At 63.7% G+C, this 57,671-nt stretch carries 38 protein-coding genes and 5 pseudogenes; 23 read left to right on the top strand and 20 right to left on the bottom strand.

Going from position 1 to position 57,671, the window contains the following annotated elements; genetic code table 11:
- Positions 1–75 precede the first annotated feature (75 nt).
- The 3 genes and pseudogenes from AC0L23_RS30510 to AC0L23_RS30520 all read left to right on the top strand — a co-directional run.
- A pseudogene (locus tag AC0L23_RS30510) lies at positions 76–522 on the top strand (efflux RND transporter permease subunit); the annotation flags it as partial.
- A 185-nt stretch (positions 523–707) separates the two neighbouring features.
- Positions 708–1,739 carry an RNA polymerase factor sigma-32 gene (locus tag AC0L23_RS30515; protein ID WP_473357673.1) on the top strand — a complete coding sequence of 344 codons (1,032 nt, stop codon included), beginning with the start codon at positions 708–710 and terminating at the stop codon, positions 1,737–1,739.
- A 61-nt stretch (positions 1,740–1,800) separates the two neighbouring features.
- Positions 1,801–2,070 carry a DUF2934 domain-containing protein gene (locus AC0L23_RS30520; protein ID WP_473357674.1) on the top strand — a complete coding sequence of 90 codons (270 nt, stop codon included), beginning with the start codon at positions 1,801–1,803 and terminating at the stop codon, positions 2,068–2,070.
- 33 nt (positions 2,071–2,103) lie between these two features.
- Here AC0L23_RS30520 and AC0L23_RS30525 read toward each other — a convergent pair whose 3' ends face one another.
- From AC0L23_RS30525 to AC0L23_RS30545, 5 genes are all read right to left on the bottom strand, one after another.
- Positions 2,104–2,310 (bottom strand): hypothetical protein, encoded by a 207-nt coding sequence (locus tag AC0L23_RS30525; RefSeq protein WP_473357676.1) that lies wholly within the window; start codon positions 2,308–2,310, stop codon positions 2,104–2,106.
- 20 nt (positions 2,311–2,330) lie between these two features.
- On the bottom strand, positions 2,331–3,257 hold the full coding sequence (ku, locus tag AC0L23_RS30530; RefSeq protein WP_473357677.1) for a non-homologous end joining protein Ku: 927 nt from the start codon (positions 3,255–3,257) through the stop codon (positions 2,331–2,333).
- A 252-nt stretch (positions 3,258–3,509) separates the two neighbouring features.
- A complete protein-coding gene (locus tag AC0L23_RS30535) occupies positions 3,510–3,974 on the bottom strand; it encodes a hypothetical protein (RefSeq protein ID WP_473357679.1) in 465 nt (154 codons plus the stop codon).
- A 255-nt stretch (positions 3,975–4,229) separates the two neighbouring features.
- Positions 4,230–5,429, bottom strand: a complete 1,200-nt coding sequence (locus AC0L23_RS30540; protein ID WP_473357680.1) for an extracellular catalytic domain type 1 short-chain-length polyhydroxyalkanoate depolymerase — start codon at positions 5,427–5,429, stop codon at positions 4,230–4,232.
- 4 nt (positions 5,430–5,433) lie between these two features.
- Positions 5,434–5,853, bottom strand: coding sequence for a CopG family transcriptional regulator (locus tag AC0L23_RS30545; protein WP_473350217.1), 420 nt, complete (start codon positions 5,851–5,853; stop codon positions 5,434–5,436).
- A 291-nt stretch (positions 5,854–6,144) separates the two neighbouring features.
- Here AC0L23_RS30545 and AC0L23_RS30550 point away from each other — a divergent pair, with 291 nt between their 5' ends.
- Positions 6,145–6,339, top strand: coding sequence for a hypothetical protein (locus tag AC0L23_RS30550; protein ID WP_473357681.1), 195 nt, complete (start codon positions 6,145–6,147; stop codon positions 6,337–6,339).
- A gap of 231 nt (positions 6,340–6,570) precedes the next feature.
- Here the strand turns inward: AC0L23_RS30550 and AC0L23_RS30555 are convergent, their stop codons facing one another.
- Positions 6,571–6,804: a hypothetical protein gene (locus tag AC0L23_RS30555; protein WP_473357682.1), complete on the bottom strand. Its 234-nt coding sequence runs from the start codon at positions 6,802–6,804 to the stop codon at positions 6,571–6,573.
- A gap of 27 nt (positions 6,805–6,831) precedes the next feature.
- A complete protein-coding gene (locus tag AC0L23_RS30560) occupies positions 6,832–7,056 on the bottom strand; it encodes a hypothetical protein (RefSeq protein WP_473357683.1) in 225 nt (74 codons plus the stop codon).
- Between the two features lie 518 nt (positions 7,057–7,574).
- Here AC0L23_RS30560 and AC0L23_RS30565 point away from each other — a divergent pair.
- Positions 7,575–8,448 (top strand): annotated as a pseudogene (locus AC0L23_RS30565) (3'-5' exonuclease).
- 29 nt (positions 8,449–8,477) lie between these two features.
- On the opposite strand, the gene AC0L23_RS30570 reads toward AC0L23_RS30565, so the two are convergent.
- From AC0L23_RS30570 to ligD (AC0L23_RS30585), 4 genes are all read right to left on the bottom strand, one after another.
- Positions 8,478–8,663, bottom strand: a complete 186-nt coding sequence (locus tag AC0L23_RS30570) for a DUF3606 domain-containing protein (RefSeq protein ID WP_473350196.1) — start codon at positions 8,661–8,663, stop codon at positions 8,478–8,480.
- Positions 8,664–8,951: 288 nt separating this feature from the next.
- Positions 8,952–9,119, bottom strand: coding sequence for a hypothetical protein (locus tag AC0L23_RS30575; protein ID WP_473357718.1), 168 nt, complete (start codon positions 9,117–9,119; stop codon positions 8,952–8,954).
- Complete coding sequence (locus tag AC0L23_RS30580) at positions 9,119–9,424, bottom strand: hypothetical protein (RefSeq protein ID WP_473350194.1); 306 nt, start codon at positions 9,422–9,424, stop codon at positions 9,119–9,121. The genes AC0L23_RS30575 and AC0L23_RS30580 overlap by 1 nt, the downstream gene beginning before the upstream one ends.
- A 35-nt stretch (positions 9,425–9,459) precedes the next feature.
- Positions 9,460–10,311 (bottom strand): non-homologous end-joining DNA ligase, encoded by an 852-nt coding sequence (gene ligD / locus AC0L23_RS30585; RefSeq protein WP_473357684.1) that lies wholly within the window; start codon positions 10,309–10,311, stop codon positions 9,460–9,462.
- A 310-nt stretch (positions 10,312–10,621) separates the two neighbouring features.
- Between ligD (AC0L23_RS30585) and AC0L23_RS30590 the strand changes: the two genes are divergently transcribed.
- Both AC0L23_RS30590 and AC0L23_RS30595 read left to right on the top strand, forming a co-directional pair.
- A complete protein-coding gene (locus tag AC0L23_RS30590) occupies positions 10,622–10,900 on the top strand; it encodes a hypothetical protein (protein ID WP_473350193.1) in 279 nt (92 codons plus the stop codon).
- Positions 10,901–12,580, top strand: coding sequence for a PHP domain-containing protein (locus AC0L23_RS30595; RefSeq protein ID WP_473357686.1), 1,680 nt, complete (start codon positions 10,901–10,903; stop codon positions 12,578–12,580). It begins immediately after the preceding gene.
- Here the strand turns inward: AC0L23_RS30595 and AC0L23_RS30600 are convergent.
- Positions 12,538–12,735, bottom strand: coding sequence for a hypothetical protein (locus AC0L23_RS30600; protein WP_473357687.1), 198 nt, complete (start codon positions 12,733–12,735; stop codon positions 12,538–12,540). The genes AC0L23_RS30595 and AC0L23_RS30600 overlap by 43 nt on opposite strands.
- A 473-nt stretch (positions 12,736–13,208) precedes the next feature.
- On the opposite strand from AC0L23_RS30600, the pseudogene AC0L23_RS30605 reads away from it, so the two are divergent.
- From AC0L23_RS30605 to AC0L23_RS30620, 4 genes and pseudogenes are all read left to right on the top strand, one after another.
- Positions 13,209–13,686: pseudogene (locus AC0L23_RS30605) on the top strand (ATP-dependent DNA ligase); the annotation flags it as partial.
- 417 nt (positions 13,687–14,103) lie between these two features.
- Entirely contained in the window at positions 14,104–25,557 is an 11,454-nt protein-coding gene (locus AC0L23_RS30610) for a VCBS domain-containing protein (protein WP_473357689.1), read from the top strand.
- A gap of 143 nt (positions 25,558–25,700) precedes the next feature.
- Positions 25,701–26,054 (top strand): annotated as a pseudogene (locus AC0L23_RS30615) (PHP domain-containing protein); the annotation flags it as partial.
- Positions 26,054–26,617, top strand: a complete 564-nt coding sequence (locus AC0L23_RS30620) for an MOSC domain-containing protein (RefSeq protein WP_473357690.1) — start codon at positions 26,054–26,056, stop codon at positions 26,615–26,617. The pseudogene AC0L23_RS30615 and the gene AC0L23_RS30620, both read left to right, overlap by 1 nt.
- 6 nt (positions 26,618–26,623) lie before the next feature.
- Here the strand turns inward: AC0L23_RS30620 and AC0L23_RS30625 are convergent, their stop codons facing one another.
- The 3 genes from AC0L23_RS30625 to AC0L23_RS30635 all read right to left on the bottom strand — a co-directional run bounded on the left by AC0L23_RS30625 (position 26,624) and on the right by AC0L23_RS30635 (position 29,598).
- Positions 26,624–27,046, bottom strand: a complete 423-nt coding sequence (locus AC0L23_RS30625; RefSeq protein WP_473357692.1) for a hypothetical protein — start codon at positions 27,044–27,046, stop codon at positions 26,624–26,626.
- 207 nt (positions 27,047–27,253) lie between these two features.
- A complete protein-coding gene (locus AC0L23_RS30630; protein ID WP_473357693.1) occupies positions 27,254–27,913 on the bottom strand; it encodes a response regulator in 660 nt (219 codons plus the stop codon).
- Between the two features lie 83 nt (positions 27,914–27,996).
- Positions 27,997–29,598 carry a sensor histidine kinase gene (locus AC0L23_RS30635; RefSeq protein ID WP_473357694.1) on the bottom strand — a complete coding sequence of 534 codons (1,602 nt, stop codon included), beginning with the start codon at positions 29,596–29,598 and terminating at the stop codon, positions 27,997–27,999.
- A gap of 742 nt (positions 29,599–30,340) precedes the next feature.
- On the opposite strand from AC0L23_RS30635, the gene AC0L23_RS30640 reads away from it, so the two are divergent.
- The 5 genes from AC0L23_RS30640 (at position 30,341) to AC0L23_RS30660 (ending at position 43,994) form a co-directional block, all read left to right on the top strand.
- Entirely contained in the window at positions 30,341–37,495 is a 7,155-nt protein-coding gene (locus AC0L23_RS30640; protein WP_473357695.1) for a peroxidase family protein, read from the top strand.
- Positions 37,496–37,586: 91 nt separating this feature from the next.
- The gene (locus AC0L23_RS30645) at positions 37,587–39,302 is read left to right on the top strand and encodes a type I secretion system permease/ATPase (RefSeq protein WP_473357696.1); all 1,716 of its coding nucleotides are present in this window, start codon (positions 37,587–37,589) and stop codon (positions 39,300–39,302) included.
- Positions 39,303–39,318: 16 nt separating this feature from the next.
- The gene (locus AC0L23_RS30650; RefSeq protein WP_473357697.1) at positions 39,319–41,553 is read left to right on the top strand and encodes a cadherin-like domain-containing protein; all 2,235 of its coding nucleotides are present in this window, start codon (positions 39,319–39,321) and stop codon (positions 41,551–41,553) included.
- Between the two features lie 48 nt (positions 41,554–41,601).
- Positions 41,602–42,918 (top strand): HlyD family type I secretion periplasmic adaptor subunit, encoded by a 1,317-nt coding sequence (locus AC0L23_RS30655; RefSeq protein ID WP_473357699.1) that lies wholly within the window; start codon positions 41,602–41,604, stop codon positions 42,916–42,918.
- Between the two features lie 23 nt (positions 42,919–42,941).
- Positions 42,942–43,994, top strand: a complete 1,053-nt coding sequence (locus tag AC0L23_RS30660; RefSeq protein ID WP_473357700.1) for a M23 family metallopeptidase — start codon at positions 42,942–42,944, stop codon at positions 43,992–43,994.
- Between the two features lie 629 nt (positions 43,995–44,623).
- On the opposite strand, the gene AC0L23_RS30665 is transcribed toward AC0L23_RS30660, so the two are convergent.
- The 3 genes from AC0L23_RS30665 to AC0L23_RS30675 form a co-directional block, all read right to left on the bottom strand.
- The gene (locus AC0L23_RS30665; RefSeq protein WP_473357701.1) at positions 44,624–45,397 is read right to left on the bottom strand and encodes a COG4705 family protein; all 774 of its coding nucleotides are present in this window, start codon (positions 45,395–45,397) and stop codon (positions 44,624–44,626) included.
- A gap of 96 nt (positions 45,398–45,493) precedes the next feature.
- The gene (locus AC0L23_RS30670; protein ID WP_473357702.1) at positions 45,494–45,886 is read right to left on the bottom strand and encodes a hypothetical protein; all 393 of its coding nucleotides are present in this window, start codon (positions 45,884–45,886) and stop codon (positions 45,494–45,496) included.
- 49 nt (positions 45,887–45,935) lie between these two features.
- Complete coding sequence (locus AC0L23_RS30675; protein ID WP_473357715.1) at positions 45,936–46,691, bottom strand: COG4705 family protein; 756 nt, start codon at positions 46,689–46,691, stop codon at positions 45,936–45,938.
- Between the two features lie 321 nt (positions 46,692–47,012).
- Here AC0L23_RS30675 and AC0L23_RS30680 point away from each other — a divergent pair, with 321 nt between their 5' ends.
- From AC0L23_RS30680 to AC0L23_RS30700, 5 genes are all read left to right on the top strand, one after another.
- Positions 47,013–47,672: a response regulator transcription factor gene (locus AC0L23_RS30680; protein WP_473357703.1), complete on the top strand. Its 660-nt coding sequence runs from the start codon at positions 47,013–47,015 to the stop codon at positions 47,670–47,672.
- Positions 47,669–48,967: an ATP-binding protein gene (locus tag AC0L23_RS30685; RefSeq protein ID WP_473357704.1), complete on the top strand. Its 1,299-nt coding sequence runs from the start codon at positions 47,669–47,671 to the stop codon at positions 48,965–48,967. The genes AC0L23_RS30680 and AC0L23_RS30685 overlap by 4 nt, the downstream gene beginning before the upstream one ends.
- A gap of 692 nt (positions 48,968–49,659) precedes the next feature.
- Positions 49,660–49,914 carry a hypothetical protein gene (locus AC0L23_RS30690; RefSeq protein WP_473357705.1) on the top strand — a complete coding sequence of 85 codons (255 nt, stop codon included), beginning with the start codon at positions 49,660–49,662 and terminating at the stop codon, positions 49,912–49,914.
- A 424-nt stretch (positions 49,915–50,338) separates the two neighbouring features.
- The gene (gene ligD, locus AC0L23_RS30695) at positions 50,339–51,262 is read left to right on the top strand and encodes a non-homologous end-joining DNA ligase (RefSeq protein WP_473357706.1); all 924 of its coding nucleotides are present in this window, start codon (positions 50,339–50,341) and stop codon (positions 51,260–51,262) included.
- A 1,867-nt stretch (positions 51,263–53,129) separates the two neighbouring features.
- Positions 53,130–53,669, top strand: a complete 540-nt coding sequence (locus AC0L23_RS30700; protein ID WP_473357707.1) for a PepSY domain-containing protein — start codon at positions 53,130–53,132, stop codon at positions 53,667–53,669.
- A gap of 203 nt (positions 53,670–53,872) precedes the next feature.
- Here the strand turns inward: AC0L23_RS30700 and AC0L23_RS30705 are convergent, their stop codons facing one another.
- A complete protein-coding gene (locus AC0L23_RS30705) occupies positions 53,873–54,187 on the bottom strand; it encodes a hypothetical protein (RefSeq protein ID WP_473357708.1) in 315 nt (104 codons plus the stop codon).
- Positions 54,188–54,456: 269 nt separating this feature from the next.
- On the opposite strand from AC0L23_RS30705, the pseudogene AC0L23_RS30710 reads away from it, so the two are divergent.
- Together AC0L23_RS30710 and AC0L23_RS30715 are read left to right on the top strand one after the other, a co-directional pair.
- Positions 54,457–55,440 (top strand): annotated as a pseudogene (locus AC0L23_RS30710) (transposase); the annotation flags it as partial.
- 213 nt (positions 55,441–55,653) lie between these two features.
- Positions 55,654–56,091: an EamA family transporter gene (locus tag AC0L23_RS30715; RefSeq protein ID WP_473357716.1), complete on the top strand. Its 438-nt coding sequence runs from the start codon at positions 55,654–55,656 to the stop codon at positions 56,089–56,091.
- A 125-nt stretch (positions 56,092–56,216) separates the two neighbouring features.
- Here AC0L23_RS30715 and AC0L23_RS30720 read toward each other — a convergent pair whose 3' ends face one another.
- Complete coding sequence (locus tag AC0L23_RS30720) at positions 56,217–57,449, bottom strand: FecR family protein (RefSeq protein ID WP_473357709.1); 1,233 nt, start codon at positions 57,447–57,449, stop codon at positions 56,217–56,219.
- Positions 57,450–57,671: the final 222 nt, after the last annotated feature.

A 57,671-nucleotide genomic window follows, 5' to 3' on the forward strand; every position in this document is an offset into this window, starting at 1 on the left:
TACCAGCAGAGCACGCCGATCAAAGGGGTCCCTTTTGGATGCCGATAGGGGGTCCCAGTCGAACGCCGATTGACACCCTCCGCAGGGCTCGGAGCGCTGCTTCTGTTGATGGCCGTGCACATGGACCTGAGCGTGATCGCGATCATCGGCATCATCCTGCTGATCGGGATCGTCAAGAAGAACGGCATCATGATCGTCGATTTCGCGCTCGAACTCGAGCGGACGCAGGGAATGGATTCCGAGAACTCGATCTATCAGGCTTGCGTCCTCCGCTTCCGGCCGATCCTGATGACGACCATGGCGGCGCTGCTCGGCGGCGTGCCGCTGATGCTCGGAACGGGCAACGGGGCCGAAATCCGCCAGCCGCTCGGATACGCCATCGTCGGCGGGCTGCTGCTGTCGCAGTTGCTGACGCTGTTCACGACTCCGGTCGTCTATCTCTATCTCGACAGGCTGCAGCACCTCCTCGGGCGCGGATCGGCGCGGGCGCCCGAAGTCAGCCCTGCCGCGGGCCCGGCATAGCACGCTCGCAGCTTGGCCGAGTCCTTCCCGGCCGCGCGGCAGTACCCTGCTGCGAGGTCGGTCTCGTTCAGCACGACGACTTCCGCTAAACGTAAATTTAGGCAGTTAAAGCCCTGTTTAGTGGTCTGCCGATCGCCCGCGCTCCTACTGTCCCCGTGCCGGATTCAGAACATCGGAGCTGCACGATGCAGGCCACCACCGTAGCTGCCGCCACGCACCGTTTCGGACCAGACAACGATCATTTCTACGGCTACGCCTCTGTCGTCAGAAGATTCGGGATGCTCGAGCCTGAGCACGAACAGGAGCTTGCGCGGCGTTGGCAAGAGAGCGGAGACCGGCGCGCCGCCGACGCCCTGGTCACCAGTCATCTGAGGCTCGCCCACAAGATCGCCAGGAGCTACCAGGGCTACGGCCTGCCGCTGGCCGACCTCATGGCCGAGGCGAGCGTCGGGCTGGTGCTTGCGGCCTCGAAATTCCAGCCAGATCGGGGTTCGCGCTTTTCGACCTACGCGGCCTGGTGGATCAAGGCCAGCATCCACGAGTACATTCTGCGCTCCTGGTCGCTGGTCAAGATCGGAACGACGGCGGCGCAGAAGAAGCTGTTCTTCCGGCTCCGCGGAGAGATGCGCCGGCTGAAGCCCGATGCAGCGGGGCTCACGCCCGGGCTCGCGGAGCAGATAGCGGAAACGCTGGCTGTCGCCCCGAGCGAGGTCATTGAGATGGACCGCCGCTTGAACGGAGATCTGTCCCTCAACTCGCCCGTCAATCAAGAGGACGGCACCGGCGAATGGCAGGACCTGCTGCAGGACGAGAGGCCAAATGCCGAAGCTCTTCTGGCGGACTCGGAGGAAAGCACGCAACGGTCCGAGGCCGTGCACGCGGCTATCGACGTGCTCACCCCGCGGGAACGTCGCGTGTTCGTCGCGAGACGCCTGACCGAGGAGCCGCCGACGCTCGAGCAGCTCGCGCGCGAGCTCTCGATTTCGGGCGAGCGAGCGCGGCAGATCGAAACCCGCGCTTTCATGAAGGTCAAGCGAGCAGCCAGGCAGCTGTTGCGTGGCGACGGCACCTTCCCGAGCCAGGCGCGCAACCCGCCCACGCCCTTTGCTCCTTCGAGGAAAAAACGGTGGGAGGCTAAGCACTTTTCTGCGGCCGGTACAGCGCCGGATGGCGGCGAAGTTAAAAGACGTTTGTGTAGAAGTGAACGGACGGATTGAAGGTTCGCGAACAATTGCGCGCGGCGGGAGTCGTCTTAGGGGAGGAGAACGGAGCGCTGCGATGGATGAAAGGAAAAAACTCGAGCATCAGATCGCACTCGCTACCCGGACTGCCGCGTCCACAAGGGATGAAGGTACCGCAAGCAGGCTGCGGCAATTCGCAGACCAGCTCAGGCGCAGGCTATTCCCGTCCTCTTCCCGGCGCTCGCAGATCACCGCACGCGCCTATCAGCTTTGGGAGCAGGCCGGACGCCCCTCCGGACGCGACCTGGAGTTCTGGGTGCAGGCCGAGCGGGAGATCAGCCGGCCAGGCCCCGAAAGCCAGGATTAGGGTACACCGTCCTGCAGGCCCCTCCGCTGTGGGTCAGCGTCGGCGGGCGAACCACATTCCGAGCACGAACGCGACGGCGAGGGACTGCAGCGGCGCCTGGACAGTCGCCTTGCGGAGGCGATCCGCCCAAATGATGGCGGCGTCCTGCTGCGATTGCGGGCGCCTCGTTTCTGCCGGCTGCTCCCGCTCGTTCACTACCCCGGAGGCTTCCGTCATCGCCGAGGCTTCCTTGATGTCCATGCGGCTCTCCTACTCTGTCGTCAGGCGGACTTCCGCTGCGACTTGGCCGCGGGCTTCTTCGCCCCCGCCTCCTTGGCCGGCTTTTTGCCGGCGATCGGCATCAGCATCTCCTTCTGGCCGGCCGCCGCCTTCCGCGGCTTCTTGGCGGCCTTGCTCGCCTTCGCCGGCGCGGCCTCCTGACCCACGCTCCGACGCAGCGCCTCCATCAGGTTGACCACGTTGGTCGCCGCCGGCTTGTCCTTCGGCGTGATCGCCTTGCCGGCGCGCTTCTGGTTGATGAGGTCGATCAGCGCGGACTCGTAGTGGTCCTCGAACTTCTCCGGCTCGAAGCTGCCCGCTTTCTGGTTCACGATGTGCCTGGCGAGATCGAGCATGTCCTTCGTGACCTTCACATCCTGAATCTCGTCGAAATACTCCTGCTCGCTGCGCACTTCGTACGGATATCGGAGCAGCGTGCCGACAAGACCCTTGTCCATCGGCTCCAGTGCGATGATGTGTTCGCGGTTGGTCAGCACGACCCGGCCGATGGCGACCTTGTCCATTTCGCGAATGGTCTCGCGGATCACGGCGAAGGCGTCGTGCCCGACCTTGCCGTCTGGACGGATGTAGTAGGGCCTAATCAGATAGCGCGGATCGATGTCGCTGCGGGAGACGAACTCGTCGATCTCGATGGTCCGGGTCGACTCCAGCGCGATCTCCTCGAGCTCCTCCTTGGAGACCTCGATGTACTGGCCCTTCTCGAGCTCGTAGCCCTTCACGATGTCCTCGTTGGGGACCTCGTCGCCGGTGTCAGCGTCCACCTTCAGGTACTTGATACGATGGCCGGTCTGCCGGTTGAGCTGGTTGAAGGAGATCTTCTCGCTCTCCGACGTCGCCGGGTAGAGCGCCACCGGACAGGTGACTAGAGACAGCCGAAGGAAGCCTTTCCAGTTCGCGCGGGGGGCCATGATTACGCAACGCTCCAGGTAAGGGGACTTGGACTCAAGACGAACGGCGCGACACAGTTCCGACACCGCCCGAGGTGTCCACCGCAAATTGAACGATTCCCGGTAAGCGTCCCGGGCTGACACGGTGGCCCTAGGAGACCAAACTCAGGCATCCGGACCAGCCATTTCCGGGAACCGTGACCGCAAGTTTGCGGGCGTTCCGCACCTTGTGAAGGGACGCGCGGAGATGTTCTGCCCGGCCTTGCAAGGCAACTATCTTCCGCTGAGGGACAGACTCATGCGAGTGACGATGTTGTCCCAGGCGTGCTCTTCCTCTGCGGGATAGTCGATCAACACGCAATGGATCAGCCGCCCCGAGAAGTTGCAGCGGTTATACCAAACCTTGTCGCCCCTGTAGCTGGAGACCGCAAAGAACCGTGGTGTCACTCGCTTGTACTGAATGCGTGAAGGCGGATGCTTTTTGGCGAGAAAGGCCGCGGGTGAATCGTTCTCGACGTTAGGCGCCGCCTGGATCGTGATATCAGCACGCCCGTCGGCGGTTCGGAACCGCTGCCCGTAGCCGTCGGGTCGGCCAGCCTCTTCCGTAAAGATCGACGATGGAAAATCCATCGAGGTGCCGGTCTGGGGAATGGTGTACTTGGTCCATCGCACCGGCTGCGCCGAGACCGTTGCTGTCGAGACAACAAGTGCCAATGCGAGAGCGCTCATCGATTTCATCGCACTTCCCTCCGACTATCACGGAGCAAAAAGCCGGCACGTCAATTACGTTCCAGACGCCTGTTGCTGTCGACCGAAAGCGCGCGAGCTACTCGTTTTCGTCGTGGATGCCATTGGGACGAGGTCAGCCCGGTCTCGTCCGCCGCAAGACCCTGGAAGGCGACGGTGATACCTCCTCCGGTTCCTGAGTAGACTAAGCTTCGTCGAACAGCGCTCGTGGGAGCGGCCATCTGCCACTGGACATTCAGGCCGCCGCTATCTTCGCGTGAAGCTTGCATGCGAATGCTCGAGGAAGAAACGCAGCATCTCCCTGGTCGCGTCCGGCCCCCGCGGATCTGTGTAGGACCCGGCAGGACTACCTCCCGACCAGGCATGGGCGGCCCCGTGGATGCTCCAGTGCTCGGACATGTCCAAGCCACCTCCATCGGTGAGGATGGTGCGGGTATATGCGTGCCCCTCAGGTACTCGCCCGCGAAGAATCTTCGTCCTCAGGCTCGCATCTTCGCCTGGCCAACGGAGAATCCGGTCAGCATTGCTCGGATGCACCGTGGTGTCGCGATCGCCATGGAAGACGATGGTCGGCACCGACGCGCCAGCCGTCCCGATCGGTCCAGCGCTGCCCTGCCGCATAGCGGCTAGTGCGGACGGAAGGTCGCTGGCAGCCCCGCAGGCCAGGCCGGAGTGGATGCCGACGGCGGCGTATAGGTCGGGGTACGTCGCGCCCATGATGGCCGCGGCGGCCCCGCCGGCCGACAGGCCTGCGACGTAGACGCGCTTGGGATCGATAGGATGCTCCCGCATGATCTGGCGGGTGATCCCGGCGATCAGCGAAGGCTCACCGCCATCCCGCTGCTGGTCCCCCGTGCGAAACCAGTTCCAGCATTTCGCATGGTTGGCACCGCGTGGCTGCTCCGGATAGACGACGAAGCAATTCCGCTCGTCCGCCAGAAAATTCATCCGGGTGCCGGCGGCGAAATCGTCCGGTGACTGGGTGCAGCCGTGAAGCATGACGATGAGGGGACGCGGTCCTCCATCAATGCGGCTGGGGATGAACAGCTTGTAGGTCCGACTTCCCGCCGCGTTGCTGAAGGTGGCAGCGACGAACCTTGTGCCGTCCGGTGCAACATCCGCCTTGGACAGTGGCGCTCGCCTGACCGGACCTGGCAGGCTGAAACCGGAAAGGTCTTTCATGGCGCCGAGGGGCGAGGGGGCTTTGTGTCGTTTGGCAGGGGTGGCTTGTGAGGACAGCCCGCTCTCCCTCTCTTGGACAACGTTGGCCTTCAGCTCGAGTGTCGGCGGCTCAAGGCTCGCACGCTCGATAGGCGCAGCATTTCCCCTGGTCGCTACGGGGCCGCCGTCGCCGCGCAGCATTCGCTGCAGCAAGGCAGTGGCCTCGACCAGTTGGCCGGCGCGTGTGAGGCGGGTCGCTTCGCGGACCATGGCTGGATTCAGCATCGTTTCACCTTGTTCGGTCGGCGAGAGCGGCCTTGACCGCGGGAGTGGCATGCAGGGCGCCGAGCACCGAAACCGAGGCGATTGTGGCGCGTGCCAGCTCAGGCGTGACGTCTTGGTCGATGGTCGCAAGGCCCAGAACGTTAATGTGCAGCATCTCTCCGGCGCGCTGCGCTCGTTCGAGATCGACGCGGGCATAATTGCGCAGCCCCAGGTCCAGGCTTTTGCGGGCCGTTGACTGCTTGACCACGTCCGCGTGCCGCTCGAGCTGGTTGCGGATCGCGGTCCGGATGAAATCGGTGCGGTTCGAGTAGAACCCTTCCTGCACCATGAGATCGACCTGGCCGAGATCGACATAGCCTAGGTTGATCGTGATCTTCTCCGTATCCGGGGTCCGGGATCGCAATTCACGTACATTGTCAGCCATGGCATATCCGCATCCACCATCCCTGTGGATGGTAGTTGGCTGATAAATGGATGTTTGGAGCACCGTTTCAAGGCCAAGCAAGCAAGATGTTTCTCCGCCTGCTGCGCGCCTACCGATGCGATCCCGCGGGCGGGGTGGATGCCATCGGATTTTCCCTGCGGCCCGCCGGCTGAGTTCTCCGCACGCCGCTGGGCAACAGTGCGGAAAGTTGTCGGCAACCTGCTCAGCTCTTGACCCCTCCGCCGCCCGATATTGAAATCGGACTTTCAGTGATGTTGCGGGGGTGGCGTCGTGGAAGAGTTCTACAGGGGCTTCGCGCAGCGGGCGCGCGATCTCGCCGAGAAGGCAGACCCGTTCACCCGGCGGCGGCTGCTCGATCTCGCCAAGAGGTACGATCTCAAGGGCAGCGGAACGAGCTACGGACGAACACCTCCGCCCCGCGCAACTCCACCGGCGGCGCTCTTCTCGGGCGCGGGAGAGGCCTGAGGACTCAGTCCTTCTCGTCCTTCGGGCCCTGCTGAGCATCAGCTCGGCGTTTGTATTCCTCCGCGAGGCGGTGAGCCGCTCGACCGTCTCCGGATCACTGATGGATGCAGCAAGGGGCCGGCACCTCTGAGCCTTCGCGAGCAATCGAGTCTGCTCGTCTTCCATGGCGCTTCCAACCCGCTCCCCCGAGCAGTTCGCTGCCCTCCGCAGCCCCAATGCTTCAGCCGTCCTTCAGCGCGTCCTTGACGTCCCTCGCGGCCAGCTCTCGCCGGCGGGCCTCACGCGCACCTTCCCGCCACCGCCCACCAGTTCATGGGTGGCGACATCATCTTCAGCTTCGACCACGGTCAGATCGGTCTCGGGCTTCCAGTCGAGTGTCAGATCGAGGTCACCCGGGAAGACTTGCCAGCTCGAGCCGTCTTCGAGCTCCACGATGTGGCTCTCGGAATGAGAGTGGATCTTCATGAGACGCGCGCCTGACGCTTGGCCCGTCTACTTCTGGCCCGACGGCGCCTGGGCATTCGAGTTGCTCGGGTTCGTCTGTTTGTTCGCCTCATGGTGCCCGATCGCGCATCCTGCGAGGGCGCCGAGTTTGCCGTGTCCGGCCATGTGGCCCGCTACGCCTCCGACGATGGCGCCCTTGATGCAGCCCTTCGCTTCTGCGGGCGAGACCGAGGCAAGGGCGAGCAGGCACGTGGCGGCAACAATTGTTTTCATGATCGTCTCCGTTCTCCAGTAGTTCCGGACCAAGTCGCAGGACCCGGGCGCGTTCCGAGGAACCCAGAGATACCCCTCAGGCCGCGTCGAGGCCGCGTGGTGCCGAGACATGCGAGAAGGCTGCACGGCCGAGCCGACCCTGCTCCTCGCTTCCGCACTTCGGACATTTGAAAGAGATCGCGCGTTGCGCGAACGTTTCCTTTCCCGATGTAACCGCCATGGGCCAGGCTCCGCACCTCGGACATTTCACCAGTAGATCGTTCGTTTCCAGCATCGTGTCGGCTCCTCAACCTGCGCCCCGTCGCCGGCAAACCACGCGCCTGTGATGTCGTTCCTCGCCTGCCGAGCAGAATCGCCATCGGTTGAGTGAGCCGAGCGCAAGCGCGCGGGGTATTGGCTGGTCCGGGGCGCCGCTGCGCCCCGCAGCGGGGCTCGAACGGTCGGATGTGAAGCGAAAAGCCCGTGAATCGCCTGTTTTTCGGGTACCTCACGGCGACCGATCGTGGCAAACCAGATCGATGCTTCAGGACTCGACGAACCTGGCCGCGATGGCAGAGGCTTTGAGCCGGTCGGCCGACTACCGAGTGCTGCGGAGGCTCGTCCCCCGGCAGCTCTGCACGTCGCCGGCCGGCTGCGAGACCCGGACCGCCGTCCTGCTGGACACCGAGACGACCGGCCTCGACCACGCCAGAGACGAGATAATCGAGCTCGGAATGGTCAAGTTCGACTACACGTCCGATGGCCAGATCGTCGGCGTCCGCGACACGTTCTCCGCCTTCAACGAGCCGAGCGGTCCCATTTCGGCGGAGGTTACGGCGCTCACGGGGATCACTGATCGACCCAGCAGCCGTGTCCGCCTTCGTCGAGAGCGCTGCGATCACGATCGCGCATAACAGTGGTTTCGACAGGAAGTTCGTCGAGCGTTACTGGCCCGTGTTCGAGCACAAGGCCTGGGGCTGCAGCATGAGCGAGATCGACTGGCGCAAACACGGCTTCGCGGGCGCGCAGCTCGGCTGTCTGCTGAACGGCACCGGCTTCTTCCACCAGGCGCATCGTGCCGTGGACGACTGCCACGCTCTGCTCGAGGTTCTCGCGTTCGAGCTTCCGACGACGCGGGCGTCGGCGCTCGCGCTTCTGTTGGAGACCGCCCGCAAGCCAACTGTGCGGGTCTGGGCGGAGCAGACCGCATTCGAACTCAAGGATTCCCTGAAGCGCCGGGGCTACCGTTGGAATGACGGCAGCGATGGTCGTCCGAAGAGCTGGTACATCGACGTTTGTGAGACCGCCCTAGACGACGAGATCGCCTTCCTGAGGGCCCAGATCTACATGCAGGACGTCGAGCCCAGCGTGCAAAGGCTGACCGCCTTTACGCGGTTCTCCGCCCGCATCTGAAGCGGTGGTCGTGCTCCAAGCCCACCGGCTCAACGGCCGAGACGCTTCTCGACGCGCTTGCGAGAATTGCCGACCTTCTTGACCGCCTTCTTCACCGCCGATGCCGAGCGGCCGCTCTTCTTGGCCTCATACGCCACTTCATATTTCTGCCCGCCGGCCACGCGCGCCCTATCCTGTTTACGTCCACGCGCAGTCTTCTTTTTTGCTGCAGCCATCGAGTCCTCCTCTTGCGATTATGTCAGTGCAACGCCGAAAGGATTCGCAGGGTTCCTTGGCGAGGAATGGTGCCGGTTGTCGATAGCTCGCTCATGGCCGCAGATGTGGTGCATCTGCGTGATGGGAGTCCATCCGTCGAGAAGCAGACCGTCCCAAGCCACGATGCCTCCATCGCATGGGACGCCGTGCTCGCATGGAGGCCCACTGCGGACTCCATTCGATCATCCGATCGTTCAGCCCATCATGTACCCGACAGGGACGATCCAGATCGAACGTGTCCATAGGATTCATGCGGGATGCCCGGGGTCGACATCCTTCGGCGTCTTCTTTTGCCGTTGCGGCGTCATCTTCGCTGGGCTTTCCTGGCCGGGTACGCCGCGCGGACCGAGCTGTTCGCGCTGGATATCGTCTTCGGAACGCTGGGGCTCGACGCCGTTGATCGGTTCGTCAGGCATCATTCCATCCTCGCCTTGTCCTTCAGATCGCGGATCCGGATCTCCGCCTCCTCCTTCGAGGTCACGATCTCCGATTCATCGGGCACGCGCGCTATCGCGCTGAGCCTCTTGAGCTCGTCGAGTTGTTCCTTGGTGGGCTTTTCCATCTTCGAATCCCTGAGCGCTTGCACGACGGCTTCGTCGTCGAGCACATCCAGCAGCTGGTTTATGGTTTGCTCGCAATTTCTGGGGCCGGGCTCGACATGCCGGGCCAAGATGCCTTGTGCGTCTTCCAAGGCCTTCGCAACTCGCCTTTCCGGCTTCATTACCGGTACTCCACATACTCCGCAGGAAAACGCCCCTATGAACGGCGCGTTCCTTTGCTCAGGCCCTTGAACGAGCTTGCCCGCAGAAGGCCTTCGGAGGTGATGTCGCGATACTCGATGTCCGCGTAGAACTTGGGTTCGACCCAGGTGGCCTTCGGCTTCCTGATGGACTTCGTCAGCTTCTGCTTCGGGCTCACGACGGTGTCGAGCGCCTTTCGGATCTGCGCGGAAGTGGTCCGACTCCAGCCCGTGCCCACCTTGCCCATGTAGAGGAGGTTCTTGCCCTCCTTCTTGCCGAGATAGAGCGCGGCCACTCCTGAGGGGTCCTTGATGAAGCCGACCACGGGGAATTTGCCCTTCTGAACGACCTTAATCTTCTGCCAGGCCTCCACCCGGTCTGATCGATATGGTGCATCCACCCGCTTGGAGACGATGCCTTCGTAATTCAGCCTGCTGGCGGCGGCGAACAGCGCTTGGCCGTCCCCCTCGTGGTGCTCGCTATAGAGGACGGGCTCCTTGAGGTCGTGCTCCTCGATCAGCTCCTTGAGCAGCCTCTTCCGTTCGATCTGCGGCTCCTTGCGCAAATCTCTGCCGTCCAGCCAGAGCAGGTCGAACGCGAAGTAAAGCAAGCGATCCTGATCGCCTCTGCCGAGGTCCGCCTGTAGCTCTGAGAAGTTCGTGCGCCCATCATGGATGACGACGATCTCGCCGTCGACGATGGCCTGTCCTTCGATGTCGAAGGCGCCGGCGATCCTCGAGAACTTGTTGATCCAGTGGTAGCCGTTGCGCGTGTAGGCCCGGCGATCGTCTCCGTCGATCCTGAGCTGGATGCGGTAGCCGTCGTATTTGATTTCGTGAATCCATCGAGATCCTGAAGGAGCCTCCATCTTCAGGGTCGCCAACTGGGTCCGATGAACCCCGGCATGGTAGGAACCTCCGGCGCTTCGGCCCGAGGTGCCTTTGTACGCTTTGCCACGCTACTCAACTCACAAAAAACCGCCGCCGGGTCGGGGCCGACGGCGGGCAGTCTACCTATCTCAATCGATGAGTCTCGCAACTTCGAAGGCGGCGAGAAGTTCCAGCGACCGCACTATTCGCAAGGTTTCGGCATTTGCGCCAGGCCCGACGGGCGCCGATGGGCGCTCCGGTCGTCTCAGCCCATCGAACTCTCGGCGAGAGCCGGCGTTTACTGACATCATGTCAGACGCATTCGACTATTTTCGCGCCTACGCCTTCCGGGCTCTCTGCAAAGCGAGATCCATGCCGCGGGGCAAGATGAAGCATCTGCAACTGGTGGCCGGCCGGATCTACAATCTCCTCAAGAAGGAGGCTGCCTACGGCCCCAATGTCGAGCATCTTGAGGACTTTCGCGCAGCCCAGAAGCTCGAGGCCTCTCTCGATCGCCGTCCCAGTGACCGCTCCGGCGGTCGCCTTGCTCCGGCGGCGCCGCAAAGCTCGGACCGGGAGGCTGGCTGAATGCCTTCGCTCGACGCGCGCGGTGTGGCAAGTCTTCTGCGAGAGTACGCGCAGCGCACCGCCTTGCGGGGCGGCAATCCCTACCGGGCGAAAGCCTTCTCTCGGGCCGCCGACAGCCTGGCGGCCCTGGCCGTTCCTCTGGACGTGCTCGTCGCCGAAGATCGGCTTACTGAGATCCCGGGTGTCGGCGATGCCATCGCCGGCATCATCACCAAGGTTCACAAGACGGGCAGTCATCCCAGCCTCGAAAAGCTGCGGAAAGAGATTCCCGCGGGCGTGCTCGAGATGCTCGCTGTACCCGGCCTTCGTCCGGAGAAGGTACTGCGCCTGTACAAGGATCTCGGCATCGGCTCGCTCTCCGAGTTGGAGGCTGCCGCCAAGGATGACCGCATCAAAAAGGCGAAAGAACTCGGCGCCGCGCTGCAGACCAAGATCCTGCAGAACCTCGCGATCGCCAAAAGCGGAGAAGGCCGCCTCCACCTGCACCGCGCCGCCGCGTTGCTCGCGCATGCGAAGGACTCGATCCGCAAGTCCCGCCCCGAACTAAAGCGTGTGACGATCGCCGGCGATTTCCGCCGCGGCTGCGAACTCGTCGGCGATCTCGCGATCGTTGCGGAGGCAGCCAAGCCGGACAAGACATCGACACCATCGGCCGACGGGCTGCAAATCCGAGTATCCGACCGCAAGCACTTCGGCGCCGCCCTTCTCTTCGCCACCGGCTCCGCCGGCCACATCGAGCAGCTTCAAGCCTTGGCCGCCGAGAAGGGTCTGCGGTTAGATGCCGACGGCTTGCACAAGGGCCGCACGCTGATAGCCGGCGAAGAGGCTGAGATCTACCGCGCCCTCGGTCTGCCCTTCATCGACCCTGAGCTCCGGGAGGGGCGCGGCGAGATCGAGGCGGCTCTGAAAGGCAAGCTCCCGAAGCTCGTCACCGACCAGGACCTGCGCGGCATCCTTCACTGCCACACCGATGCCTCCGACGGCACGGAGACGCTGGAGATCATGGCTAAGGCCACGCGCCAGCGGGGCTTCGAGTATTTCGGCGTGGCGGACCATTCCAAGTCCGCTCACTATGCCGGCGGCCTCTCCGTTGAGGAGATCGCGCAGCAGCACCGGGAAGCCGATCGACTGAACAAGCGCTTCGGCAAGGGCTGCCGGATCCTCAAGGGTATCGAGTCCGACATCCTGGCGGACGGGTCGCTCGACTACGACGACGACGTTCTGGAGCGCTTCGATTTCGTGGTCGCCAGCATCCATGGGCGCTTCAAGCTGGACCGCAAGGCGCAGACGCAGCGCCTGCTTCGCGCTATTTCCAATCCTTATACGACCATCATCGGCCACATGACCGGTCGCCAGCTTCAGCGCCGGCCCGGTTACGAGATCGATATCGACAAGGTGCTGCGGGCCTGCTCCAAGCATGACGTCGTCGTCGAGATCAATGCCCATCCATGGCGGCTCGACCTGGACTGGCGCTGGCACCAGGCGGCGCTCGAGTTCGGCTGCATGATGAGCATCAATCCGGATGCGCACTCGATCCCCGAACTCGACCACATGCACTGGGGCGTCCTGATGGCCCGCAAGGGCGGTGTCCCTGCCGACCGGGTCCTGAACGCGATGGCCCTTCCGGAGATCACGCGCTACCTCCGCCAGAAGCGGCGCTCGTTCGCCCGGGCGGCCTGATGCAGCAGGCGTACGCGCTCTCCTTGGAGGGCACCGTGGTTGCGGTCGCCGCCGATCGCGGTCACCACTTCAGCAAGCGCGCTCAGGCTCGGATCGTGCTGGTGGAAAGCCATGGCGTCGAAGGCGACGCCCACGCCGGCGCGTTCGTCAAGCACCGGTATCTCGCCCGCCGGCAGCCGCGCCTACCCAATCTCCGGCAGGTGCACCTCATCCCGGCCGAGCTCTTTGCATCGCTTTCGGATGTCGGCTTCCAGGTCGCAGCGGGGACCTGGCATGGACCTCGCGCGGTTGCCGCTCGGACCCTCATCGAGCTTGGACGCACGGCGATCGTGGAATTGACGGGCCTCCGGACGCCCTGTGTCCTCATCGACCGCTTCCCGGCAGGCTTGAAACGGCGGGTGCTCTCGTCCGCGGAAACGGGCCCTCCATTCAAATGCGGGGTGCTGGGCGTGGTCAGGGCAGCGGAGCGGTCGCGGCTGGCGATGGCGCGCGGGCTCGGCTCCCGTCCTCCCCAATTCGCGCCTTGCCGGCTTTGTAAGCCAAATCGAAACGCGTTGGGTCCTTGGGAGGCCATAAAAAGACGAAGACGGAACGCGTGGGCTAGGAGACTATCGCCAGTCCGGGACTAAGCCGCAACGGGAAGATCATCAGCCACTCCTATGTCGAGATCGCGAAAGCACTTGAGGGAGTGAAGGCGGACGCCGTGATCAATGGGGAGCTCGTCGCGATGGGAAGGAGGGGTATCCCATTTCCAGTTGCTTCAAAACGCCTGCGCCACCAGGCTAAGCTTTTGTAATGCGCATTCGACTTCATGTTCGCAAACGGCGAGGGACTGCGTGCGCTGCCGCTGCTCGAGCGCAAGAAGCGGCTCAACGCCATTCTTCCGCGCCACAAGCTGATCGCATTCAGCAACCACCGCAAGGCGGCGGGCACAAAGTTCTTCGCAGAAGCCGAGCCGAGACATGTCGAAGGCATCAGGGCGAAGCGCTCCGATAGCCCGTACGCGTCCAGACGCCGGATCGCCGACTGGGCTGAAGGTGAAGACCGCGCAGCGGCAGGAGGTAGTGATCGCCGGCTTCACGATGCCAAGGCGAACCCGGCCCTTCCGCGCGCGTGCGCGACATTCGTGACGCATTGATTTCCGTGAGCATCTTCCGGATGATCACCGTGAAAGGACATTGCAAATGTCTGAGCCCGTAACTCTACGGGAGCGGGAAGTGCTGTTGCGGAGCGCTTAGCGTTCCAAGCCCATCGGTGCTGCTTCGCAGTCGCGGTGCAGCAATTAATCGTACTTCATTACGATGAATCCGCTTGCGACTAACTTCGCACATGGTTCTCGTCCTTCGTGCTTGACGCGAATGTTCTGCTGCACATAAAAGCGTCGACTGCCTATTTTATACTATCCAGTTGCGTCGCGAATTAAGTCTGGGGAAAGCCCGGATCAACCAATTTTGGTCGCCACGGCCTATCCGGCACAGCCTGCCTGTGATCAGTCGACCAAGCTCTTTTCGGGGGGAATTGCCATGCCTAATTCACCAGCCGTCATCGGTGCGCCCACCGTTCACGATGTTCTCGAGGATACCAACCTGCAGACGCTCACCGCGCAGGGGACGATCTCGATTTCGGACGCGAACGCCGGCCAGACCGGTTTCAAGACCTCGGTCGTCTCGGCTTCCGGCAACCTCGGAACGCTCTCCATCGCTGCCAACGGTGCCTACGTCTACTCGGTCGCCGACGGCAAGGTGCAGTACCTCGGCGCCGGGGAGACCAAGACCGACACCTTCACTGTCACTTCGCTCGACGGCACCCAGAAGCAGGTCACCTTCCTCATCCACGGGATCAACGACGCGGCCGTGATCGGTACCCCCAAAGCCGTGGACGTCACGGAAGACGCCACCAGCCCCGTTCTGAAGGCCTCGGGTTCGATCTCGATCTCGGACGCAGACCAGAACCAGGCCGCCTTCAAGACCGCGGTCGTCGCCGCGTCCGGAAACCTCGGCACGCTCGTCCTGCAGAGCAACGGCAGCTACACCTATTCGGTCGCCAACGGCGCGACGCAGTACCTCGGCGCCGGCCAGACCAAGGTGGATACCTTCACCGTCACCTCCCTCGACGGCACGCAGAAGCAGATTTCGTTCAATGTGCACGGCATCAACGACGCGGCCGTGATCGGCACCCCGACGCTCCGCGACGTCTATGAGGATGCGAAGAATCCCACCCTGACCGCGACGGGGTCCATATCGATCTCGGACGCCGACCAGGGTCAGGCCGCCTTCAGCACGATCGTCACCGCCGCTCCGGGCACGCTCGGAAACCTCGTCGTCTCCTCCAACGGCGCCTACACCTATTCGGTCGCCAACGGCGCCAGCCAGTATCTCGGCGCGGGCGACACCAAGGTGGACACCTTCACCGTCACCTCGATCGACGGCACGCAGAAGCAGGTCTCCTTCACCATCCACGGCACCAACGATGCCGCGGTGATCGGCGTGCCTACCGTGCACGACGTCACCGAGAGCGCGACCGCCCCCCTGCTGCTCGTCACCGGAACGGTTTCGATCTCGGACGCCGACCAGGGCGAATCCGCCTTCCGTCCTGCGATCGTTTCCGGATCCGGCAACCTCGGCATCCTCGCGATCGGACCCAACGGCGACTACGTCTACGGCGTACTCAACAGCGACGTGAAGTACCTCGACGCCGGACAGGTCAAGATCGACACCTTCACCCTGACGGCCCTCGACGGCACCCAGAAGCAGGTCTCCTTCACCATCCACGGCATCGGCGGTGCGACGGGCAACCATGCCGCGGTCATCGGCGTCCCCGATCATGCGGTCCTCGTCGAGGATTCCAGCCCCACCACCCTGTCCGTGACAGGAACGATCTCGATCACCGATGTCGACGCCGGGCAAGGCACCTTTCAGACCGTGACCACGCCCGCCCCCGGCACCCTCGGTACGCTGACGCTGCAGGCGTCCGGGGCCTACACCTATTCGATCGCCAACAGCGTGGTGCAGTACCTCGGCGCCGGCGAGCAGCGGGTGGAGACCTTCACGGTCAAGTCCGCCGACGGTACGGTCAAGGACGTCTCCTTCACGGTCACGGGCCTCAACGATGCCGCCTCGATCAGCAGTCCGGCGATCCACGACGTCACCGAAGACGCCGGCACCGACCAGGCGGGCAATCTGAAGGTTTCCGGCACGCTGACGGCGACCGACGCCGACCAGGGCCAGTCTGCGTTCCAGACCGGCGCGGCCGCGGCGCCGGGCAACCTCGGCAGCCTCTCGTTCGCCGCCGACGGCACCTACACCTATTCCGTCGCGAATTCCCTCACCCAGTCGATGGCCGCCGGCGAAACGAAGATCGATACCTTCATCATCCACTCCCTCGACGGCACCCCCAAGACCGTCTCCTTCACCATCCACGGCACCGCCGACGCGGCCGTGATCGGCGATCCGACGTTCCACGACGTCACCGAGGACAGCGCCCCGACCTTGTCGGTCTCGGGCCAGATGACCGCGACCGACGCCGATCACGACCAATCGGCCTTCAACACCACGATAGCTCCGACTCCGGGCAACCTCGGCCATCTCACCATCACCGCCGACGGGCATTACACCTACAGCATCGACAACGCGGCGGTTCAGGGCCTGGCCGCAGGCGAAGTCAAGATCGAGACCTTCACGGTTTCCTCGATCGACGGCACCACCAAGCCGGTTTCGTTCACGATCCACGGCACCCAGGACGCGCCGGTGCTGAACGTCGCGACCGCCGCGGGACAAGCCGACGACGCCCGGATCGCGCTTCACATCGATGCCCACACGATCGAGACCGGTACGCTCGGCATCGTCGTCATCACCGGCATTCCGGACACCTACACGCTCAACCACGGCAGCTTCGTGCTCGACGGTGCCGGCGACGGCCATTGGGAAGTCCCCTCCGACGTCAACACGCTCTCGGATCTGGCTCTCGTTCCGGGACCGGACGCGCAGGCCGGGACGCTGACCCTGCACGTATCCGTCGCCTCCATCGAAGGCGACCACCAGATGGCTGCCGAGGCCGCCATGACGGTCGAGGTCACGGGAGGCGAGCATGCGGTCACCCAGCGCGCGGTCGACGGCTACATCGCCGGGGCCTTCGTGTTCGCCGACGCCAACGGCAACGGAATCTTCGACGCCGACGAGGCCTCGGCGACCACCAATGCCGACGGCAGCTTCACGCTCCACAATGCCCACGGCACCCTGATCATGACCGGAGGCATCGACGTCTCCACGGGGCTTGCGTTCACCGGTACCCTCAAGGCGCCGGAAGGCTCTACCGTCGTCACTCCGCTGACCACCTTGATCACCGCGCTCGCGGTAGGCGACGTGACCGCGGCGCAGGCGACCGCGCAGGTCGCCGCCGCCTTCGGCATCGATACCTCCAGCGGCATCGTGCTCACGGCCTACGACCCGGTGCCGGCCGCCATCGCCGGCGACAATCCCGTGGCCACGGCCATCCTCTCGGCCGGAATCCAGGTTCAAAGCACCGTGGCGCAAATTTCCGCGGTCGGCGCCACCTCCAACGTGTTCGAAGCCATCGCGGACGCGATCACCAACGCCGGCACCGGCGGCACGATCGACCTCAGCGCCGGCACCACCGTCGCAGCCATCGTCTCGGATTCCGGCGTCAGCGGCACCGCCGCGGCCGTCGTCACCAATACCGTCAGCGCAGCCAACGACAGCATCCAGGCGGCGACCAACGTCACGCAACTCGCCCAGGCCGGCCAAGTCGCGCAGGGTGCCGCCACGACCGACCTGGCAGCCGCCGCCGCAAGCAACTTCTCCGATACCGACCAATTGACGGCGATCCACGACAACTACGTCAACCCCGTCGGCCTGGCATCGCAACTGGCCGCTGCCCAGGTGGCGGTACTTGCTCCCGTGTTCGGCACTTCGGGCAGCGACGTCCTGACCGGAACGGCAGACATCGACACCATCGACGGCCGCGAAGGCAACGACCAGATTTCCGGCGGCGACGGCGCCGACGTGCTGCTCGGCGGCGCCGGCAACGACCGCCTGACCGGCAACGCCGGAAACGACCGTATCGACGGCGGCCAGGGCTTCGACCGCGCGGTCTATTCGGATGCGGCCGCGGGCGTGACCATCAACATGGCCGACGGCAAGGCCTCGGGCACCGGCGTCGACCACGACGTGCTGACCAACGTCGAAGGCATCGTCGGCAGCGCCTTCGCCGACACCTACAATGCCGCGGGCTTCACCGGCGACTCCGGCGTGGCCGGCAGCCCGGTCGGCTTCAACGAGTTCGAGGGAGGAGCCGGCGACGACGTCATCACCGGCACGGTCAACGCGCTCGGGATCGCACTGACGCGGATTTCCTATGTCGGCGCCACCAGCGGCGTGACCGTGGACGTTGCAGCGGGCGTCGCGGACGGAGACGCTTCGGTCGGACACGACACTTTCGGTACCGCCGGCATCAACGGCGCATGGGGGTCGAGCCACAACGACACGCTGCTGGGCAGCGCCAACGCCAACGGCAGCGTCGAAGTGTTTTCGGGCATGGCCGGCGACGACCTCATCAACGGACGCGGCGGCTTCGACCGCGCCGACTACAACACCGATCCTGCCACCGCCTCCGGCATCGTCGTCCACCTGGCGGCCGGTACGGTCGCCGGAGACGCCACGATCGGCAACGACACCCTTCTGTCGGTCGAGGCGATCCGCGGCACCAATTTCGCCGATACCTACGATGCCGCCGGATTCGGCACGATCGGCTCCAACATCGGCTCCAACGGCACCTTCAACGAGTTCACCGGCAACGGCGGCAACGACACCATCGTCGGCAACGGCAACACCCGCATCAGCTTCAACAACGCCACCGCCGGCGTGACCGTCGACCTCCAGGCCGGCTCCGCCTCGGGCGACGCTTCGGTCGGAACCGACACCTTCACCGGCGTCAATGCCGTGCAGGGCTCGAACTTCGCCGACACCATGCGCGGCGACGCCGCCAACAACACCTTCACCGGCAACGCCGGCGACGATTTCATCGACGGCCGGACCGGCTTCGACGTCGCGAGCTACAACAACAGCTATTTCGTGACGGGCGGGGTGACGGTCAACATGGCGGACGGCACGGCCAAGGGGGACGCCTCCATCGGCAACGATTCCCTTAAGTCGATCGAGGGCGTCCAGGGCACGGGCTACGCCGATACCTACAATGCGGTCGGCTACGGCGCCGCCGGAGCCGCGAACGTCGGCAACAACGGCACCTTCAACCAGTTCGAGGGCGTCGGCGGCAACGACACCATCATCGGCAACGGCAATACCCGCGTCATCTACGGCAGCGCCGCAGCCGCCGTCACCGTCGATCTGTCGCTGGGAACGGCCCACGGCACCGCCGCAGGCGACATCGCCAACGTCGGCACCGACACCTTCACTGGCGTGTTCAGCGCGACGGGATCGGCCTTCGGCGACGCCCTGATCGGCGATGCGAACAGCAACATGTTCGTCGGCGGCGGCGGCAACGACGCCATCGACGGCGGCGCAGGCGGCGACGTGGCGATCTTCTCGGGCGGCCGCGGCCAGTACAACGTATCGATCAACGGCGCGGGCCAGGTGACGGTCACCGACACGGTCGGCGGCCGCGACGCCACCGACACGCTCACGAACGTCGAAGCGCTGCAATTCACCAACGCCACCGTCCTGGTCGCTTCCGGAACCCAGGCGGCGCCCGTCGACCTTTCCGACGGACGGCTCTTCTTCAACGCGCCCGCAAACCCCCTCGTCTCGGCGACCGGTTCGGCCGACGACTTCGTCAAGATCAACCAAGGGCTTTCCGGCCACCAGATCGACCTCGGAGCAGGTACCCACGACACCGTCATGCTCGGAGTGACCGGCGGCTACGGACTCAATCTCGTCGGCGTCGAGAACCTCGTCGGAACCGGCGGCGGCGATTCCGTCACCCTCGCATCCGCCGCCAACGGACTCTCGATCGACATGGGCGGCGGCAACGACAGCGTCAGCCTCGCCAACGGTTCGAACTCGCTCAGCGCGACGAATCTCGAGATCCTCACCGCCAACGATTTCGCGGCCGGCAACGTCTCCAACGACACCCTGACCCTGCTCAACGGCGTCAGCGGCCTGTCCGTCAATCTCGGCAACGGCAACAACGCCCTCAATCTCGCCGCCGGCGCCAATTCGTTCACCAACATCTTCGGCACCGACACGATCAACGGCACCGCCTCGGACGACGCCCTGACGGTGGCCAGCGGCCTCTACACCCCCAACAACGACATGTCGGTCGACCTCGGCGCCGGCGACGATACGCTTTCCGTCGGGTCGCAGTACGGCAACCTCGCGCTCCACGGCGTCGAGCACCTCGTCGTCACCGGACAGCCCGACGCGTTCTACATCCTGACCAACGGTCAGAACGGGCTGGCCGTGGATCTGGGCACCGGAAACTCCGGCCTGCAGATCGCCTCCGGCGCCAACACCCTCGCGCTGACCCACGTCTCGAGCGTCGGCTCGGCCGACTACTTCGGCGGCACCGCGCCGGCTTCGGACGACACCTTGACGCTGCTGAACGACGTCTCGGGCGTGATCATCAATCTGCAACAGGGCGACAACACCCTGAAGCTGGCCGCCGGGACCAACGCGATCACCGCCTACAACGTTCAGCACATCCAGGGCAGCGCCTCCGACGACGTGCTCACGATGCTCAACGACGCGGGCGGCGACGCCATCGACCTCGGCGCGGGCGACGACACCCTGAACCTCACCGGCTTCAACGGCGGCGTCACCGTCGCCAACGTCGAACACGTCAACGGCGGCGTCTTCACCGACATCATCACCGTCGCCGGATCCACCGGCGCCACCGTCACCGGCGGCGGCAGCTCGGACTTTATCACGGCGGGCGCCGGAAACGACGTCATCCGCTACACCGATGCCTCCGATTCCTCGCCGGCCTACGCCCCCGACACCGTCACCAATTTCGACGCCGCGCACGACCAGTTCCTGCTCGACGGCGTGGCGGGCCTCGCCGGATCGGTGCATTTCATGGCCTCCGGCGTGCTCGACGGCTCGCCCGCGACGCCGCATGCCGAAGCCATCCTCGTCGACGTCGGCGGACAGAGCCAGCTCCAGATCGACGTCGACGGCGACGGCACGATCGGCGCCGCCGACCTGGTCATCAATCTGAACGGCCTCTCCGGGACGCTCGGCGACGCCAATTTCGCCGTGATCACGCCGAACCACGCTCCGGCCGACATCCTGCTGGCGGGCACCATCGTTCCGGAAAACGCCGCCCCGGGCTCGCTCGTGGGCGTGCTGTCGGAGATGGACCCGGATGCCGGCGACACCGCGAGCTATTTCCTGACCGACGATGCCGGAGGCCTGTTCGCGATCTCGAACGGCACCGTGGTCACCACCGCGCCCCTGAACTTCGAGCAGGCGGCCTCCCACCAGATCACGGTCCAGGTCACGGACCATGCCGGCGCGATCTTCAGCAAGAGCTTCCAGATCGGCGTCACCGACGTCAACGAGGCGCCGACGGACGTCGCCATTTCCAACGCCTCGGTCGCGGAAAACAGCGCCGCCGCCACCGTCGTCGGAGTTCTGACCGCCGCCGATCCGGACGCGGCAAGCACGGCGACCTATACCCTGGTCGACGACGCGGGGGGCCTGTTCGACCTGGTCGCCAACCAGCTCGTCACCACGGCTCCGCTCGACTTCGAGCAGGCGGCATCGCACCAGGTCACGGTCCGCGCCACCGACGCCGGCGGCCTCTCGGTCGACAAGACCTTCGTCGTCGCGACCGCCAACGTCAACGAGTCCCCGACCACGGTCCTGCTGTCCAATTCCTCGGTCGCGGAAAACACCCCCGCCGGCACCGTCGTCGGCGCCCTGTCGGCGCTTGATCCCGACGCCGGCGACACCGCCACCTTCACGCTCGTAGCCAACCCGGGCGGCCTGTTCGCCGTCTCCAACGGCCAGCTCGTGACCGCCGCGGCCCTCGACTTCGAACAGGCCCCCTCCCACCAGGTCACGGTGCGGGCCACCGATGCCGGCGGCCTTACCCAAGACACCGTGCTCACCATCGCCACCACCAACGTCAACGAGGCACCCACCGACATCGCGTTGTCCAACGCCACCGTTCCGCAGGGCGCGGCCAACGGCACCATCGTGGGCTCGCTGTCGGCGCTTGACCCCGACGCGGGCGACCACGTCGCATTCACGCTGGCCGACGATGACGGCGGCCAGTTCAGCGTCGTCGGCGGCAACCTCGTCGTCGCGGGACCCCTCACGGCGGGGACGCAGCACGTCACCGTGCACGCCACCGATGCCGGAGGCGCGAGCTTCGATAAGATCATCGCGGTCAACGTCAGCAGCGGCCTGCTGCGAGTCGGCACGCCCGCGGCCGACACCCTCACCGGCGATGTCGGGGACGACACCCTCCAGGGACAGGGCGGAAACGACAAGCTCCAGGGCTTGGGAGGCAACGACATCCTCGACGGCGGCCAGGGCTTCGACCGGGCGGTCTACACCGATGCGACGGCCGGCATCACGGCTAACCTGGCGGCGGGGACCGTCACCGGCGGATCCGGCTCCGATACGCTCATCGGCATCGAATCCATCGTCGGCAGCGATTTCGCCGACACCATCAACACCGCCGGCTTCGCGGGAGATAGCGGCATCGCCGGAAATCCGCTGGGCCTCAACGAGATCGAGGGCCGCGGCGGCAACGACACCATCGTCAGCGACGTCAACGGCCAGGGCGCCCTGCTCACGCGCGTCTCCTACATCGGCGCCGCGGCAGGCGTCACGGTCGACCTCGCAGCCGGCAACGCCCACGGCACGGCCGCGGGCGATGCCGCGAACGTCGGCACCGATACCCTGGTCGGTTCCGGGTTCTCGACCGTGATCGGCTCCCTGTTCGGCGACACGCTGCTCGGGACCAACAACGCCAACGGCACCGTCGAGATCTTCGACGGACGCGCCGGCAACGACACGATCAACGGCCGCGGCGGCTTCGATCGCGCCGACTATGCCCTCGATCCGGCCACCAATTCGGGCATCACCGTGAACCTGTTCGCCGGCACCGTCGTCGGCGACCGTCAGGGGACCGGCGATGTCACGATCGGATCGGATACCCTGATCTCGGTCGAGTCCGTACGCGGCACCAACTTCGCGGACAGCTTCAACGCGGCCGGCTTCAACGGCGGCGGTGTCAACCCTGGCTCCAACGGCAACTTCAATGAATTCAACGGCATGGGAGGCAACGACAGCATCGTCGGAAACGGCAACACCCGCCTTGCCTTCGTCAACGCCACCGGAGCGGTGACCGTCGACATCGCCGCCGGGACCGATTCCGGCGACCTGTCGACAGGCAGCGACACCTTCAGCGGCGTCAACGCCGTCCAGGCCTCGATGTTCGACGACACGATCTTCGGCAGCAACAGCACCGCGAGCACCGAGACCTTCGCGGGGCTGGGCGGCAACGACTTTATCGACGGCCGCGGCGGCTTCGACCTGGCGACCTACAACAACATCTACTTCTCGACCGGGCCCGTGACGGTCAACATGGGCGCAGGCACCGCGACCGGGGACGCATCGGTCGGAACCGACACGTTGCGCTCGATCGAAGCGGTCCAAGGCACCAACTTCAACGACGTGTTCAACGCTTCGACCTTCGGCACGGGCGGAGCGCTCAACATCGGCAACAACGGCACCTTCAACCAGTTCGAGGGCCTCGGCGGCAACGACACCGTCACCGGCGACGGCAACACCCGCCTGATCTACTCGAGCGCCGCCGCCGGCGTGACAATCCATCTGGCGGCCGGCACCGCCACCGGCGACGTCTCGGTGGGGACCGACAGCTTCACCGCCGTCAACAGCGCCACCGGCAGCCAGTTCGCGGACACCTACGACGCCGCCGGCTTCCTCGGTGGCGTGGGAACCTCCAACACCGGCAACTTCAACCTGTTCGAGGGCCTCGGCGGCAACGACACCGTCACCGGAAACGGCAATACCCGCATCGCCTATACCCAGGCCGCGAACGGCGTGTCGGTCGACCTCTCCGCCGGCAACGCCCACAGCATCGCCGCGTCGGACGGCGCCGCGATCGGCGTCGACGTCATCCTCGGCGGCGTCAACTCGGTGCAGGGGTCCAACTTCAACGACATCATCACCGGCGGCACCGCCAACGAATTCCTGTTCGGAGGCGCCGGCGCCGACACCCTCAACGGCGGCGGCGGCAACGACACACTCACGGGCCAGGGCGGCAACGACGGCCTCGACGGCGGCGTCGGCACCGACATGGCGTCCTTCACGGGCGCGCGGGCCGGCTACACTGTCACCACCGACGGCGTGACCGGCGTCACGACGGTCAAGGACAACGTCGGCGGCGAGGGCACCGACACGTTGACCAACGTCGAGGTGCTCCAGTTCAGCGACGCCACAGTCCTGCTGAGTGCGGGGACGGCCTTGAACCCGGTGGACATCTCGCCCCTGAACCTGGGGCCCGGCCCGATCGTCGGAACCGGAGCGGACGACTTCCTGGCGGTGGGCGGCAACGTCTTCGGCCACCAGATCGACCTCGGAGCCGGCGCGAACGACACCGTGAGCCTCGCTTCCCCGAACTTCTACCAGCTGAACCTGGCGAACGTGGAACGCGTCACTGGGTCGACCGGGAACGACAACCTCAACCTGGTCGCCAATGCCGCAGGACTCGCGGTGGACCTCGGCGACGGCCTCGACAACATGACTCTGGCCGGAGGCGTCAACTCGCTGAGCGTGGCGAACGTCGAAATCCTCACCACCAACGACTTCTCGGGGCCGGCCGTCAGCGACACCCTGACGCTGCTCAACAACGTCGGCGGCGGCATGAACGTCAACCTGGCCCAGGGCGACAACACCCTGAACCTCGCGGCCGGCGGCAACACGTTCGTCGACATCTACAACGTCCAGCACGTCAACGGCACCGCGCTCGACGATACGCTGACGCTGACCGACACGATCTACGAACCCGGCAGCAACCCGATCATCGACCTCGGGGGCGGCTTCGACGTCCTCAACATCGGCTCCCAGTACGGCGTGCTGTCGGCGCTCAACGTCGAACAGTTCAACGGCAACGCCCTGGACAACGGGTTCACGCTCAACAACAACGTCGACGGGATCGCCGTCGATCTCGGCGGCGGCAGCGACCATCTCTCCCTCGCCAACGGCGTCAACACGATCTCGATGACGAACGTCGAGAGCGTCAGCGCCAGCGACTTCTCGGGCCTTCCGTCCGACGACGTTCTGACCCTCCTCGACGACGTCTCGGGCCTCAGCATCAATCTCGGGACCGGGACGAACACGGTCAACCTGGCCGCGGGCGCGAACTCGCTGGACGGGCTGTTCAACATCGTCCAACTGAACGGATCGGCATCGGACGACGCCCTGACCCTCACGCAGCAGTCCTTCGCCACGGTCTTCGACATGGGTGCCGGCAACGACACCATCAGCTTCGGCGGCACGGCGAACGGCGTCACCGTGACCAACGCCGAGACCGTCAACGGCAGCGCCGGCAACGACTTCATCACCATCGGCAATACGGCCGGAGCGACGACGATAACCGGCGGGGCGGGAGCGGATACGATCACGGCAAGCGCCGCCACGGACAACTTCAACTTCAATAGCGTCGCCGACTCGCAGACCGGCAACGGCGACACCGTCGTCAACTTCGACGCGGCGAACGACACCTTCACGTTCACGAACATGTCCGGAGCGAACGGCTTCGCCGGCCCCATCCATTTCGTGGACACGGCGGCGTTCGATGGGTCGACCGGATCGCCGCACTCCGAAGCAAGGATCGACCAGTCGGGTGGGAACGCCACCCTGCAGATCGACGTCAATGGCGACGGAGTGATGGATTCAAACGACATCGAGATCCACCTGACTAGCTACGCCGGGACGCTGCACGACCAGAACTTCATGCTGGCTTAGGAGATCGTAGTCGCCGCCGATCTCGCCAGAATCAGCCGCCGACATGTCAACGCTATGGAAAGCATTGGATCTGCCGCGGTGGCGCAGCGCGCCTGAGCGTGTGACCCGGCCGTGGCCTTCGAGGATCCCGTTGGATGGTGCTTACCACCATCAGCCATATGACCGGGCGCCAGCTGCAGCGGCGGCCGGGCTACGAAATCGACCTCGAAAAGGTGCTGCGCGCCTGCTCCAAGCATGACGTCGTCGTCGAGATCAATGCCCATGCATGGCGGCTCGACCTGGACTGGCGCTGGCACCAGGCGGCGCTCGAGTTCGGCTGCATGATGAGCATCAATCCGGATGCGCACTCGATCCCCGAACTCGACCACATGCACTGGGGCGTCCTGATGGCCCGCAAGGGCGGTGTCCCTGCCGACCGGGTCTTGAATGCGATGACGCTCGCGGAGCTCACGCGCTACCTGCGTCAGAAGCGGCGCTCGCTCGCCCGGGCGGCCTGATGCAGCAAGGGCACGGCTTCTCGCTGGAGGGCACCGTGGTCGCAGTTGCCGCCGATCGCGGTCACCGCTTCAGCAAACCGCCGCAGGACGGGATCATGCTGGTGGAAGGCCATGGCGTCGAAGGCGACGCCCACGCCGGCGCGTTCGTCAAGCACCGGTATCTCGCCCGCCGGCAGCCGCGCCTACCCAACCTCCGCCAGGTGCACCTCATCCCGGCCGAGCTCTTTGCATCTCTCTCGGATGCCGGCTTCCAGGTCGCAGCGGGGGACCTGGGCGAGAATATCACCACTGCCGGACTGGACCTCGAGCGGATGCCGCTCGGGACCCTGATCGAGCTCGGACCCGTTGCGATCATCGAACTGACCGGCCTCCGGACGCCGTGTGTCCTCATCGACCGCTTCCAGGCCGGCTTGAAACGGCAGGTGCTCTCGTCGACGGAAACGGGCCCTCCATTCAAATGCGGGGTGCTGGGCGTGGTCAGGGTCGGCGGAGCGGTCGCGCCTGGCCATAGCGCGCGGGTTGGGCTCCCGTCCTCGCCATTCCGCGCCTTGCCGGCTCTGTAGGACACTTCAGGAGGCGTTCGCCCTCGCTCGTTCGCACGCCTCCCGCCGACGTTCGCGACGTTCGCGCCGCCGCTTGGCTCGGTCAGGGGGCTGCCGCAGCGGAGGAACCTGCGTCGCAGCGACTATCGGCGCCGGAGCCTCCTCGACCAAAGGCGCCTGGATCGGTTCGGTCGCAGCGGGGCGGGCTTCCATGAACTCGAGCACCGCCCGTCCCTTGGCAGTGATCTGCCATCCGCTGCTGATGCGTTCGACCAGCCCATGGGAAAAGATGTCGAGATCGGGCACCCGCGCGGCGAGGCGCTTGGTCCGGTCCGCCCAATCGCGGCCACTGGTCGCCAGGATGGCCATGTCGCGTTTGAGGTCCTCCATGACGGCGAAGCCGTCCGGATAGCTCACCAGGATCTTGAGGACCGTCACCTGGAAGTTCACGCCTCCTCCTGATCGGTCAGCGCCACATCGTGGGTGCGCGGGATAGGGCGTCGCGGCCGACTTGCCTGAGGCCATCGACCGAAACCTCACCGCTGGTGGCGCCCTCCACGGTTACCGCGCACGAGGACGGGCCATTGCGACCTTCGCAAAGTAGCCGTCCGACCAGGGTCGCTGCGCGGGTTCACAACGTGATCTCACTGCCGTCCTTCAGGCGTGTTGGCCGGACTGGCGCATCCTTTGATACGCCATGACCGCGGACACGCGGTTTGTCGCGCCGCACTTCTGCATGATGCTGCTCATGTAGTGCTTGACGGTCTTTTCGCTGATCTTGAGCTTGTCCGCGACCATCCTGTTGGTGGCGCCGCTCTCGACCTCTGCGATGATCTGGAGTTCGCGATGGCTGAGGCCGACGTCGAGCGACGTCGCCTCCTTCTGCTGAACCGCCGAAAGCAGCCGCGCCGCGAACTCCGGCGAGATGAACGAGGATTCGTTCTTGAAGACCGCCCAGATCGCCGCCTTCAATTCGCTCGCACTGACCCCCTTCAGAATGTAGCCGTGAGCGCCCGCGTTCAGAGCGGCGATGCCGGTCTGCGGATCGTCGCAGGCGGTGAGTATGACGCAGTGCGTTCCGGGAAATTCGACGCACAGCTGCTTGAGAGTCTCCAGGCTGTCGCCGGGAATTCCGAGATCGAGAATGAGGATTCTCGGGCGATGCGTTTTTGCGATGTCCAGCGCGTCTGCCGTTGAGGCGCCTTCGGCTACGACCTTGAAGCGAGCCTCCGCCCGAAAAACGGCGGCCAGTCCTTGGCGATAGATCGGATGATCGTCGACGATGGCAATAGTGGCCTGCTCACTAGAATTTTCCATATGTACTCTCACAATCAAAAAACACGCTGCGGAAAAGTGGCATTCCAGAATGCTGAGAGAATAGGCATCGTAAGGATAAAGTTTCAATCACTTTCGATCGGTTGACTATCTTTCGAGTGTTCATCGCCAGTTCCTGCGCTGGAACTTTGGACGGGCAGTTCGCACAAGATCTCCGTGCCATGGCCTAGATTGGAGATCACGGAGAACATCCCGCCCAATGCTCTCACGCGGGATGCCATCCCGATCAATCCAAGACCTGATGGAGACTTGGCTGTCCTGCCGGAAAAGCCGCATCCGCGGTCGCTCACCGAGAGCCGCAGCGTCCCGGCGAAGTAATTAACCATTACGGTCTGGCGGTCGCTCCCCGAATGCTTGAAGGCGTTATTCAACGCCTCCTGCGTCACCCGAACGAGGCAGCGCACCGCGTCGCGAGGCAGTTTCTCAGGCACTTCGGTGGTCTCGAAATCGACGATGCAGGCGGCGCGACCTTCATGCGCTCGTATGATTTTGCGGAGCATCCGGGTGAGATCACCGCTGTCGCCGAGATCGGGAAGAAGCAGATCGGCGGCGATCGCGCGCAGCTCCTTGAGCGCGTCCTGGAGGGCGCTCCGGAATTCCGTCAGGAGCGCTCGCGCCCTGGATGTCCGGCCGTCCAGCTCCTGCTCCAGGGCTTCGAGTCGCAGTAGCGCGAAGGATATCAGCTGCGCGGGGCCGTCGTGGAGTTCGGCTCCGAGCCGCGTATGGACAAGATCGTCGATGCGGGCGGCAGTGCGAAGAGCATCTTCCGTTTCGGATTTGAGAACATCGTTCTTGCGATGCAGCAACACTTTCTCCCGGAATCGCTGCTTGATGGCCGAACGTTGCTTTTTGATGGTCGTGCTTGCTCGATGAACGACGATGAACAGAGCCAAGAGGGTGACGAGACCCGCGGATCCGACCACCAGCCAAGCGCCGCGGACGGCGCTTGCCTGATCGCGGAGAAGCGCGCGGGCGTCTTCGTAGATCTCGGCGACGGCGATGATGTTTTCCGTCTCGTTTTTGTAGAGAGGCAGGAACATCTCATAAAGTGGCATCGACAGAGAGCGTTCGAATTCGCTGTCATCGTCCTCGAGGTCGGCCATCCCCGCTCGAATTTCTCCTTGCAGCGAAGGCGTGAGGTCGGTCGTCGGAAATCGCTTTCCGATCAGCGCCTTTTGCGTGCTGTACACGATGGCGCCGTCCCGCGCCCAGATCTTGACGGAGGCGACGTGCCGCCTGGATTTCAGCAGTTCGGCGACGGCGTCGAGGCCGCGAAGGTCTTCCGCACCGAGTGCGCCGCCGCCGTCCATCGACTGGACGTAGGGCTCGACGAAATTCGTCATGTAAAGCGCGGCGGCGCCACTCGTTCCGCGCAGAACGCCTTCTGCGATCCGATTGCCGACCCATCCTCCGACTGCTGCGACGGAAAGCGACAGCACCAGCGAAGACAACATCGCGAACTGCTCGAAGAGCGACCTTCGCATCCACCAACTACGCAATGGAGGTCGGCGAATGCCGGTGGTTCTTCCGGTTGCCCTCGATGGGGCGTCTTCGGCGGCCGGCTCGCGTTCGTTGATTCTCAAGAAAGCAACTTCGATGCGACGAATGCGCCGATCATCTACACCGGCGCCAGAGGCTTCCTCACTTGGTGGATTCATGGCGATCATTCTCGAGCAATGCCATCGATGAACTGATGCTCAAATGGCAGCATCATATGCCCCAATCCGATCGGCTTTCAACTTCCGTATGTGCATGGTGGAGATCGCACGCGAATCCATCGTCAGCTATTGGGAAGTCACTCGTCGAGTGCTTTCCACCGCCGATGAGCCGGTCTGCCGAAAGGCCCAGCTGAACTCGGACTAAAGTCCGAAGGCGGTGGCATTGGTCCCGTTGCGGCGCGTTCAACCATCGCCGCCGGATTTGTAGGCATCGGTTAATGCCTCCTATGTCCTGCGCGCGGGCCGCAACGCACAATCCTCTAGCGGCAGCGCCTCCGCCCGCCTCGGCGACGTTTCCAACATCGGGGAAAGCCGGCCGACACCGCTCTAACTCCTTGAGCGCCTCCTGCAAGACAGTGCGCAGCTGTTGCAGCAGCACACACCCACACGCCTCCCCAGCGACTGAATGTCATCACTAGGGAAAACGCCGCGCAAGTTGCCGGAATAGCGACTCTTAAAAAAACCCGGATCTGGCGGACCCAAAGGCCTCATCGCGTCGGACTTTGGTCGGATGGCCGTATCGGACTTTCCTGCCTGCCGACTACCCCGTTCGGCCTCAAAATTCGCTCGACTTCCGCACCTACCCGGGTCGCCCCGGGCGGTCATGATGGCCTCGAGAGAATCCGCCGATCGGGCAGCAACAGTCGACAGGCCCGCGTCGGAGCATCGTGCAACGTAAGGGAGACCGAACATGCCCTCCTCGAAGCCTTTCGTCATCACCATGGGCGACGTTAACTATCTGCTCGACCAGATGCGCGATGCGATCAAGATCGTGCGCTTCGACGCGAACGGTCAGCCGATCTATGGTTACGTGGACACAGCCGGCGTCTCTCACGATCTCGGTTTGTTCGGCACCTTCGATCCGCTCGCCGTAACTGATGCGGTAACTGGGCTTTCGATCTACGTCGGCGCGCGTGAGGCCAGTGGGTTCCGCCTTCCCACAGGCTTCTTCAACAACTTGGTGAGCGCCACGTCATGGACCTGGGGAGCAACCAACGACCCGTTTCCCCGCCTTACGGCCGCCGACTACAACCATTACGTCGAGCAGTCGCTAACTAATCCCGCACTCGCGACGTACGGGGCCGCGCACCCATCGTTCGTGCCTGTCGCCGACAACAGCACCAACTACTCCGATCTGAACAAGACGGTCGTGGACTACACGCCCCGCATGATCACCCAGACGATCAGTTCGTCCTACGGGGACCATGCCACTGGCGTGGCGGACAGCGCGCTGACTCGCATGGATGTGGCAACCGACACGATCACGGAGGTCGTCACGGCAAGGGACGGAACCACTTCCACTCAGACCGAGACGATCGTTCGCAACGTCAACACGCTGCCCGGCGATCCGTCCACGAGTGGCATCTTCACCCTGTTCGGCCAGTTCTTCGATCACGGCCTGGACTTCATCGACAAGGGCGGCCAGGGCTCCAAGATCGTGATTCCGCTGGCGCCGGACGACCCGCTCTATCGCGCGCCCAGCGGGCAGGACCCGGGCAACACCACGATCACTATCTCCCGGGCCACTCCGGACGGCTACACGGTGACAGACCAGCACGGTCGACCCGTCTCAATCGCCGGCCCCGACGGCCTCTGGGGCACGTCCGACGATGTCAAGGCACCAGGCGCCGACGGCGTCTACGGCACCGCCGATGACGTGCATGGTGCCATGGTCAAGCCGACGACCACAAGCTACACCAACCATACGTCGCCCTACATCGACCAGTCGCAGAGCTACGGCTCGAACACCCAGACGACCAACCTGCTGCGCGAATGGGTACAGGATCCCAATACGGGCGTGTACCGTCCGGGGGCCGAACTGCTCGATGGCCACCGCACCCAAGCGTATAACAGCCAAGTCTTCGACGACGCGAGTCCCACCGGACTAGGCGTCGGCACCACCACCCGCACAGTCCCCACCCTCAACGAGATGCGCGAGCACATCCGGGAGACCGGCCGCGCCGACTTGACGTGGGATGACATAAACAATCTGCGGGCCCGCGACGACCATGGCCAAGTGGTGGACACCAACGGCGCTGCGGTAGGCGGCTTCGTCTACACCGGCGAGGCGCTGCTGCTGGACATGAACCCGCGGTTCGATACAGCGCGCCTCCAGCCGAACGACGGGAACGCCGCCACGGTCTGGGATACCAACGAAGCCGCCAAGGTCACGACGGCGATCGCCTACATGAACTCTCATATGGCGGACGTCGGCCGCTCCGGCGACGTGCTGGGTTTCGCCATCGACCCGCAGACTGGACTCAACGCGCTGCAGCTTAGCCTGGGCTCCTCCCTCAACATGGGGCCGGGAAGCACGCTACCGGCAGGCACCGTGCTCCACGGAGCCTTCGCGCTGGCGCCTTGGGTCAACTTCTCTAGTTTCAGCATCACCGTTACGGATCAGGGCTTCTACGGCGCGGTCGGCGAGATCATGATGGCCTCGGTTGGCGACCACTACATCGCCGGCGACGGACGTGCCAACGAGAACTTCGGCCTGACTGCGCTGCACCATGTGTTCCACGAAAACCACAACGTGCAGCTCGTCAACCTGGAGAACATGATCCTGACCTCGCCGGACGCCACGGCGCGCCACGGTTATCAGCTGGGCGTCGACGACGGCCATGGCGGATTCTTCCACGATCAGGCGGGTAACTATACCCTGACCGACCAGAGTGCAGTCGCGGTCGCCTCGATCGATAAGGTCTCCTGGGACCCGGACAAGATGTTCGAGACCGTGAAGCTGATCAATGAAATGGAATACCAGCACACCGCGATCGACCAGTACGCGCGTCTGGTGACCCCTGACCTTCCCGAGTTCGTCACCTACGATAGCGACATCAACGCGGACATCTCGCTGGAATATTCGCAGGCGGCCTTCAGGTTCGGCCACTCCCAGCTGCGCGAGACCATCGACTCCATCGATCCCAGCGGAATGGTCACCAAGTTCGCGCTGGAAGGCGCGTTCCTCAATCCGGAGCAGTTCGCCGCCGTTGGCGCCTCCAACATCCTGCGCGGCATGTCCCAGCAGGTCTCCAACGAGGTTGACGAGTTCGTCACGCCAGCGATGCAGCAGACCCTACTGGGCCAAGCGCTAGACCTCGGCGCCATCAACATCGCGCGCGGCCGCGACGTCGGCATGCCGACGCTCAACGAGGTGCGCAAGCAGCTGCACGACGCGCTGGTCGCGGAGCGCGCCGCCGATCCGAACACGCCTCACCACTCCAACCTGATCGTCGACGCCCTCAACCCGTACACTAGCTGGGCCGAATACGGCTCCCAGATGCAGCACCCGGAATCGCTGGTCGATTTCATCGCTGCCTACGCCTTCGACGGCGACTTGACCAAGGCGCAAGAACTCATCGACATCGAGAGCGGCGTGATCGTTTCCGGGTCGGGAGCGCACGGATACACCATCGACGATGCGATCGGATTCCTCAACAACAACTACACCGGTCCGAACGCAGAACTGGCGGCCGGCGAGGGCGCGTTCAACAACATCGACTTCTGGATCGGCGGCCTGGCTGAACTCCACGTCTTCACCGGTCAACTCGGCACCACCTTCAACGCCATCTTCGAAGACCAGATGGAACGGCTGATGGACGGCGACAGGTTCTACTACATCTACCGCCTGCAGGACTCCCTCAACATCGACACCGACCTCGGCCACGCGATCGTGACCGAGCAGTTCAAGGACATCATCGAGCGCACCACCGGCGTCATGCACCTCAACGGCGACGTCATGGGCTATTCGGACAGCACGCTCGAACTGGCGCGGAAGGTGATGCCCGGGACCGCGCTGACCGCCGTGCGCGGGCAGGACATCTTGGACGTCGCGGGCAACCATGTGATCGCCAACCAGGGCGATCTGCAGTACGATCCCGGCCACAACCTCATCATGCAGGACTACAAGACCGCCCACGCCTATGGCGATGTTCTGGCGGCGAACGATGCCAACGGCATCCACATGGGCATCTACTCCGGGGTCGGCGGCGGAACCGCCGGCAATGGCACGGTCCTGCACAAGAGCAACACGGATCTCGGCTTCGTCAACCAGGCCTACATCGCCGACTTCCGGCCCGACTTGGGCGAGAATCCCGACGGCACGCCGGCCTCCGGCTACAACTCCCACGAGACGCTCGCGGGCACCGACTACGACGACTGGATCGACGCCGGCAACGGCGACGACACGGTCTACGGCGACAAGGGCAACGACGTTCTGGACGGCAAGGCCGGCGCCGACCATCTCTATGGCGGCGACGGTCAGGACGTGCTTTACGGCGGCGACATCGAGGACTTCCTCGACGGCGGCGAGGGCGACGACATCATCTATGCCGGCACCAGCGCCGGCGCGCTCGACGTCGTGATCGGCGGCGGCGGCAACGACAAGCTCTACGGCGAAGCCGGCATCGACGAGATCTACGGCGGGTCGGGCGACGACTACATCGACGCGGGCGGCGACACCGACCTGGCATTCGGCGATAGCGGCAACGACATCATGTTCGGCGGCGACGGGCCGGACGAACTGCGCGGCGGCCTCGGCGACGACATGCTGAGCGGTGGTTCGGGTGCGGACGTACTCAAGGGCGAAGGTGGCGACGACCTCTTGTTCGGCGGCATCGGCCAGAATGCACTCAACGGCGACAGCGACGAGCTGCTCGGCGACGTCGGCTTCGACATGTCGGTGTTCTCCGACACCAACATCGTGCTCGACGCGGCCGCGGACCTGCGCAACCAGAACCTGGTAGCGGCCGGCGGGGCCGCGCCCTACAATCCGTTCAGCCAGCTCTGGGCTGACCTCGAGGGCGTGGTGGGATCGAAATTCGCCGACAGGATCATCGGCGACGACGGCGACAACTGGCTGATCGGCGGCGGCGGCAACGATACCTTCGGCACAACGTTAGCGAACACCGACGGCCTCGTCGGTAGCGGCGGCAACGACGTCATTATCGGCGGGCACATCCGCCTCGACACGTTGATCGGCACCTACGGCGGCTATACGGACGGCTTTGATGCAAACGGCAATGCCACTCACAGCGTGACGGGGACCCTCACTGGCGGGCTCTTGGCCAACAGCGGCGCCGGCATCCACACGGAACTGTTCGCCAAGCACTACACCGACCTGTTGATGAGCGAGCGCAACAAGGACCTCGTTCTGGGCAAAGATAGCGGGGCGGACGGTACCTCGGACACCGTCATCCTCAGCGGTAACCGGCTCGACTACTCCATCGCCGCTATCAACTACGCCAGCGCCCACGAAGGCGCCGTGGTCGCCTACAAGATCACCGACCATGGTGGGCTCAATCCGGACGGCTCAGCCCGGGCGCCGAGCGACGGCACCGATCTGTTGATCGGAATTCACAAGCTGCAGTTCGCCGACGGCACTGTCGACGTCGACCAACTGGTCAACATTCCCGCCACCGGTGCGCCGGTCATCTCTGACTCGACCCCGACCGAAGGACAGCAGCTGACGCTCGACATCAGCAGCATCCAGGACGGGAACGGCTTCAATCCGGCGGCTCTGCACTATCAATGGCAGTCTTCGCCGAACGGCACGGCATGGAACGACATTGCGGGCGCCACCAACGCAGCCTTTACCCCGCAGGACGTTTCGATCCTCGGTTTCAACGGGCTCGACGCGCAGGCCGGCCTGCAACTCCGCGTCGTCGCGACCTTCACGGATGCGGGAGGACACCCGGAAACCGTGATCTCGAATCCGACCGGCCCCGTCGGCGCGAACTGGTCCTCGCCGATCCAGGCGACCTTCAACGGCACCGCCGGCAACGACATTGCCAACGGTTCCAACACCATCTTCGGCTTCGGCGGCGCCGACACGCTGAACGGCAACGCCGGCGACGACATCCTCAACGGCAATGGCGGCAATGACACCATCAACGGCGGGGCAGGCAATGACACCATCAACGGCGGTGCCCAGACCGATACGGCCGTCTACGCCGGTCCGGTCGCCAACTTCACCCTTGCGGCCACGACCGCGGCCATCACCGTGACGGACAACACCGGGGCGGAGGGCACCGATACCGTCAGCGGCACCGAGCAACTCCGGTTCAACGGCGTGAACTACGGCGTCGTCACGGGTACCAACGCCAACAACGCCAACCTCAACGGAGCGGCGGGCACGACCGGATCGCAGGCCATCTTCGGCCTCGACGGCAACGACACCATGAACGGCGGCGCTGGCGACGACTATATCAACGGCGGCTCCGGCGCAGACACCGTGACCCAGACCGGATCGACCGGCGGGCATGATTTCGTCGATGGCGGCACGACGGCGCTCGACATCAACGGCCGCGACACCACGCCGGATACCTACGTGCTGAACGGAGTAGCCGGTGCCGAGACCTTCAGTATCTATTCCAACACCGACGACTGGGACGGTGCCGGGTCAGGGACGGCCAGCAGCGCAGCGCATTTCGGCTTCACCGGCCTGAATGCGAACACGGAGATCGTCGTCGCCCGCAACGGCGTGGTGATCGCCGAACTCGACAACATCGAGGAGATTGTCATCAATGCGGCGACCGTCACGTCGCCAGGCGGCGTCCCCCCGGGCGGCACCGGCACCATCGGTGGCGACACCGTCCAGGTTGTCGGCAATTTCACCGGCACCAGTTTGAATTACAGCACGATCACGGTGAACGGCGGCGCGGCCGCCGACACGGTCGACATCTCCGGACTGACGTCGGACCACCGCATCGTGTTCCACGGCGGGGGAGGTGACGATCAGGTGGTCGGGACGCTGCGGCCGCAGGACGTGGTCGACACCCAGACCGCTCAGCCTCCGGGCGACCAAGGCGGCGGCCAAGGTGGCTCCGGCGGCGACGGCCAGGACGGCAACTCCGGCGGCGACGATCAGCATTGTTCGTCGGGCGACCATCAGCAGGACGGGCAGGGCGACCCGGATACGCCGCAACCTCCGGCGGTCAACCCGGGCATGGCTGAAGGCCAGATCGGAACCGCAGCCGCCGACGTGATGGTCGGGACGACCGGCGACGACGTCCTCAGTGGTCTCGACGGCGACGACGTGATCCTCGGCAACGACGGTGCCGACACGCTGAAGGCCGGCGCCGGAGACGACCTGGTGAAGGCCGGCGCAGGCGACGACGTGGTGTTCGGCAACGACGGCAACGACGACCTCTTCGGCGGCGCCGGACGCGACCTGATCACCGGCGACGGCGGTGATGACCGCCTGTTCGGCGACGCGGGCGACGATGCCCTGGAAGGCGGCGCCGGCAACGATACCGTCTACGGAGGGGCCGGCAACGACCGGATCATAGCGACCGTCGCCGACGGCAACGACACCTACTTCGGCGACACCGAGGAAGACACGCTGGACTACTCGGCGATCTCGGCCAACATCACGGCCGATCTCGGCAACGGCATCGGTCAGCACGGTAGCGTCGCGAGTGCCCAGAGCGGGACCGACCAGATCTTCGGGTTCGAGGACTTCATCGGCGGCTCCGGCAACGACACCATCGTGGCGAGTTCGGTGGCGAACGTCATGGACGGCGGTGCAGGCAACGACACCTACGTGTTCGGCTCCGCGGCCGATGCCAACGGCGACACCATCAAGGGCTTCCAGCCGGGCGACAAGATCGACCTATCGGCCATCGACGCCAATACGGGGGCGGCCGGCAACCAGTCGTTCGTGCTGTTCGCCGGCAACGTCTTCACCTCGGCCGGACAGGTCATCGTCACGCAGGAGATCAAGGACGGCGCCGAGCACACTTTCGTCTCCGGCAACACCAACGGCGACACCGTGGCCGACTTCAAGATCGATATCGGTGCCGGCAACCATGCGCTGACGACCGCCGATTTCAACGGCGTGCACTAGCGCAACCGACCATGACGACCCGGGCGAACCGCCGCCCGGGTCGACGACGTAACCGAGGCCAAGGGCAGAAAAAAGGGCAGGGCAGGACACGATGAGCAAGAACCCGAAGCGAAAGAGTTCGACGGAGAATCCCATCGGCAGCTACCGCGGCATCGGCTTCGTCCTGTTGGGAGTGTCCGGAATCATCAACCTGCTGGCGCTGACCGGCTCGTTCTACATGCTCCAGATCTACGACCGGGCGCTGACCAGCCACAGCATCCCGACCTTGGCGGCGCTCTCAGCGCTCGCCATCGGGCTTTATCTGTTCCAGGGCATGTTCGACATCCTGCGCTCGCAGATCCTGGTCCGCCTCGGGGCCCGTCTCGACGGCAAACTGGCGCCCTTGGCGCATTACGTTGTGATCGAGATGGCCCGATACGGCTACTCGACCTCCGAGGCTCTGGAGCGGGGCCGCGACGTCGACGTCGTGCGCGGCTTCCTCGGCAGCCAAGCCCCGATCGCCTTTTTCGACCTGCCGTGGATGCCGCTGTTCCTCGGCTTCGTCTACCTGCTCCACCCCGTGCTCGGACTTGTCACTCTGGCCGGCGCAGTGGTTCTGATGTCGCTCGCGGTGGCGACCGAATTGCTGACGCGGCGTGCCGGCAAGGAGACACACCAGGCGGCGGTGCAGCGCTCCACGCTGGCGGATTCGCACGCGCGCAACGCCGACATTTTGCGCGCTATGGGGTTCGGCGGCCGCGCCGTAGCCCGGTTCGAAACCGCCAATGCTCGTCATCTGGCGCTGCAGACCCGGACCAGCGACATCAGCGGCAGCTTCGGCGGGATGGCGAAGGTGATGCGCATGATGCTGCAGTCGGCGCTGCTGGGACTGGGCGCCTACCTCACCATCAAGGGCGAGCTTTCGGCGGGCGCGATCATCGCCTGCTCGGTGGCTTCGGCGCGGGCGCTGGCCCCGATCGATTCGGCCATCGGGAACTGGAAGGTGATCGCTGCGGCGCGGCGCAGCTTCAATCGCCTGAAGCAGACGCTCGCTGCGGCGGAGGACGGTAGCCACATCCTACCGCTTCCCAAGCCCTGCGCGACCCTGAAGGTCGAAGGCATCACCGTGGTCGCGCCAGGCAGCGGCACCGTGCTCGTCGGCGACGTTGGTTTCGAGCTCAAGGCGGGCGAGGCGCTCGGCCTGATCGGCCCCAGCGGTGGCGGCAAGACCTCTCTTGCAAAGGGTCTCGTCGGCGTTTGGCCGCTGCTCAGGGGCAAGGTCCGGCTGGACGAGGCGGACCTCGACCAGTGGCGCGCCGACGCGCTCGGCGAGCACATCGGCTACCTGCCGCAGGACGTCTCGCTGCTGGACGGCAGCATCGCCGAGAACATCTCGCGATTCGAGACGGAGCCCGACGCCCGCAAGATCATGGCCGCGTCGAAAGCCGCCGGAATCCACGAGATGGTCACGCGTTTGCCGGACGGCTACCAGACCGAGCTCGGGCCCTCGGGCACGGCGCTGTCGGCCGGCCAGCGGCAGCGTATCGGGTTGGCGCGGGCGCTCTACGGCGATCCCTTCCTCGTCGTGCTCGACGAGCCGAACTCGAACCTCGACGCGCCGGGCGAGGCGGCGCTCGGGGAGGCCATCGAAGGCGTCAAGGCGCGCGGCGGGATCGTCATCGTGATCGCGCACCGCCCGAAGGCGCTGGCGGCGGTGGACTACGTCGGCGTGGTCCAGGGCGGCAAGCTGGTCGCGTTCGGACCGAAGGACAAGGTGGTCGGCGCGCCGGCGGCGCCGATCCCGTTCCCCGCCGCGGCGACGGCCTGATCAGCGGGAGATGGCCATGGACGATCGGCTGTCGTTGGGAATTCCGGACCGTAGCGCGCTCGACGCGCCGGCGCGCCGCTTCGCGCTCATCGAAGAGCGGTCGCGCGTCAGTTCCATCGTGCCCGCCATCCTGATCGCATCGTGGGGACTTCTGCTGAAACAGGTGTTCGGCGACGGCAAGGAGGAGGCGCCCCATCAGCAGAAGCCGGAATCTCAGGACGCGGCGACGCAGCCGGAAGCGGATACGTCGCCCGCGCCGTCCATCGCCGTGGAGCGGAGCGCGGGATCGTCCGAACTCGTCCGCGCCTTCGGGCTGCACGCGGTGTCGATGAACGAAGCGTTCGAACCGGCAGTCGATTTGGACAGGCTCAGGTTCGACAGGACCGAAGGGCCGCGGCTGTCGGTGGTCCCGGCGAACCAGAACGCGCCGGCTCCCGTGCATCCGCTGCCGCGGGCTGCAGAGGGCGCACCAACCGCCGGCGGAGGCGGGGGTGGTGGAGGTGGCGGAGGGTCTTCCGACGACCACACCAAGCCCCATGTTGACCAGCCAAAAAAGCCGCCACCGACGAGCAAGGACCCGCCCCCCGATCCGACGAAGCGGGTCAACCACGCCCCGGTGAGCGCCGGGGCGGTCGATCTCGGCAGTGGCCTCGTCAACGAAGCCTTCATCATCTCGCTCGGTCAATTGCTGAACGGTGCCAGCGATCCGGACGGCGACCGGCTTTCGGTGCAGGCCCTGCAGGTCGATCACGGATCGCTGCAGGCGTTGGGGGCGGACCGTTGGCTCTACACGCCGGAACACGACGATATCGGCCCGGTCCAGTTCAGCTACCGCATCTCCGACGGCACCGTCTCGATCGTGCAGACGGCGCACGCGGACCTGCACGCCGCGCCCGACGAGGAGATCCACGGTACCGAGGGCGACGATTTCCTGATCGGAACGCCTCTCGTCGACGTGATCGATGCCGGCGCCGGCGACGACATCGTCTACGGTCGCGAAAGCGCCGATACAATCTACGGCGGTGAGGGCAACGACCGTCTGGTGGGCGGCGACGGCGACGACACCCTTTTCGGAGGCCCGGGCAACGACGTCATCTTCGGGGGTGCGGGCAACGACACGCTGTTCGGCGACGCCGGCGACGACGTCCTCTACGGCGAGGACGGGAATGACCTGATCCTGGGCGGGGAAGGCGACGACTTTGCCTCTGGAGGGCAGGGCAACGACACGCTCCTGGGCGGTCCCGGCAACGACACCCTCCAGGGCGACGAGGGGAACGACAGGATCGAGGGCGGCGAAGGCAACGACCACATCGACGGCGGCGCCGGCAGCGACGTGCTGCTGGGCGGGGCCGGCAACGATTGCATCGCAGGGGGGCCCGGAGACGACACGATCCACGGCGGCGAAGGAAACGACCGCATCGAGGGCGGCGCCGGCAATGACATCCTCCGCGGAGACGCCGGCAACGACCACATCGAGGGCGGTGCGAGCGACGATGACCTGGACGGCGGGACCGGCGACGACGTGCTCTCGGGCGGCGCAGGCGACGACACCCTGAAGGGCGGTGATGGTGACGACCACCTCGACGGCGGCGCCGGCAACGACGTGCTGGCGGGCGGCGCGGGCAACGACTGCATCGACGCCGGCTGCGGGGACGACGTGATCGTCCTCGGCGTCGAGGCGGGTCACGACGTCATTCACGGGGGAGACGGCGCGGACACGCTGGATCTGTCGCAGATCGTGTTCGACGAGAACGTCGACCTACCCGACGGTATCGTCGAAATCTGCGACGGGCAGAGCGCGCAGATCTTCGAGATCGAGAACGTCCAGGGCGGCCATGGCCGCGACCGCCTGGTTGCCGACGCCCACGTGAACATCATGGAGGGCGGCGACGGCAACGACACCTTCGTCTTCCAGGATTTGGCTTCTTTGAAGAACGACGGCGGACCACGCGACCACATCGTCGACTTCAGCGTCGGCGACAAGCTCGACCTGTCCAGAGTCGGACAGGAACTCGACGACTTCTCGGGCAAGAGGCTGTTCTTCGCCGGGGCCGACCAGGCCACCTTCGACGAGGTCGGCGCCGTCACCTACCTCCATGAAATCGTTTCGGACCAGGAGATCACGGTCGTCTCCGGCCATCTCGACGACGACGCGGAGCACGATTTCGAGATCGTGTTGGATGGCAACCTCGACCTAAACGAGACCAATTTTATTTTTACTGCCCCCCAGCAGACGAACGCGCACCATTGAACGTGAATCGGCGGACGTGTGCCGGCTCTAGCAAACGGAGATCCAACGATGAACCTAAAGCCCACGGAACGGCCCGCGCGCCTTGCGGAGCAGTCATTCGGGATCCGCTCGCGCGTGATGATGGTGGCCGTTCTCGCCACCGCCCTGATCGGCGGATGCGGCAGTTGGGCGGTGCACGCCCAGCTGACCGGCGCCGTGATCGCGCAAGGCAAGGTCGCAGTCAGGAAGCAGGTCAAGCTGATCCAGCACCGCGACGGTGGCATCGTGGGCGAGATCCTGGTCGCCAATGGCGACGCCGTGAAGGTGGGCGATGTCCTCGTCAGGCTGGACGAGACCCAGACCAAGGCGGAACTAGGCGTGCTCAAGGGGCAGCGCGCGGAGCTCGAGGGCCGAAGGGCGCGGCATCTGGCCGAGCGCGAAGGAGCCACGGCCATCAGGTTCGACTCCCGGTTCGAGCACGACCCGTTCACGGTGGAGATCGCGCGGGGCGAGATCCGGCTCTTCAACGAGAACTTGGCCGTGCGGGAGGCCAGGCGCGATCAGTTGTCGCTGCAGATCGCGCAGTTCGAGGAGCAGGTCCGCGGGCTGACCGCGCAGCAGGAGGCCAACGCCAACGAGCGCAAGATGGTCAAAGAGGATCTCGAGCGTCTGACGCCGCTCTACAACAAGGGTTTCATAGAAATCGGCAAGATCCGCACCATGGAGCGCGATCTCGTCAAGATCGACGGCCTCAAGGGCGAGATCGACGCCAACATCGCCCGCGTCAAGGGACAGATCAGCGAGTCGCGGATCAAGATCATCGAACTCGACCAGCAGGCGCGAACCGACGGTCAGCGGGACCTGCGCGACGTCGACGGAAAACTGGCGGAGCTTCAGGAACGGATCGTGGCGTCGCTGGACCGCCTCTCGCGCATGGTGATCCGTTCGCCTATCTCCGGCACCGTCAACGAGCTCGCCGTCAATTCGGTCAACGGCGTGATCGCCCCCAAGGAGACGCTCATGTCCATCGTCCCCGAGAGCGCCGACCTGGTCGTTGAAGCGAAGCTGTCTCCGACCGACATCGACCAGGCCGCGACCGGGCAATCGGCGAGGCTCAGATTCTCCTCCTTCAACCAGCGGACCACGCCGGAAGTCGCGGGGACGGTCGAAACGATCGGAGCGGCGGCGACGCTGGACCAGGCCAGCGGTCAGACGTACTATCTCAGCACCATCGCGATTGCGGATGGCCAAAGGCAAGTGGCCGGCAAGCCGATCGTGCCCGGCATGCCGGTCGAGGTTTTCCTCACCACCGGCGATAGGACGGCGCTTTCCTACCTGATGAAGCCGTTCACCGATCAGATGATGAAATCCTTCCGGGAGGAGTAGAGCACCTGTTCCCTGCTGCGAAAATGTTCAAGCTCAAGTCCCATTGCGCGGCGCACAGCCAATACCGGCTGGCGCCAGCGTTGCTTGGGCTCATCATTTTATCGGCGGCAATCCCGCCGGCAAGCGCAGACGACCAGTTGTCTCCCAATCTAGGGCTGCCTGTCGACTGCCGCCTGGGCGTGGACTGCTTCGTGCAGCAGATGCCGGACGTCGATCCAAGTGACCAGGCCTTGGATCCGCTCTGCGGCAATGCCACGTACCAGGGGCACGACGGTTGGGACATTCGCATCCGCGCGCTCAAGGATATCGACCGCCAAACGCCCGTGATCGCAACTGCCGACGGCATGGTCGCGCGCGTGAGGGACGGCATTCCAGACCGCATCTACGATCGGGCACAGGAGAAAGATACCGCGGGAAAGGAGTGCGGTAACGGAGTCCTCGTCGAGCATTCCGGGGGGCTGACCTCGCAATATTGCCACCTCAAGGAAGCCAGCATCGCCGTCCGGCCTGGGGCGCACGTGAAGAAAGGCGACCGTCTGGGGTCGATCGGGGCATCGGGATTGGCCGAATTTCCCCATGTGCACTTGTCGGTCCGAAAGGATGGCAGGACGCTCGAGCCCCTGACGGGGCGGCCACTTGGAATCGGTCGAGAAGCCTGCGGTGCAACCGGCGGAAGCCTGTTCGAACCGGCCGTCCGGGATGCACTTTCCCGGTCGGCTTCGGCGATCCTGCTGATCGGGCTCGCAAACGCTCCGCCCGAGCTTGCGAACCTCGTTCGCGAAGGTGAACCGGCCGTCCCTAAGACGTCGCAACCCATCATCGCTTGGGTCTGGGCGATCAACGTCGAGACCGACAGTGTTTTCAGAATGCGCATCGTCGATCCGGACGGAAAAACCCTGATGCACATCGAAACCAAACCGCTTGAGAGACGGAAGGCGAACTACATCGCCTATGCCGGAGGCAAGTCCGCGCAGCGAGCAGGGGAGTACGGACTGCAAGTCGAAATGGTCTCGGGTGGGAAGACGATCTCATCGACCACGCGATTGATCCTGATCCGAAGCGAGGGCGAACGGTAGCTCGATACGGTGCGAAAAGTAACTGCACTTGGAAGAACTGCCGCCCAGAATTTCTTCGACCGCGGAATAATCCGGCGCTCGTGGTTTATTGATTCTATGACGCCAGGAACGCGCAATGAGCCGCTCTTCACTCACGACACCGTCCGGCCGATGGCTCCCCAGATATATCCGGATCATGGGGATCAAGCTCGCCGCCCTCACGAACTTGTTCAGGGGCTTTGTTGGCCAGTTCGGCTTCCGGTACTGCAAGCGCAGCGAAAAGCTGCGGGGACCCATCCTTTGGCTCGGAGACCTGCACAAACGCAACGACAGGGGCCGGGGCTCCGATGCCGATCCCGCAGTTTCCGAACGTCCGAGCGACCAACGGAGCACGCGCTGAAGCGCCCTGCGCTCGGGATCGCGAGATTCGGATGCTGCAACGGACTGGGCTCGGCCGATTTCCTGTGCCCTAATGGATCGAGAGCAGGACAGAAGCGGCCTTGAGGCCAAGCTGGAACGCTGCCGTCGGCCTGCCTAAGAATTTGCGCCGGTCTAACGGCGCGAAACCTCAGGGAGTTTCAGACCGAACTTGAGGCCCAACTCAGTGCGTTGTCACCGAAGTCGCACATCCTCGATCGCGTAGATGCCGTTCAAATCTTGGAGGCTTTGAGCCGTCCGGGATCCCCGCCAGCCCGCTGTGGAAGAAGGGTCACACAAGCGACGATGAACGCCGCTAGGATTGCCGTCGCAGTGTAACGGCTGAATGCCATCCCGCCATTGGCCAGCGGCTTGTCGAGCAGATCGCCTAGTGTGGCTCCGAGAGGCCGCGTTAGAATGAAGGCAGCCCAGAATAGCGCCGTGCGCGACGCAAACGTGAAGTAGTAAGCCGCTGCGGCAATGGCGAGTCCGGCGCCGAACACCAGTGCTCCGCCTTCGTAGCCAAGACCGTTGGTATCGGCCATCCAGTCGCCGAGCGCTGTTCCGAGCGTCTGCGAGAAGAGGATCGAAGTCCAATAGAAGACTTCAACTCGCGGGGTCGAAACGGTGTTGACCGAGATCGATCCTTCCGACCGGTACCACACGACGAGCGAGATCATCAGAACCGCGAACAGAAGCGAGGATCCCCCCGGATAGCCGATGCCGAGCGAACGGTCCGCCAAGTCGGCCATGGTCGTGCCGGCCGTGGTCGTGGCGATGACAACGAACCAGTATAGGAAGGGATGGAACTTCCGGACCGATATCTGGCCAGCGACCGAGATCAGGAAGATCCCTAGGAAGATCGCGCTGCTCACCGCGTATCCGAGATTCATGGACATTGATACGGCGTCGCCGCCGGTTTCGCCGAGCGTCGTGGCGAGCACTTTGATGATCCAGAAGATCACCGTTACTTCCGGAACCTTGCTCTCTACAATGCCGTCTTTCATGTGGGATTCCTTTTCTTGAGGCGGGCGGCCGGACGCGCCGCATTGTGACGGCCGGTCACGAAGACCGACGGGCCGCGATCGCGGGTCGGCGTGGCGTCAGGCCTTCATGGAATCCATGACGGAGAGGAGATCCGCGAGCGCCTTTTTGCACTTGGCGATGTCAGGATCCGTTTCGCGGACCGCTTCGAGCGCTCGGTCGATGGCCTTGTCGACCGTGTGCCAGTCCGCCGCCGCGCGCGGCTTCAGACCGGCTTCCGCCTCGTCCCACTTGGTTTCAAGATCCTTGATTCGTATCTTGGCGCCAGGAAGGTCGCCCTTGTCGACGAGTGCTGCGACTTCGACAGCGATGCTGCGGAATGGCGTCAGATCTCCGAGCTTGGACTGTGCGGCTTCCGCGCGGGGCAGAAGAACGCCGTCCGTGTAGGGAGCCGATTGGCCAATCGCGATGGCAAGGATTGCCGCAGCACATTTGATCGCAGTCTTTTTCATCTTGTCGGTCCTAGTGGTTGGTTTGGTCGAACCTTCGAAAAATAGGGGGTCAGTTGCTTGGGAAGCTTTGAGTTTTGCTGGCGCGCTCTCCTTGGAAGGAGAGCCACGCGACCAGGGCGATGATGACGGTCAGGAAGGCGAGGCTGGTGTAGATCGTGCCGAGGCCGAGACCGCCATACTCTCGGGACTGCGAAAGGAGGTCGCCAAGCGACGCGCCGAGGGGACGGGTCAAAATGTAGGCGACCCAGAAGGTGAGCACTGCGTCGACACCGAGTGCGGAGGCGCCGGCGTCGGCCGCGATTAGCGCGGCGAAAGCCAAGACCCCGACGTTGAAGCCAAGTCCAAGCGCTTCGGTCGCGAGGTCGCCGGCCGCGGTGCCGAGCGCAAAGGTGAAGAGGATCGCCGCCCAGTAGAAGAGTTCGCGCCGCGTCGTGACGATCGTATGGATCGACAGCGTCCGCTCGACCGCGTACCAGATCGCGAAGGTGGCAGCCAGAACGAGCGCGAACGCCGCCGTACTGATGTAGAGGCTGACCTCCAGCTTGTCCGAGAGAAAATCGGTGATCTGCGTGCCTACGACGCTGACCAGCACCACCGTCAACCAATAGATCCATGGCACATAGCGGTTCATACTAAGTTGGACGACGAGAGCCACCGCGAGCAGGCTCGCCATGAGGAGACCAGTCAGGGTCGTGCCAAGACCGACATGAACGGCGAGATAGTCCGCGCCGGTCTCGCCGACAGTGGTCGACATGATCTTGATGATCCAGAAGATCACGGTGACCTCGGGCACTTTGTTCAGCATGTCGCCGATGCGTTTGTTCCCAAGCACGTCGATTAGTCTCCTGTCTAAGATCGGCAGGGCCGCTATTAAGGATCAGCTTGCACATGCAGACTTAGCTCCGGCTTAGGGCCGGAGGCGTCCGCAGGCGGGCTCTGGTGGCCCTAAGTCCTGCCTAAGTCGGCGGGGTCTACCCTCCGAGGGAACCGTCAAGTTGGAAGACGGCATTCTTCGCCATATGCTCGCCTTCTGATGACCGCTGCGCAGCGTCGGCGGAAGCCGCGCGATGCGAAGGGCGCGCGGGCGGGATAGGAAAATTTCCTCGGCCGACGAGGTTGTTGAACGATGCGAGTGCTCCTGGTCGAGGACGACAGGATGATCGGCGCCGCAGTGGTGGAGGCGCTGAAGGACGCCGCTTACGCCATTGACTGGGTTCAGGATGGCGAACTGGCCATGGCAGCGATCCGTAGCGAGACCTACGAAATCGCGCTTCTAGACCTTGGTTTGCCCCTTATCGACGGTCTCGACGTGCTGAAACACATTCGCTCGAGCGGTCGCTTGCCCGTGATCATCCTCACCGCGCGCGACGCATTGACCGACCGTATCCGGGGTCTCGATCTCGGGGCGGACGATTACCTCGTCAAGCCTTTCGAGGTCGGCGAGCTGCTGGCGCGCATGCGTGCCGTGATGAGACGCGAGGGCAGCGGCGCTTCGCCGATACTCGGCAACAGCAAGCTCCAACTGGATCCGGCGACCCGCGAAGCGTCGTTCTTCGGAGAGAAGAGCGTGCTCAGCGCCCGTGAGTTCGCACTGCTTCAGGCCCTACTCGCGCGCCCCGGCACGATCCTGTCCCGGAGCGAGCTCGAACGCCACATCTACGGCTGGAGCGAAGAGGTTGAAAGCAACGCCGTGGAATTTCTAATCCATGCCGTCCGCAAGAAGCTCGGCGCCACGGCGATCAGGAATGTCAGGGGCGTCGGATGGATGGTGGACCGGCCGTCATGATCAGATCGCTGCGCGGACGCCTCTTCACCGGCCTTACCGCGATCATCGTGCTCACGGGCGCTGCCGGCGGCACATTGGCATACCTGTGGGCCTACAACGAAGCCATCGAAATGCAGGATTCGGTCCTGACCCAGATCGGAACGTTCGCGATGAATGCATCGACCAGGCAGAGTCAGCCCGTCGGAGGCGTCGACGCCGAGTCGGAAGTGGTCCTGCTCGAGCTTGGCCCGATCCCGCGCGGGTCGGCGGATGATCGCAGGCTTTGGGGCCTGCATGATGGCCTTAACAATGACGTACGCCAGGGCCGGCCGGCCCGCGTGCTGCTCCGAACGCGCCCGGACGGCAGCCGGTTCGCCGTGGCGCAAGGGGACGAGATCCGTTCGGAAATCGCCGGCGATATGGCGATCCGGACCTTGCTGCCGATCGCCGCGCTGGTCCCCTGCCTGCTGCTGGTCACGGCGCTGGTAATCGGTCGATCCTTCCGCCCTGTGGTTCGCCTGGCCGAAGAGTTGGACGTCCGCAGGGCCGACGACCTGCGCATGCTGCCGGCGGAGAGCGCACCCAGCGAGCTGCAGCCATTCTTGGGCTCGATCAACGGCCTGCTCGAACGAATCCGGGCCATGATGGAGCAGCAGCGGCGGTTCGTGGCGGACGCCGCCCACGAACTTCGCACACCAATCACGGCTCTTAGTCTGCAGGCTGAAAATCTTGACCCTCTCGACTTGCCGCCGGCGGCGCGGGACCGGCTCGAAGCTCTGAAAAGCGGGATGCGCCGGACCCGACATCTGCTCGATCAACTTCTGGCATTGGCACGGCAAGATCTCGCCTATTCGGAGGTCAAGGAGACGGTCCACCTGGACCAGATTGCGAAGACAGTCGTCGCGGATCTCCTGGCGGAAGCTTCCGCGCGCAACGTCGATCTCGGCTTCACCGTGGCAGAGCCTGTTTCCGTGAGCGCCGATCCGGTTGCCATGGTCTCCGTCGTCCGCAACCTCGTCGAAAACGCGGTGAGATACACTCCGGATGGAGGGCGGGTGGATGTGGGCGTCTATCGCGAAGCCGGACGGGCCGTCCTGCAGATCGACGATACCGGACCCGGCGTTCCACCGCAGGACATCGAGCGCATAGTCGAGCCGTTCTATCGGGGACGCAGGCCGTCCGGTGATGGATCCGGGCTTGGTCTATCGATCGTGAGGCGCATCATCCATAGGTACGATGGGTCGATCGAGTTCGAAAATCTGACCGCCCATAGGACAGGCCTTCGCGTGGTTGTAAGGTTGCAAGCATCAGATTGAAGGAATCACGCCTCTCGAACAGGAGGTGGCGATGTCGTCCATATCGACTTGGACGATTTCTGTGCGTCACCGAGCCGGCGAGAAATCTGGAGCCTGCCCGGGAAGCCAGTTGGACTCAGAGTTCGGCCGAGCGGGGGGTGATCGTCGCTGCGATGACGCCTTGGAAGTCCCAGGCCGTGCCGCTTTGAGACATTGCCGTACTAACCCGGACGAAGAAGGACGGCGGCAGATCTGGCAGATGGGGCAGTCTACGGCGCTGTCCTGGATGCCATTCTTACGGAGTGATTAGAAGAGACTGCCGATTGAAGCGCCACCGACTCGGGCGCAGCGTCCCGAAATGCTTCGAAATCGGCTGAGATCGACCGCTCGGTAGACCACATAGGTGGTACAACAGCGGTGGTCACAAACTTCGACCGGACTTTCCGGGAATCCTTGTTTTTCGGCGGTTTTCGCGCAATCGGGGTATGGGGGATGGGAGTCCCACGCTCTCCGCCATGCATCATTGTTTCTGTTGAACTATTTTCCATTTACCCGGACCGACCCTCGGCTGCACCCCCGGGGTGGACCCTTGGCAGTACGCTTTCCGAAGCTTGTAACGTTAACCACCTTGAACGTCTGATGCGCGGCCGCTCAGCAGCGCTTGACTCTGAGTTCTTGGTTCGTTCTATTCGGGCAGCACCCCAGGTTTGCTCATGCCCACACTCGAATATCTCCGCTCGGAAATCGAGCGCATGCGCTCGCAGGTCAGCCGCCAGCGCAAGGAAATCCTCCAGCTTCAACGGGCTGGGATATCGACCGCCTCGGCTGCGACCCTGCTTCAGCGGATGCTGAGCAAGGTTGACGACCTCTGCGCCGAGCGAGACCGGCAGGCGCGGGCAGCAAAGGAAAGCCCGACCAATGCGTCCGGCAAGCCGATAAGGGGCACTCCGGCAAACCGAAGGATGTAATGGATAACCTTCGGCGGTTTCCGGCGCCGTGGGTGATGGTAGAGGAGGAGCAATGTTTCCGCGTGAAGGACGCGAACCCTTCTCCGTCTTCTCTGTGCCCCACCGCGAAGACCTTCACCGGCGCCCGTACCAATACGCCGAGCAATTCCTTACCCGCGGATCGCGAGGCAATCTCACGGCTGCCGGAGCTTTTGAAGAGGCCGCAGTACTGAGGGCGTTGCTGTATCGCACCGCGTTCCCTAACCGTTCGGTGGCCGTTCTAGTTTACGTTGAAAATACAACCTGGAATCTCAATTGCGGTTGTATGTGAGAACGCCTGGGAACCCGCATGAGCCTCGCGGTTGGAGAGTCCTAAGTAAGGTAGGTAGACTGCCCCGCCGTCGGCTCCCAACACCGGCGGCGGGGCTTTTTGTGAGTTGCGTTCGTGGCAAAGCGTACCAGAGCACCGGCCAAGAAGTCGCGAGCTTCCATGCCGGGCTTTATCAGCCCCCAGCTTGCGACCCTGAAGATGAAAGCCCCTTCGGGGGCTCAGTGGATTCACGAAGTCAAATACGACGGCTACCGCATCCAGCTCCACCTCGACGGCGAGGACCGCAAGGCCTTCACCCGCAACGGCCATAACTGGATCGACCGGTTCTCGGTCATTGCAGGCGCCTTCGACATTCCGGGTCAGGCTATCGTGGACGGGGAAGTGGTCGTCATCCACGAAGAGCGCACCAACTTCTCCGAACTTCAGGCCGACCTCGGTAGAGGTGACCAGGACCGCCTCGTTTTCTTCGCCTTCGACCTCCTGTGGTTGGACGGCGTAGACCTCCGCAAACATGCGCAGCTTGCCCGCAAGGAGCTGCTGAAGCAGTTGATCGAGGAGAACGGGCTCGAAGCCCCCATCTTCTACAGCGAGCACCATGAGGGTGACGGTCAGGCGTTGTTCGAGGCCGCGAGCAAGCTGAACTACGAAGGCATGGTCTCCAAGCGGGTTGATGCGCCGTACCGGTCGGATCGGGTCGAGGCCTGGCAGAAGATCAAGACGGTGCAGCGCGAGAAATTCCCTGTTGTTGGTTTCGTCAAGGACCCGTCCGGCGTCGCCGCGCTCTACCTCGGCAAGCAGGAGGGGAAGGAGCTGCGCTATATTGGCAAGGTCGGCACGGGCTGGAGCCGGATGAAATCGGCGGAGATCCGCAAGGCGCTCGATACCGTCGTCAGCCCGAGGCAGAAGCTGACCAAGCCCGTCAAGAAACCGAAGGCCACCTGGGTCGAGCCGAAGTTCTACGCCGACGTCGAATATCGCGACATCACCTCTGAAGGTCTGCTTCGCGCCAGTTCGTTCAAAGGGTTGTCCAAGAAATAGCTCATGTACATTCGACGCGCTCTGCATGCGGGGTAATGATACCTCCGCCTGAGCGATGAAGATGCGGTGGCCTTGAAGCGCCGACGCTCCAAGCAGACGGGCTATGTTGAAGCCTCTCGCCATTGCTGCGCACCTAACGCAGATTAAGCGATTAGCGCGGAGGCGCCAGCTTCATGCGCAGCGGTAGGAACGGGGCGCAGCAGGTCAATTTTTCAAGCATATGCAACCTCCCCAGACTAGGCCTCCGCCCCTCCCGGAGGCCTTCCTTTTGGGACCACACAGTTCTTACGGGCGTTTTCTTCGCCAGTGGGTGGAGTACCGGCATGCCGGATCGCGTAACCCGAGCGGTAAAAGAAGCTCAAGCCATCCTGGCTCGCTGCCGAGCCTGGGCCGAGGGACAGCGAAAAGACGATCAATGACGTGCTGGCCGTTCTCGACGATGAGCGGCTTGTAAAGGCGATGGAGGAGGAAGATGAGCGACAATCTCACGAAACGGGACCAGCGCGTCACATGGCTTTCAGCCAGCCATTCAACAGGAGAGCGGGGCGGATAGTGACCGGCCCATTTCGTGTATCGACCGCTACTGCGCATGCCAACACTCGAAGCGGCATCGTAGGTCCTTCGCAAATTATCGATTCCCAGTAGGTCCGGGCGGGCGCGAACTACCGCTTGTCGTAGGTGGGGAAAAGTCGCTCGAAAGGTCCGCCGGCGCTGGCAGGTGCTCGCCTGAACGACAGGCCCAAATGACGCCGCCGGGCACGCAATACCTTGTCCCGGCGGCTTGATATCCGTCCAGCGCGGACGGGATCAGTAAAAATCCCGGATGCTCATGAGTATGGGCGTGGAGGGTGAAGGTTCGGGGTGGCCCACATACGAAGGCCGCAGCGGGAGGTTAAATCGCTGCGGCCCTGCGCATGGTCAAACAAGCCGGGTAAAATGAACTAAGTGAAATATGCAGCCAGCCCCGGTCATAAAATTTTGCGTCAACCTCTTCTAAGTTGCAAGCGAAATTCGCCGGAACCGAATTGCGGCCATCGTGCATTGTGTTCCGGGACTGGAACGCGGGGGGGCTCGGGCCGGCGGTTCACGCGACGCTGGCGGGCCTTCGGGTTAGAGGCAAGCTACAACAAAGTCGGCGGTTTCGGGGGGCCCCTAGTTCAAGGCGGCCGATCCTTCACGGTGGCCGCAGATACGATACGGCCTCAGCTCCGGGGGCAATGGGAGAAGCTGAGGCCGTTTATGCTTGTTTTGACCTTGGAGGCGTCATCGAGATAATTCAGCAACGTGGGGATTGTTCCTTCCGTCAATGCAGCTCCAGCAGGACCTGTCCGGCCGGCCGAGCCGGGAGCCGCCCGTGAGAAGTGGTCGGCTGCGCTTCGTGAACCGCCATCCTGCTCTGTGTTAATGACGACTTCCCGCCCGCGGGTGCATTCTCATCTCAGGGGAGTGATTCGGATGCTGGGGGTAATCCTGATGCTGCTTGTCGCCGGCGCTGGGGCCGTTCTGGTAATCGCGCTATGGGGCATCTACCGCCGAGCATAGAGTCCCTTAGGCATCCGGGGGCGCAGCGCGCTTCCCTGTTTGCCAAGGACCTAAGTTCGTTCCGGTTCGGGAACCGAAGTTGCCTACTCTCGTTCTGGAGTCGTTGTTAACCGCCTGAGGAGAGCCATACGGAGCGCCGCAGCGTGAGGCAGACCAACTCTCGTCTCAACTGACTTTTGCAACAGAATCGGCCAAAAGGCGACGCACGGATAGGATCGTTCCGGTCGATCATTGCCAAGCTGGGCAGCAAGGCGAACCGGCGACCCGCCTACATTTGGCCTAGCTCTAGGCGCCTGTTGGGAGGAACCAGAGAAGGAGGTTCTCCGTGCGCAAAACAAGAATCCTCTCGCTCCTGATTTTGTGCACCGTTGCTCCCGCGTTTGCACAACGTGCTCCGGAGCCTGACGTATTACCCACTGAGAAGGTGATAAAATCCTTCGAGAAAGCAAAGGTCAGTCTCGCTGAGGCGATAAGTATCGCAGCGAAGAAACACAAGGATGCGAAAGTCGTCGATGTAAGCTTTGACAGCGAGGCGGGTCAGCTGGCCTATAAGGTAAAGACCTATCAGGACAACAACGTGTGGGAAGGCGCGGTCGACGCTTGGACGGGAGAAATAATCGGTGAGGGGATGACCACACCGGTATCCAAGCTTGACGAAGAGGATAAGCTGGAATTGGCTGGCCTGCTGAAAGCTTCAGTCGATCTTTCCAAGGCAACTGCCGTGGCGGAGGAAAAAGGCTCCGGAAAAGCCATCAACGCCGGGCTTGAGGAGATAAACGGCCGGATAGTTTACGAGGTTACGATCGTAAATAGGGGCGGAACGACTAAGTTTGTTGTTGACCCCACGACCGGCCAAATCAAATGAGTCATCGTAAGCATTGATTCTGGAGTCTATTTAACGAACGCTATTCGTAAACGTGAATGATGCGGCGCGTTCGGAGCGAAAGATTACGGGTCGGTCACTGGACAGTATATTGATGGCCACCTCAAACTTGCGAATGCTTAATGCCTCCTTCAGTCCAGTGAGCGGACCTTGTCAGCTAAGAGCAGAAGTCGCGCTCTTGACCCTTAGGACGTTTCGCGGGACGGCGCGGAAGCTATGCCCTTGTAAACCTGACTGGCTATCCGATCCTGCTCTGCGGCTCGCATCTCTCGCGCCGTCTTCAATGCCCGCCGAAGGAATGGGTCTTCAGTCTCTTTGGACAGTGTAATAAGCTTGCAACAATTCGGGCAGTTAACCTGCAATCCATCTCGGACTCGGTTGATCTTCTCCCGAAAAACACGGGTGCAGCCCGGGCACCTAACCTTGACTTTGTCGTCCATCGGCCGGATAGCCTCGATCAGGGTGAGGCGCCGCCACCCTGAGAATGTGGCGGGGCTCATTTCTGGGCCGCAGAAAGTCAGCGGATAACGAAAACATTACGTGCTGCGGGTTAAGAAAAGGGGTGCCAAACGCTTCGACATTTCTTGATGTTTTAGCTTGGGCGCCCATGGCTTCTTAAGGACGGACCGCGCGTCTTTGTGGGGTCAGCGCCACGTCTCGGAACGCCTTCACGAGCGATCCTTCCAGCTTTCCATCCATCCCGCACAGGGTCTTGTAGGCATCCTGCCGGGACATTGGCGGCCGGTACGGCCTCGACTAGATGAGCGCGGCGATCCGGAAGGTTTGCGCGAAGTTCGTTGCCCTATGCCGGCAAATGGGCCTGTTGCAGACCCCAAGCGTCGCCATCGACGGCAGCAAGTTCAAGGCGGTGAACAACTGCGACCGCAACTTCACGCATGCCAAGATGGCGAGGCGGATGGCGCAGATCGAGGAAAGCGTCGGTCGATATCTACGTCAACTCGATAGTGCCGACCGCCAGCAGCCATCGGAAGCGATCAGCATCAAGATGACGAGGATCAAGGAAAAGATCGCTCGGCTGAAGCAGGAGATGAGCCGCCTGGAAGTGCTTGATGCGCAGATGCGCAACGCACCGGATCAACAGATATCGCTCACCGATCCGGATGCCCGTTCGATGGCCACCAGTGGACGCGGATCGGGCGTCGTCGGCTACAATGTCCAGGTCGCGGTGGACACCGAACACCATCTGGTCGTTACGCACGAGGTCGTAAACGTCGGCAACGACCGTGGGCAGCTTGCTCGGATGTCGAAGCAAGCCAAAGAGGTGCTCGAAGCGGACAAACTCGAGGCAGTCGCCGACCGTGGCTACTTCGATGGAGAAGAGATATTGGCCTGCGAACAGGCTGGCGTTGCAGTCACCTTTCCCAAGCCCATGACGTCGAACGCCAAGGCGGAGGGCCGGTTCGGCAAACAGGACTTCGCCTACCTGCCCGATGAGGACGTCTACCGCTGCCCATCCGGCCAGCTGCTGCCCTATCACTACACCAACATCGAGCACGGAATGACGCTGCGCCGTTACTGGTCGACAGCAGCGTGCCAGGGCTGCGCGATCAAGAGCCAATGCACGCCGTCAAAGGAGCGCCGCATAACGCGCTGGGAGCATGAGTATGTGATCGAGGAGGTCCAGAGACGGCTCGATTCCAATCCCGATGCCATGCGGACGCGGCGCGAGACGGTCGAGCATCCCTTCGGCACGATCAAGACCCTCAGCGGACATCACTTCTGCTGCGTCCGAACTCGTTTTCCTTCGAGATTCTACACTTGCGACTTGCCGGGAGCTCGCGGATCCGCTGGCATCTCTGATTGTCAGCGAACTTTGGCGCTTCGAAGGAGCCAATGCGGAACCCCGAGGTACGAATTCACTCCGAGTTCTTCGGGGCAAGGGAACGGACGTGGTGGCTTGGATGAGGCGCTGCAGGGATCAGAAGCTAACCACAGGATCAGGATCATGAAGAACGTTATGCTGTCTTGGACATTTTGGGCTCTGCTTTCTGCAGCATTCGCCGCTCTCACAGCAGTTTTTGCCAAGATCGGTATCGAGAATGTAAATTCTGATTTCGCGACGTTCATTCGGACAATCGTCATCTTGATGACTGCAGCACTGATCGTCGTCGCCACTGGCAACTGGCAGCAACCTACTACTGTATCAGCCAAGACCTGGATTTTCTTGGTGCTGTCCGGACTAGCAACCGGGGCGTCCTGGATTTGCTATTTTCGCGCACTGAAGATTGGGGACGCCGCCCGTGTCGCGCCTATCGACAAGCTTAGTGTTGTGTTCGTTGCGGTCTTTGCAGTACTCTTCCTTGGTGAAAAGCTATCGGTCCTCAATTGGCTGGGGATTATCCTTATAGCGACTGGAGCGGTACTAGTCGCATATAGTGGGTAGCCGAATGACTGCAGCTGACTCCGCCGCAGTGAGGCCGCTAAAAAAATCTCGGCCGCAACAAACTCGCTGAAGACTTGCTCTCGCACAGAGGATGACGGGCGGGTTCTTCGACGTCATCCCCGGCCTCAGTGTTTGCCATGGCCGTGACCATTGCCATGACCGTTGTTGTCATTTCCTCCACTGTTGCCGTTGCCGTTGCCGTTATTGCCCTTGCCGTTCCCGGTTGCGCTCTTGCCGTCCTTGCCGTCCTTCCCATCATTGCCTTTCCCATTCCCCTTATTGTCCTCAGTGTTTCCTCTGGTAGAACCATCGTTGGACGCGCCTGCGGTCGTAACGGCTGCCGGCGTGCTCGCAGCTGACGTGCTCGTGCTTGCGACAGCCCCGCTGCTTGTCGTGCCTGCAGCCTGCCCAGCGCTATTGGATGTAGTCGAGCTGGTTTTGCCCTCATTCCAGACCGTATCAATCCGGGATTGAGGCGCACCTCTCGCCGTGCCGAGCGCTTCCCCTCCTCGCGCCAGCCCGTGCGTGGCCTTGTGGACGTTCAACTTGACCTCGCCGAGCGGATTCGAGATGCGCGCGACGCCAGCCTTGGGCGCGTGACCGCTGGCCGCCTGTTGCGATTGCTTCAGTGCGCCGGCGGCCCTGGTGCCCTTGTCGGTCGGACCGAGCGCGTGGACCGCATGGCCGCTCGCGGCATTGCGCGGGGCCGACAGGCCCGATTTCGGCACGGGGACGCGCTCGATGCTCGAGGCGCGCGGCTTGCCGTGCTCAATCGGATTGAACGTTCCGGAGCCGCTCAGGGAGAGGCCGGGCTTGCCATGCTCGAAGACGGTGGCGGCCTGCCCCGGCAGGACCTGGGCGATCTGCCCGGTCTTGAAGTCGGAGACCTCGACCTGGCCGCGAAGCACGCCCACCTTGGTGCTGCCCGCATTCACGGTGACGCTGAACTGGGTACCCTTGACCACGGCGGCAAGATAGGGCGTCTCGACCTCGAAATGCTTGACGTTGCGTTTCTCGACCTCGAGCAGGATCGAACCTGCCTGCTGGATGATGGTGGTCGAGAGACCCTGCTTGGTCTCGGTCGGCAAGCCGACCACCGAGTTGGGAGAGATCAGGATCGTTTCCTCGCCGCGGACGAGCAGGACGCGGCCATTACGTCCGGTGCGAATGGTGTCGCCGGGCTTGAGTGCCTCCTGCTGATTCAACGACACCTGCTGCGCGCCGCGGGTGGCGACCCAGACCTCGCCGGTGGCCTTTCCGACCGACCAGACGCCGTCGTCTGCGGCGGACGCGCCGGAAGCCGTTCCCAGGATCAGCGCAGCCGCGAAGGCGCACCGCATTCGAATTTTGCTCAGCATGACGGTCCTCAGTCCACGATAGTCAGTCCTGAGGGGTACCCAAAATTACTCAACATAGACTTAGCGAGAAGCAGAGCAGAAACATCGCGTTAACGATCCATTGACTACCGCCCGCCCGCATAAGCTTTTCTTCGCCCTGAAGGCCATAATGCCGAACGTTAGCGGCTGTGCAAAGGTGGACCGCAATCACGGCAGCCCAAGGAATGCGTTACAGGTTGGGCA

Source organism: Bradyrhizobium sp. MI1.4, from assembly GCF_055811315.1.

Coding starts and splice junctions, on each gene's coding strand:
- AC0L23_RS30640 (WP_473357695.1), top strand. CDS start 30,341: ATGCCCTCCTCGAAGCCTTTCGTCATCACCATGGGCGACGTTAACTAT.
- ku (WP_473357677.1), bottom strand. CDS start 3,257: ATGGCCCCCCGCGCGAACTGGAAAGGCTTCCTTCGGCTGTCTCTAGTC.
- AC0L23_RS30620 (WP_473357690.1), top strand. CDS start 26,054: ATGCAGCAAGGGCACGGCTTCTCGCTGGAGGGCACCGTGGTCGCAGTT.
- AC0L23_RS30635 (WP_473357694.1), bottom strand. CDS start 29,598: ATGATCGCCATGAATCCACCAAGTGAGGAAGCCTCTGGCGCCGGTGTA.
- AC0L23_RS30545 (WP_473350217.1), bottom strand. CDS start 5,853: ATGGCTGACAATGTACGTGAATTGCGATCCCGGACCCCGGATACGGAG.
- AC0L23_RS30715 (WP_473357716.1), top strand. CDS start 55,654: ATGAAGAACGTTATGCTGTCTTGGACATTTTGGGCTCTGCTTTCTGCA.
- AC0L23_RS30555 (WP_473357682.1), bottom strand. CDS start 6,804: ATGAAGATCCACTCTCATTCCGAGAGCCACATCGTGGAGCTCGAAGAC.
- AC0L23_RS30650 (WP_473357697.1), top strand. CDS start 39,319: ATGGACGATCGGCTGTCGTTGGGAATTCCGGACCGTAGCGCGCTCGAC.
- AC0L23_RS30675 (WP_473357715.1), bottom strand. CDS start 46,691: ATGCTGAACAAAGTGCCCGAGGTCACCGTGATCTTCTGGATCATCAAG.
- AC0L23_RS30575 (WP_473357718.1), bottom strand. CDS start 9,119: ATGCCTGACGAACCGATCAACGGCGTCGAGCCCCAGCGTTCCGAAGAC.
- AC0L23_RS30590 (WP_473350193.1), top strand. CDS start 10,622: ATGTCAGACGCATTCGACTATTTTCGCGCCTACGCCTTCCGGGCTCTC.
- AC0L23_RS30535 (WP_473357679.1), bottom strand. CDS start 3,974: ATGAAATCGATGAGCGCTCTCGCATTGGCACTTGTTGTCTCGACAGCA.
- AC0L23_RS30630 (WP_473357693.1), bottom strand. CDS start 27,913: ATGGAAAATTCTAGTGAGCAGGCCACTATTGCCATCGTCGACGATCAT.
- AC0L23_RS30520 (WP_473357674.1), top strand. CDS start 1,801: ATGGATGAAAGGAAAAAACTCGAGCATCAGATCGCACTCGCTACCCGG.
- AC0L23_RS30560 (WP_473357683.1), bottom strand. CDS start 7,056: ATGAAAACAATTGTTGCCGCCACGTGCCTGCTCGCCCTTGCCTCGGTC.
- AC0L23_RS30610 (WP_473357689.1), top strand. CDS start 14,104: ATGCCTAATTCACCAGCCGTCATCGGTGCGCCCACCGTTCACGATGTT.
- AC0L23_RS30595 (WP_473357686.1), top strand. CDS start 10,901: ATGCCTTCGCTCGACGCGCGCGGTGTGGCAAGTCTTCTGCGAGAGTAC.
- AC0L23_RS30580 (WP_473350194.1), bottom strand. CDS start 9,424: ATGAAGCCGGAAAGGCGAGTTGCGAAGGCCTTGGAAGACGCACAAGGC.
- AC0L23_RS30720 (WP_473357709.1), bottom strand. CDS start 57,449: ATGCTGAGCAAAATTCGAATGCGGTGCGCCTTCGCGGCTGCGCTGATC.
- AC0L23_RS30705 (WP_473357708.1), bottom strand. CDS start 54,187: ATGAGCCCCGCCACATTCTCAGGGTGGCGGCGCCTCACCCTGATCGAG.
- AC0L23_RS30670 (WP_473357702.1), bottom strand. CDS start 45,886: ATGAAAAAGACTGCGATCAAATGTGCTGCGGCAATCCTTGCCATCGCG.
- AC0L23_RS30660 (WP_473357700.1), top strand. CDS start 42,942: ATGTTCAAGCTCAAGTCCCATTGCGCGGCGCACAGCCAATACCGGCTG.
- AC0L23_RS30690 (WP_473357705.1), top strand. CDS start 49,660: ATGCCCACACTCGAATATCTCCGCTCGGAAATCGAGCGCATGCGCTCG.
- ligD (WP_473357684.1), bottom strand. CDS start 10,311: ATGGAGGCTCCTTCAGGATCTCGATGGATTCACGAAATCAAATACGAC.
- AC0L23_RS30665 (WP_473357701.1), bottom strand. CDS start 45,397: ATGAAAGACGGCATTGTAGAGAGCAAGGTTCCGGAAGTAACGGTGATC.
- AC0L23_RS30680 (WP_473357703.1), top strand. CDS start 47,013: ATGCGAGTGCTCCTGGTCGAGGACGACAGGATGATCGGCGCCGCAGTG.
- AC0L23_RS30540 (WP_473357680.1), bottom strand. CDS start 5,429: ATGCTGAATCCAGCCATGGTCCGCGAAGCGACCCGCCTCACACGCGCC.
- AC0L23_RS30645 (WP_473357696.1), top strand. CDS start 37,587: ATGAGCAAGAACCCGAAGCGAAAGAGTTCGACGGAGAATCCCATCGGC.
- AC0L23_RS30525 (WP_473357676.1), bottom strand. CDS start 2,310: ATGGACATCAAGGAAGCCTCGGCGATGACGGAAGCCTCCGGGGTAGTG.
- AC0L23_RS30655 (WP_473357699.1), top strand. CDS start 41,602: ATGAACCTAAAGCCCACGGAACGGCCCGCGCGCCTTGCGGAGCAGTCA.
- AC0L23_RS30685 (WP_473357704.1), top strand. CDS start 47,669: ATGATCAGATCGCTGCGCGGACGCCTCTTCACCGGCCTTACCGCGATC.
- AC0L23_RS30515 (WP_473357673.1), top strand. CDS start 708: ATGCAGGCCACCACCGTAGCTGCCGCCACGCACCGTTTCGGACCAGAC.
- AC0L23_RS30570 (WP_473350196.1), bottom strand. CDS start 8,663: ATGGCTGCAGCAAAAAAGAAGACTGCGCGTGGACGTAAACAGGATAGG.